The sequence below is a fragment of the Bradyrhizobium sp. th-b2 genome, assembly GCF_000426785.1.
Classification (GTDB): Bacteria; Pseudomonadota; Alphaproteobacteria; order Rhizobiales; family Xanthobacteraceae; genus Bradyrhizobium; species Bradyrhizobium septentrionale.
Window position 1 is genome coordinate 1 of record NZ_AUGA01000057.1, and the last position, 44,695, is coordinate 44,695.

Consider the following 44,695-nt stretch of genomic DNA (forward strand, 5'->3'; position numbering starts at 1 on the left):
ACCCCCGACACCGGCCTTTCGATAGCCGGCTCGTCACGGAGCGGTCCTCAGCATCAGAAGCGGAAGCCAGAAGTGCCATGTGCCGACGTCCGAGCATCAGTACCTTTCAGCCAACAGACGGAGAACGCAAATTAGATTTCCCCGCCTCGTCAGTTACTTTTAATCCGCCATTCCAGGCCTGGCCTCAGCGTACCACTAGGGCCCCAAGGAGTTGTCCAGCAGTGATGGTGGTGGCCTCCTTCCAGGCGGCGTCCTTGTCGGGAAGGTCTTCGCCGATTTCGTCGGGGAGATCCCGCTCCCCGTGCTGGATGTGAAAAAAATACCGAGGCATTTCGAGGCACGTGATCGGGGTACTGCGCTGGATTCGGGATAATTTTTGACTACTGCGCTCGTTCCAAGCGTATGGTGGGCGGGAACCGGCTTCCTGTCTCGAACCGTTGACAAGGAACCTCAGATGCCGATCGAGATGATGATCCACAAGTTTCGCAGCATTCCGAGTTGCCCAATGAAGATATCGGAGCCCTCCGGTCCATCGTAACGTCGGTGAAGAATTTGCCGGAAGATTCAACGATCATTCGCGACGGGCAGCTTAGCACCCAATGCTGCGTGATCCTGAGCGGCTTCGCCTATCGATCGAAAGTATCGAAGGGCGGCAAGCGACAAATCCTGTCGTTCCACATCGCGAGTGATATGCCCGACCTTCACGGCCTACCGCTGAAGCGGATGGACCACGACCTGGCCACGCTGTCGAAAGCGCAGCTCGGTCACGATGCGCTCGAACGGACCCTTAGTACGCGACCGGCTTTGGCACGAGCGCTCTGGCGGGAGTCGCTTGTTGACGCCGCGTTGTTCCGGCGATGGATCGTCAATCTGGGCACGCGATCGGCATCGGGTCGCATGGCCTATTTGATTGCCGAATTACGCCAGCGGGGAAGGACGACAAACGGCGCATCGATTGGAAAGCCGCGAACCATTGCTGCCGGATTCAAATCGGGGTTGTCGGCGAAGAACAGATAATCGCCAGGGCGACGATACAGCGCCCAGGATGTCAGCCGGCCATCCGGTTGAAGCCACGGCGCTGCAGTTCCTGACTGATTTCGATTTCACGGGCAGCGTCGACATTCGGGCCGGGCACCTGCGAAGAAATCGCCCAGATCAGGGAGAACTTTCGGCACTCAGTTTCAAAGCACGTATTCGAACACAGAGCAGGGCTCGCGCTCATTGGTGCAGAACGCCATCGGCCCGCTGGCCGGACGTATCGAGGCCGCGATGCACCGCTGTTTGCTGACCGAGAACGGCCGGCGCACCTTGTATATCGAGCACGATTTGGATGGGCTGCTGCGGGGCGATGTGAAATCACGGTTTGAAGCCTATCGACTTGCCCGTGAATGCGGCGTGTACTCACCGAACGATGTTCGCAGGCGAGAAAACGAACCGCCGACTCCGAACGGCGACAGCTATAACATGCCAGCGAATTGGGTAGCTCTAGGAACGGAGGCAAAGGTATGACCAAAGCCAAGGACCTTAAGCGCAGCGATACCTTTCCGATGATGGTGCCGATGAAGGTGCTGTCGGTGACGCCGCTCGCTGGCGGACTCGTCAAGATCACTGCCGAGACCGAGAATTCCCCAAGCCTGGAATTCGGCGATGGCGGCTGCGTGCTGGAAATTATTTGCAAGTCCTACCGCGAGTTCGCCGGCTTCCCATATCGGCCTGACGGAAAGGGTGGCGTTCGCGTTATCGATCCGGAGCCGGTGGGATGAAGCTGGAAGATTTCGAGCCATGGGAAGTGAAGACGCGCAAGCGGCGCCGTTGCAACTGCCGCAAGCCGACGTTGGCGAGCGTCGCCAAGCAAGCTGCAAACGCCGGCATCGAAGTGGCGCGGTACGAAGTCGATGGCGATGGCAAGATCATCATCGTCACCGGCTTCTAGAATTGCCCCCGGGGCGCACTGAATCAAAAAGGGGCCGTAACGCGCGGCCCCTTGCCGGATAAATGAAAATTTTTTCGGGATGAAATCTAGCCCCGGCGGCGAAGAAATAGAATCAAACCGCGCCAAAGTGGACTCCGTAGAATCACGGGTGCGGCGGCGACGACCCATCAAGAAAGACCCCAGCTAAGCCGGGGCTAGTTGTTCCTAAAGGGCAATAGGAACGCGTGGCGATGTCGGGCGTAGTCTGTTTGCTCCCGGTTGTCAGGTCCCCCAACCCCGCCGGGAGTCAGAATGGCGACCCCGGCCTGGCGCCCCTGCCGGGGTCGTTCTCATTTGTTGCGTTTGACTGTTGCCGCTCTGATTGGGGCGACCACTGCGCCTGAGTCCAGTCAAAAAAGTACGCCGCCGGGCTCGAAATACACGTCCCGGCGGCGCCCTGTTCTTCCAGCCCTGGGCCCTGAAATCCCCAGATGATCGTAGTCTAGCATTATCCGAGACAGATGAATGTGACAGCGTCCTCACAAAGCTAATGGAAGAGGAGCCGGCGCCAGGGCCCGTGCGCCAAGCTCCTCCCCGAAATGCGACCGCGTTGCGTCCCCAACGGTCCCGTCCCAAGGGAAGCCTGCGTCGGTTCGGTTGCTGATTTGCTAACGGCCGCCACGGCGCTCCAACGTAGAATCACGGGTCTGACACTCGCGCAAAAAACAACGCCCTAGTACCCCGGGGACAGCAAGCCGGAACGAAGGGGCTTCCGCTGCCCCCTAATTCAATGAAAGAGGCCGGCGGCCTTTACTTTACGACGACCCAAACTGCGAAGGCGCCGGCCGTCATTGCGCATGAGATCAGTACTGCGGTCGCGATCAGCTTGGCCCATTCCCAATAAGACACGGGTGCAATTTCCTCCTACATCGTGAAGAGGACGATGAGGATCAGCACGGTACGTGCAATTGAGGCGCAACCCGGCTATCGTCTTATCCCGTCCCATTTCATGCCGTGAACGCTGAAGGCGTTGCCGCGCCGCTCGTTGATCCAGGTCAACAAAGAATAGCGTCCATCGAAATTGCCGCCCCCAGGGGCGCCGCCGTCCCAGCATCAAGTGTGCGTGAGATGTAAGGCCGTTCACATTTGAAAATCGCGAGTCAGCCTAACCACCGGCACACCAGCGTGTCGGAGAATCGCGATGCCATCATTCAGCAGCGAAAGTTGGTCCGGAGTAGCGACCGCTTCGGTGGTCGGCATTCTCGTCGTAGCAGCGCTTGCATTTGCGGTCGTTGGTTATGTGGAGTGGTCGTCGGACGCCAATCTAGCCCATTTCATGAGCCGGACGACCGCGGTGGCCGCGGCCACCTCAGCTCCGATTCTGCCTCTCAAGGGGCGAACAGGTTGCCCGCAAGGCAACAAGGTGCTGCCTTCGACGCTTTGACCGATAGACTGACGCTTTAGCCGCCGCTTGCCAACGACTTGCGTCGCAGCCATTGCGCGGCATTTGCCACCGGGATTGCCACCGGATCCCCCAGCACGAGACGATATTAGTGGGTACGCAACTCAGGGGCGGATGCTCGAAACGTCAACAAAATACGCCGCTTCGGTACAGCCTAATATTGGGGGCAGGGCCCAATTAGAACTACAAAACCGTGTATACCGGTTCAATTCCGGTCGTGGCCTCCAGAAAATTCAATAACTTACCGTAAGTTTCCGTAGACCAAGAAATTTCCCTTCAGCGAAAAGTCAGCGTTTTTGCCGCATCGGAACGAGGCCGCGCTCGGAAAGCGCGGCCTGCTGACGGAATCCGGATAGGTCACTTGGCGGCCAGTGCGGGTGCGGGCTGCCGGTGGGTACCCCAGAACTCTTGAGCGATTCCGCGAAGCAGTCGGGCAGTTCCCGGCTGAGCTTGAGCCGGCCGGCATCATGGCGGGCAGCCCAGGCGATTTGGATGAGCTGTTCGAAGGCGGTCTCGCCCACGAAGTGCAGGCGCACCTTGTGCCCCTCGACGGTCTCGGGCTAGGCAACCGCGCGTCCGAACTGCAAGGCGGACGCCTCGCTGTACATGGCGTCGCTGTTCTTGTGCAGGTCCAGGTCGTTGTTCCGGAAAGCCCACTCATCGAGCTCGGCCGCGCGCTTGAGTTGGGCGTAGACGCGCTCGATGAGGCGGATCAGTTGGGCAGTTCATTCGCATTTGACTTCCTCATACCCGGCGGTGAGGGACCCACGCCTACACACGCCCGTCCGGCTGCGGGCGAATGCGGTGGTCTCCTTGCGGTGGGTGAAGGCTGCGAACCCGGCAGCACAGTGCCTCATGGCGGCGAGCTTGTCATGCACCGCTCTGGTGCATTCTACTGGGAACCGCATGAACGGCCCATTCGTTGGTTGTCAGCCTGACCACAGCAAAAGAGCGAATGCTATGACGACTGGCCTCTACGCTAACCGGTTCACAATTGAGCTGAGCGATATCGGGCGCATTGTGTTCGTCGATGAACGAGTGCCGCCGGCGGAGGGGTTACCATCAGCATCCGCGACGGTTGCCGAAATCGTGATGACGCTGCCAAATCTCAAAGTTCTTGGCGAGCAAATAGGTGCGCTTGTGGCTAAGCATGAAAAAAAGCGAACTGAGTAAATCTCGGGCGCCCCAGTTGGGTCCGCACTACCATTACCCATCATGATGTGTAGATCGTCCTGATTTCGTGGAGCGCCGAGAGCGGCACTTTCACGCGGATGGCGCGGGCTTGCTAAGATCCGTTCGCCTGTGCAAGGTCCCTTATTGCTGGTCTTAGTAGTTGAGGACGATCACTTCATCAAAGAATTGGTGAAAGAAGCCTTGTCTGAGGGCGGTTTCGAATCGAAGATCGTCTCGTCTGGCGAAGAAGCCGTCGCCCTTCTCCGGGATGGTCAGGCAGCTTTATCGAGCGCTCCTTACCGACGTGAATTTGCAGGGCGAGCTTACCGGTTGGGACGTCGCCAAGCACGCCAGAGAACTCGGCCCGGATATGCGGTGGTCTACATGACGGGCGCCGCTGCCGATCAATGGCCTTCGCATGGCGTTCCCAATAGCGCCCTACTGCAAAAGCCATTCGCGCCTGCACAGGTCGTGACGGCCATCTCACAGCTTCTAAATCAAGCTCCGCCTACATGAAATAGTCCGCCGCAGTTGGCGGCACCAGGCGAGGGCCATTGCCCCTTAGAAAATCCCAGCGCTTCGGGGAAAGGCGCTGGGACTTTTAGGAGAATGAACGAGCTTGGCAGGATCTGCGCATTCACCGATTGCCTAATTTCCCTGACCCGATTTAGCTCCCGCGTCGTTGGTCGGCTTTTTGTGCTTGATTTCGTGAACCTCGTCGGGCCCGCTTGGGCACGGCCGTGCCGCGAATTGGAAGGCAAGGTTCGAAAAGCCGAGCTGGCATGACTAGCCTGATGGGCGGCCGCCGCGTTGGCTATCGAAAGTCTGGTGTCGGGGGTGAAGCGGACGTTACCGACGCGTTCCGACTTCCGAGTTTGACCCTAAACGGACCTCGCGTTTAGGTGCGGAAATCAAGAGCTTGCGCCACGCGATGTTCCTAGAAACATGGCGTTCGCATAAGTTTGCGCTGTGCGTCTCCCTCCATAAGCCCATTAGTGCGGGGACATCAGGAGGGTTTTCTTCATAATTCGGGATATTCGGAAGCAAAGCCCATGGCAGCGCGAGGCTGGTCCAGATTTGGGCTATGGGAGCGACAACGGCAGGTGTATCGAGCGTGCCCGGCCGTACATTGATGACCTCGGGATGCGCCAGCAATTCGGTATGGGTTCGGGTCAAGCAACTCGGACACACGTGCTGCCGATGCATTGCCCCGCTTCCACCGGGTACGCCGCAGGCAATCGTTTCGCCCGAGCGTTTTTCGAAATCCTTCCGAAGCGTCAGCATTGAAAGCGAGAACGCGGCTCCGCTCGTGCAGTTGAATCGCAAGCACAGGGGCGAGACCGTCGCCGACAATCGGTTGCGGCACACGCCACCGGACTGGGTTAAAGACGAGCACCGGGTTGCGAGCTGGCGGAGCGCCTACGAGATTCGCTGCGCGTTGGATGCAGCCATCGCATAAACTTTCTCGACCAGTTCGTCACCGTGCTGTTCGCCATCTCGACGGCGGGGGTTCGAGCTTACGATGAGGCCGCCACATGCAAAAGCCCGGCGGAACGCGTCGGGCCGATTGCTAATATGCGTCGTCGTGACCGGCAATCGGCGACTAAATGGCTCCGGTTCCTCGAAGGTTCCAAGCGCCACTGTTCTCCGCCAACAAACTTATTCTGGCGCTGATCAATTTGATGCAGACGGCCCGATCTATACTGCGCTTTAGGATGGTTGGGTGCCTTCCGCGCTGGGGCGTGCCCGAGCGGTCCTGGTTTTTAGCCCCCAAGCCTCAGCTGGGACCGCTCACTTTAAGCACGGCGAAGCAAAAAAGTTCGTTTGATCGAACTTACGGTGCGGATCAGTTTTCGGTCATGGTCCGCTCGATCTTCATCATCCAGGAGCCTGATCACCGAAATAGCGATCAAGCGCATTCGGCTGGCGGATTTTGCGCTGTTGCGGGCGCACGTCCGCGTTTTCACCTTTGGCTTCCCAACGCTCCAACGGACTAAATTTGGTATGTTGTTGGTTGCGGAATACAAGTGAGCCGAGCCCGAAGAATACCATAACGCCGATCCAGAGCAGTACTATTGCGGCGGCAAAGGACGATATGCCAATAACGCCAATCCCATTGCCAATATTGGCAAGCATCAACATGAAAATCGCGATGTTGATGAGCAGACCGAGACTTCCCCAAATTGCGAAGAGAACTTTCATCACAGACCTTCTTTCAGTCGCCGCCGCGAACGAGCTAGGACGCGGACTCATTAAGGCGCAGCCATAGCCTGATTGACGCGAGTTGAACGAATGCGAGGTAGTTGGCGGCGAGCCTATCGTAGCGCGTCGCCACCCGACGACATTGTTTGATCCTGTTGAAGAACCGCTCGACCTGGTTGTGAGCACGATAGAGATAGGGGCTGAAGCAGATCGGATCGCTGCGATTGCTTTTCGGCGGGATGTTGGCCCATGCGCCCTTCTTCATGGCAAGCTCCCTGATCCAGTCCGCATCATAGCCACGGTCGGCAAGCAGCATTGACCCGGATTGCAGACGAGACAGCAGTTTTCCGGCGAGTCGAACGTCATGGGCCTCACCCGGGCTCAGCGCCAGCCGTACCGGCAGACCATTGCCATCGACCACCGCATGGATTTTGCTCGTCAAGCCGCCGCGGGACCTTCCCATCGATTGGCGCTGGTTCCTTGTGATGCAGGCTCCATGCTGATGCACGCGGACAATGGAGGTGTCGATCATCTGGACAGCGGCATCATGGGCAGTGGCAAGCGCTTCTATGATACGACCCCAAACACCGGCGCGCCGCCACCTAACGAAGCGGTTGTAGCAAGTTGTGTATGGGCCAAACGCCGTCGGCAGATCACGCCAGGGTGCTCCTGATCGGAGGACCCAGAAGATGCCATTCAGGACCCGTCTGTCGTTCACCCGAGGAACGCCACGCGGCTTGTTCGGCAGCATCGGCTTAATGGCGGTCCATTCATGGTCGGCGAGTTCGTAGCGCATGATTCGAGCCCCCAGTTCGGGAGTCTGAATCACGGCAGCCCGGCCAAACGCAACGCTCCTGGCCCGCTCTTGGTACGGCGCTTACGGACAGGAGCGGACATCAACCATCCTCAATCTCTGCCAAATGCGTCGAAAATGACCCTGAGCGGAAGTCGAGACCGCCACCATCTCGGGCCGCCGGACACCTGATGTTCGAGCAACGCAAGCTCCCGCCAATTTCATCAGCTGTCAGTGTGCCTTATTGTGCGAGTACGCCGCGTTGCGCCCATGGTCCCGGATTGAGAACCGCGCCGTTGACTTTGCCGGCTGCGTCTCTGACGAAGGCGATCCGCGTGTGATCGCCACTCTCGACCTGGAATTCATCTTTTGAGCGAACCGCCACCGATGTCGGCTGGCCCTTGTCGAAATCGAGGGTTGACCATTGGCCTGTTGCCTCGACGACGAGCTTGCCGTCTACGACACTGACCTGAAGCGCGACGCTCTGCGCAGGAACCGCCTCCCGGGCAAAGGCAACAACGAGCGGACCGCTCTGCGTCGCGCGGATGATCTCGAACTTGATCGCGGCGTTGACCGGACCTGAAATCCGACGAAAGGCCGCCTCCAAGGTCAGGCCCTTGATCGACTTGTCGTCGATCGCTGTGATGAGATCTCCCGCCATGACGCCTGCTTTCGCGGCAGGGACGGTGTCGGCCAATTTGATCACCCTGAGGCCATCGGTGCCCGCGATAACGGACTCAAGACCGGTCCAACCATTGCCGTCGGCGACCGAGGTCTGCCTGTCCAGCGCACTTGCAGACCCGCCGAAAACGTAGCGTCCGACATATTCGGCGAGCGCGCCGGCATTTCCTTGCCCGGAGGCAACCGTCGCCGGCGCTTCAGGCACATTCAGCGCCGCATAGGGTAGGCGACGGATGGCGTCGAAATAGAAGCCGTTCTCACTGTGCTCGCTCCGCTGCATCATCATGATCAGGATCAGCTTCTGTGCCGGATCGATCGAGAAGAACGTGCCCCAGCTTCCCTGCCAGTTGAAGCTTCCGACTGCGCCCGGAATGTAGCTGAAATCGGGGCTGGTGCGGACTGCGAAACCGAGTCCCCAGCCCGTACCGTGGGCCGGACCGACTTCATGTCCTGCGATGTGCATGCCGGACGGCAGCGAATTCGTCGTCATCAGCCTGACCGTTTCGGGCTTCAAGATACGCACGCCGTCAAGCTCGCCGCCGCTGAGCAGCATCTGGCAGAAGCGCAGAAAATCAGGAACCGTGGAGACGATGCCTCCGCCGCCCGAGAAGAACGTCTGCGGCTTGCCGACGTCGCTATTCGCGAAAGGGGGTTGGGGCTGCGGCCCCGGCACGGCGACGAGACGGGCAAGCTTGTCCTGCGGCACCGAGAAGCCGCTGTCGACCATATGGAGCGGCGCGAACAGGCGCTCTTGCAGAAACCGGTCGAAAGACTGGCCCGACACGACTTCGATGACACGCCCGAGAACATCGAAACCGATGGCATATTCCCAGACTTCGCCCGGCTGGTGCAACAGCGGGAGAGAGCCAAGGTTCGCGACCCAGTCGGCGATGGGCTTGTCGCGCCGGAACGGCGCCCTGGCGCCGTACAGTACGTGAATCGCGGCATTCTCAAATCCGGGATCGGCGTAGTCCGGCGAAGCATAAACGAGGCCGGACGTATTGCGCAGCAAGTCCCGGATCGTCATCGCACGCTTCGCCGGTTCAAAAATATTCAGCGCAACATCCGAGAGGATCGGATCCCCGGTGACCGGATCCTTTTTGACGACCTGCATATCCCTGAGCTCCGGCAGATACTGGGCCACGGGAGCATCAAGGTCGAGCTTGCCTTCATCGACCAGTATCATGGTGGCGACGCTGGTGATCTGCTTGGACATCGATCCGATGCGAAAGATCGAATCCGGCCGCATCGGCATTTTCTTGTCGTGGTCCTCGAAGCCGGTGGCTTGCAAATAGGCGAGCTTGCCGCCTCGAGCGATCCCCACGACAAAACCGAAAGGATCGCTTTTTTCGCTCTGCGCTTCGAACCAGGACGTCATGCGCGCCAGCCGCCGCGCCGAAAAGCCGAGACTGTCCGGGTCGCCGACGGTCTGCAAATCGTCGGCAAGCGCCGCCCCCGCCGGACAGAGTGTAAGCGCCGCCAGCGCGGCAAATAGAACGACAAACCGCTGATTTCGCATTGGGAGCCCCGTTTACGCAACTACTGCGAGGAAGGATCGCCATCAGTCTGTCGAATGTTTTCGATTGCTTCTCGCCGATTCCTGCAAACCGGCTGGCCGATTCCTCAACTCGACTGGCCGATCTTCAATCGATCGTTTACCGGGGCCGCATTTCCCGCCATGGCGAGGCGGCGAAATTCAGTTGGGGTTAAATTTGTCGCGGCCTTGAAGGCGCGGTTGAACGGCCCGATTGACTGAAAACCTGTGTCCATGGCAATTGTCAGCACCGGGACTTCTACTTGTTCGGGGTCGACCAGCGCCGCCTTAGCTTCCCCGATCCGGTAATGATTGAGAAACGCATTGAAATTGCGGTAGCCGAGGCCCTCATTGATGAGCTGCCGCAACCGGTAGTCCGGCACGCCCAACTCGGCTGATAGCAATCCAATCGTCAATCGCTCACGCCGGTAGATACGCTCGACGGTCATCAGCTGTTCCAACCGGCGCAAGAGAGCCGGTTCAATCGTGGCAGGCTTGCTCTGATCGTCAGACGCCTTGGCTGGCGCGCCGAAGCGGACATTTGTCGCGGGCAGCAGGATTGAACCTCCTCGCGTCCCCGCTTCTAGCAGATTCCATGCGCTCAAGCCGACCAACACGAACAGAGCGAGAACGTTGGCGACGCTAGTCATGGAAAAAGTGGGATTCGAGGGCTGCTGCAAGAAGCTCAAGTAAGAGTTGAGAACGATTTGGGCCGACGCCCCTATCAATACGACCAGCCGGAGCCCACGCCGGCCCTGCATCAGGTCCGCCGGCCAGGTGACAAGCGCCTGCGCTACCGCCAACAACGTTAGGCCGAGAGAGGTGAACGACAGCGTGCGTTCGATCGCAAGCTCGAGCGCGGCCGATCGTGTGATGCCGCTGGCGTCCAGCCATTGCGCGACGACGACGGTTGCCCACAAGACGCCATGCCAGAACCGCGGGACGAAATCATCGTCGAAGGCAGCACGCGCCCATAGCCAGAACACAACACAGTTCGCGCTAGACAACGCCAGTAGCAATAGGCCCCACCACGCAAACGGCCGCGGGAATGTCGGCGTCGAGCAGATCATCGAAGCCGCGGCGCCGATCGCGAGCGCGGCTCCCAGCAACGCGGCAGTGCTGTCACGGCGATCGCGCAGCGCCAGGGCTGCGATCAGCAGACACAGTGCGACGACGGCACCCCGTAACCCTAGATCGAACGACATCAAAGCGTTGGTGCCCACGATCGGAAATACTCCGAATGCCATTGTTGAGCCGCGTAGGCTCGCTCATACGCCCTGGGCGGAACTGATGTCGAGTCGTCAGATAATCTCGAAGCGGCTACGAACTGAAAGAGCCCCGATCCGGCTCAGAAGTTGATGTCCGAAAGCCAGCTCGCAATGGCCACTTCGGGTTTTGGCTCATCGCGACATATTGCGCTGCCGCCCGAAGTCGGTCGCTATAGGGGCAAAGCAGACATTGCTTTAGTCGCATCACGCCGCCGGGTTTATGGGTACACGGCCTAGCTTCCCATTGCGCACGCAACGCAAGACTTATTGTTAGGGAATGCGCGACAGCGCCTCTGTCCCATGTGAGCGAGCCAGTCTCGTCAACATAAAACGCCGCCCGACGCTGGCGCGGGCGGCCTTCCTTTAGGTGAAGCCAAACCGGTGAATTTGGCAGGATCGTTCCAGCTTCCGCTCAGGCACATACTCGGTGCTGTCTTGCCCGAGCAGCGCTCCTTTGACTTCCCAGTCGCTGCACTCAGGAGATTTGCGCCACTTGTCCGGATTACTCGGATCGGATCGTTCGGCCCATCGACGAACGTCGAGATGGTCGTCAATCAGAAGGTATTTGGTCTTGCGGTCGTTATATTCGCGCGGCCAGAGTTTTGCGGATACTCCGCCGAGAGAAGCTTCGATGGCTGCGGCGTCCATTGATTTTGCTTTCGCAATCAGCTCAGGCGGGCGTTGCCTCGCGAACGAGAGAAGCACGGGAGTTAGCATATTGAGAAAATGCCTGTTCGCCAGAAACCCGTAATCTGGACTCTGCCAGTATCGCCCGCGTAGGCCGTCGCGAGCGTTGTAGAGCAGATCGGAGACAGTAGGGTCCAACCGTATTGTGAAGATGATTTGACGGCCGTCCTTTTCCTGCTTTGGCGCAGTATCGTAGGGTTCAATCCTTCCGCCGACAATCTCATGCGGGCTACTCAACATTCGCGCCGCAATCTCTTCAAACGAAAGGCCTGCTTCGAGATAGCGCTGCCTTTCGAGGGCGAGCTGGGATGTGTCCCATTGTATGCTGTCAGGTGGCTTCAGCATGTTTTCAGGCGAGTGCTTGCCGCAGGCGCATGGCTTGGCGCGCGAACGGCACGAACAGCTGCAGGAAGACGTAAACTTGCTCGCGCTCCGGTTTTGCTGCCGTGGGGTGACCCGCTTCATTCCTCGAAACTCGAAGCACTGACTGAACCATTGTGAAATTGGTGTCCAAGTCTTCCGTGACTTCCTTTGGCAATGTGTTTGCAAGCGGGGTAAGGGCCGCTTGAAATTTGCCAATCTTCTGCCGAATGAAGAGCGGCTTAGGCACCGCTGCGAACTTGGTAGCATGTTTGCCGTTTGATGCGACATCCACTAGCCGAAGAAATTCCGCTTCCGCTGCGACGCCGAGCATCACGCAACTTGAAAGCAGGCATCCCGCGTAGAAAGTCGCTACGGCCTCTTCCAGATATTCTTGGGCCTCACGCGAGAGGTCCGGTGCCTCACGCATTACCAGTTGCACGAAAGACTTTGTGTCGTGGAAGCGGAAGGGCGACTGGTGTTTAAGGGCCTTTTGGCCGTAATGACTTAGCCGGAAGAATGGCCATGCAGGGTTGGAATGGTTCAGACCAAGTGTGATAAATCCCTGCCGAAACAAATCCCAAAAGATATCGCGCACTAGCTCGGCTTGCTGAGGACACCATGCCTGCCTGTAAGCTTGGGGCCCATTGTGCCCCGCCCGTCGCGCGATAACGGTTGCAACGGCTTGGGTCAGGTTGTCCCATTGGGTTGGTTCGTCCACCTGCTCCTTACCAATCAGAATGTCGACAACGATCTCGCGCAGCTCCTCGTAACCGTACTGTTGATTCAACGTGGACATGAACGGTTTCCAATCTCGCGATTAGGGCTTTGCACGTATTCCTTCGAGAGTCGTGCTGATCTTCTTGGCTTCATCCAGCATTTCGTCGCGATCTTGTTGTGTTTGGAAGTATGCAGTTAAGTTGACGCTGTGCGATTGGTCGTAGGTCTTGCCACCGAATTCGTACTTGGCCAGCACGGAGAACTTTGCGGGAGCAAAATCGTTTAGGTCTGGCCCCTGCACAAGAAACATAAACAGCTCTTCACCGGCGCGAATGACGGTATCGTTTCTTGAAAAATTGGAAAGTTGCGAATGTTCGCTTCTGGATTCGATTTGCCATATTGATGAAAGTCTCGATCAAGCGAAAGCTTCAGGTTGCTCGCGGGCGACTGGCCTCGATTGCTCACCAACAGACAGAACATGGTGCCATGTTTGATTTTGATGGCGGTGGCAATCACCGGAGCCAGAAAGGCCTCGTGTTGCGCCTTCATCTGCTCAACCATCTCACCGTTTCGCTGTGCCATCAGATAATTGAAATAGGCATAGATCGCAGTGATGACGACCAGTGCTAGGGTCAGGACTTCAATCGTTCCTTGGGGCATGCCATGCATTCCGTGAATTTCGTAATGGAATTACGTTTGGTTGATTCGGATCGATCCTCTCAACCTAGCCGGTTTCAGAAACCTTGGGTTGGTCGGCCCGGTGAATACCGGGGATGGGACGAAAAACCCGGCAGCCAACCAAGGCCACCGGGTGAATGCAAGTTCGGATAATCCGGAAAACTACGGGAATTTACGCCGCCATCCGCATCTCAGCATCGGCCCCGACGATCCGCCGGAGCTCAACCGCCCATGCGTCGAGCACTTCGCGCTTCTTAGCCACCCTGCTGCGCGTCGCCAGATTGTACACCCGGTTCGTGACGGCTGGCAGCGGCTTGCCGTGCTCGTCCTTATTCGCCTGATGGTCGAGGCACAGCGAGATGCTGGATTCCGACAGGCCGAGATTGCCGCACATCGTCGCCGCCGTGCGCCGCAGGTCGTGTGGCGTGAACGGTTTCAGGCCGAGCAATTCGCACAGGCCCGCCGTCTTGGCCTTGCCGTTGCCGCGCTTGGTGCCCTTCAGCGCATTCGACATCGCCTGCCGCGCCAGCGGTGCGTTGCCGAACCGGCCGGTGAAGGCGTATTCGTAGTTGCCCATCGCGTCGGTGATGATTTCCCGCGCGAGGTCGGGCAGCGGTGCGTTGATGGCGCGCCGCTTCTTGACGCGGTTGGCCGGGATATCGACGGTGCCCTCGCTGGCGTTGATCTCGTCGCGGTGGATCGGCAGCAACTCGCCGGAGCGCAGCATCGTCACCAGCGCAAACTTGAGCGCCAGCCGCGTGGTGCGACCCCAAGGCAGGTCGCTGCGGTCGAGGCCGTGCCAGAGGATTCGCACCTCGTCGGCCGATAGCACTCGCGTGCGCGGATGCTCCTCGTCGAGCTTCGGCAGGTTGACGCACGGTGAGGTGCTGACGTAGTCGCGACCGGCTTCTGCCGCCCAGTTGAACAGGCCGGAGGCCGCCCGGCGCATGTGGCGGGCGTTGCTGACCGACGCCTTGCCGCCGTGCCTGCCTGCCACGATGTCGCCGGAGAGCGTCGCAATGTCGTGCTTGGTGATGTCGCTGGCGATCTTCTTGCCAAGGCGCGGGACGATGAAGTTGCGGAGGTGGCGGGCGACGCTCTCCCAGCTCTCGACCCGGGGCCGCATCTCGCCGTCCCGCTTGAGCACCTTGGTCTTCATCCAGTCGATTCGCTCCTCGACGATCTCTGCAACGGTCCTGCCGCGTGCGGCCTGCACAGCCTTGGTCTGCAGCAGCTGCTCGACCAGTGCGGCCGGGGGCATCGCTTTCAGCGCGTAGACCCGGCTGCGGGCGTGATCGACGGTGAAGGTCTCCGGGTTGTAGACGCCCAGCACAGTCGAGCGCTGCTTGCCGGTGGTGGCGTCGGTGAACTTGAAATTGAAGGTCGCGGTGCCTGCCGGGATGATGGAGGCGTAGAGGCCCGGACACTTACGGTCGTAGACCTTGCTGCGCTTGGTGACGCGGCGCTCGCAGGCGCGGTCGGTGAGGATGACGCTGCTGCGCTTGGTGGGCTTGCTGGTCGTGGTGGTGGTCGTTGTCATGTGCTTGGACTCCAGTGTTGGCCTAGGGCCGGGCCCTAGATTTGACGAAGCCCGCCGAAACATCTCGCAACAAGCCTACTCGCAACGGCCTGTTTTCAAAGCGTTTTGTTAGTTTCGGCGTGTTTCACCGAATGCCAAATTATAGTCGTGTGGTCCTGACGCCCCAGTGGCCGGTGTCCTCTTGTGAGACGCAATTGCGTCTTGTGAAGGGCGGTGACAAAAAGCCAAATCTCGCCGGGGAGAGCACGAAGTAAGCCGTAAACCATCGCGCAGGGAAAGCCGGCGTTTCCGGTTACACCTGTGGTCCTACCTCCCGTGCTTTCCGTTTGCACGGGGCCCATGGGAGCGATCGGCACCCGGCTTTCCCTGCGCCCTCTGCGAGAGGAGGGAGCAAGTTAACGCAAGACTCGGACGCTTCTGCGCCGCGAGAATGCGCATGTATGACTCACAAGCCGCGCAACACATTCGCTGTCGTCCTGGCGAAAGCCAGGACCCATTACCCCAAATCTCAATTGTCGCGCGTCGCTGGGACCGCGATCCCGTTCATCGCCAAATGCGGTGGTTATGGGTCTTGGCTTTCGCCAGGACGACAGTTGTGGACGTGGCGGCAGCAGCGCCCTCAGAACGCCGTGTACCCGCCGTCGATCACAAAGCAATCCGCCGTATGATAGGACGATGCTTTGCTCATGATGTAGACGGCGATGCCGCCGAAATCGCTCGGCTCGCCGAAGCGGCGCAGCGGGATGCGCGGCATCACGTTGGCGACGAACTTGTCGTTGGCCATGATGCCGGCGGTCATGTCGCTCTTGATCCAGCCGGGCAGGATCGCGTTCGCGGTGACGCCGTGGCGGGCGAGTTCGACGCCGAGCGCACGGCACAGCGCGTTCAGCGCAGCCTTGGTGCCGGCATAGTGCTCGTTGCGCGCGGTGCCGAACAGCGAGGCGAGGCTCGAGGTCGCCACCAGCCGGCCGAATCTGTCGCCGGCCTCGGCGCGCTCGGTCATGTGGCGCGCCGCGGCCTGGAACACATGAAACACGCCGTCGAGATTGGTCGCGAACATTTTTCGCCATTCTTCCTCGGTGCGGTCGATGAAGGAGCGGCGTCCGCCGCCGCCGATGCCGGCATTGGCGAAGCAGCCGTCGACGCGGCCGAACGTGTCGAGCGTCGCCTTCATCGCGGTCTTGACCGAGCCGGGATCGGTGACGTCGCAGAATTGCGTTGCGACCTTGCCGGGCCCGGCCTTCATCGAAGCCGCCGCGTTGGCATTCTTCTCGGCGTTGCGGCCCCAGATCGCGACGTTGCAGCCGGCGGCGTTCAGCGCCTGCGCGATGCCGAGGCCGATGCCGCCATTGCCGCCGGTGATGACAGCGACGCGGCCGGTGAGATCGAAGATGCCACTCATTGGGGTTTCCATTTGGTTTGGTGCGCGCTAATCACGCGTTCACGGATGGGCTTGCTGCCGACCATGGACAAGCCCGGCACAAAAATCAAATATGGGTCGAAACATCGACCTACCGCGGTACCAACCGCCGAAGCAACGTAAAGAGGAAACCATGCAGTTCAAACACGTCACGCTCGACTTCGACGGATCGGTCGCGATCCTCAAGCTCGACCATCAGGAAGTCATGAACGCGGTCTCGCTCGACATGCTGGGCGGGCTTGCCGAGGCGATGGATGCGATCGACGACAAGCGCGACGAGGTGCGCTGCCTGGTGATCACGGGGGCCGGCCGCGCCTTCTGCACCGGCGCCAATCTGCAGGGCCGCAACACGCAAGCGAAGCCGGGCAAGAGCAATGCCGGCGCGGCGCTGGAGACTGCATTCCATCCGTTCCTGCGCCGATTGCGTAAGCTGCACTGTCCGATCGTCACCGCGGTGAACGGTCCGGCCGCCGGCGCCGGGATGAGTTTTGCATTGATGGGCGACCTCGTCCTGTGCGCGCGCTCGTCGTATTTCCTGCAGGCGTTCCGCCGCATCGGCCTGGTGCCGGATTGCGGCTCGACCTGGCTGCTGCCGCGGCTGATCGGCAAGGCGCGCTCGGTCGAATTGTCGCTGCTCGGCGAGCGGCTGCCGGCCGAGAAGGCGCTGGAATGGGGCCTCGTCAACCGCGTCTATGACGACGTTGCGCTGATGGAGGAGACCATGAAGCTCGCGCATGAGCTCGCCAACGGCCCGACGGTCGCGCTGTCGCTGATCCGCAAGCTTTACTGGGACAGCCCGGAGAATTCGTTCGAGGAGCAGCTCAATCTGGAATTCGAGTCGCAGCGCATCGCGGGCAGCGCCGAGGATTTCAAGGAAGGCGTCACCGCATTCCTCGAGAAGCGTCCGGCGAAGTTCAAAGGCAAATGATCGAGACCGAGCTCACCCGCTGCGTCGCCTCCTTTCATCCCGGCGCGACCGGCGTCAGTGGCGCCGCAAAACTCTCCGGCGGCGCCAGCCAGGAGACCTGGACGTTCGACATCGTCCACCCGAGCGGCACGATCGGCGCGATTCTGCGCCGCGCGCCGCCGGGCTACGGTGCGGCGCCGGGCCGCGCCGCCGGCCTCGATGCCGAGGCTACGCTGATGCAGCTCGCGCATGACGCGGGCCTGCCGTCGCCCAAGGTGATGCATGTGCTGACGCCGGAGGACGGCCTCGGCCGCGGCTTCATCATGGCGCGCGTCGAAGGCGAGACCATCGCGCGGAAAATTTTGCGCGACGAGGAATTTGCCAATGCGCGGCCGATCCTGGCGCGCCAGCTCGGCCGCGTCATCGCCGGCATCCACGGCCTGCCGCAGGCAAAACTGCCGCAGCTGCGCAGCCTGACCGCGACCAGGGAGATCGAGGATCTCGGCCGTGAATATCACAGCTTCAATTGGCCGCGGCCGGTGTTCGAGCTGGCGCTGCGCTGGCTGCGCGATCACGATCCCGGTCCGTCGTCTGATGTGACGCTGGTGCATGGCGATTTCCGCCACGGCAATCTGATCATCGGTCCCGACGGGGTGCGCGCGGTGCTCGACTGGGAGCTCGCGCATACTGGCGATCCCATGGAGGATCTCGGTTGGATCTGCGTCAACTCATGGCGCTTCGGCGAGATCGACAAGCCGGTCGGCGGTTTTGGCACACGCGAAGACCTGTTCGCAGGCTATGAAGAAGCCGGCCGCAAGGCCGACCCCGATCGCGTGATGTTCTGGGAAGTGATGGGCACGCTGCGCTGGGGCGTGATGTGCTGCGGCATGATGCAGCGCTTCCGCTCCGGCCCCGATCATTCGATGGAGCGCGCGATGATTGGCCGGCGCGCGTCCGAGACCGAGATCGATCTGCTTAGGCTGCTGGCACCGAGAGGTCGTTGAGATGCAGGACGAACCGACCCCCACCGAACTGATCAAGGCCGTCGCCGATTTCCTGCGCACCGAGATCGCGCCCGCGATCAAGGGGCACAACAGCTTCAAGCTCCGCGTCGGCATCAACGCGCTCGACCTGGTGACGCGGCAGCTCGCGCTTGCCGAGGCGGGCGATACGACCGAGGCCGCGCGGCTGAAGCAGCTCCTCGGCGCGCACGGGACGCTGATTGAGCTGAACCGGGCGCTGTCGGCGAAGATCGCAAGCGGCGAGCTCGATCTGAAGACGCCGGGCCTGCCGGAGCATCTCTGGCAGACCACGATGGACAAGCTCGCCGTCGATCAGCCGAACTACGCGTCGTACAAGAGGGAGTTGGGGAATAAGTAACTTTCGGTACGTTCCCCGGATGCTGCGCAGCGCGAAGCGGTGCGCTGCTGATCCGGGGTCCATCAGCCGCAGGTCCCGGCTCTGCGGCGCAGCGTTGCACGCTGCACCGCGTCCGGGACACGAGAGTCTTTTACCGCCCCAGCCATTTCGGCGGCCGCTTCTCCGAAAACGCCTTCGGTCCCTCGATGTAATCCTGCGAGGCGGCCATCGCCTTCACCGCCGGATACTCGCGCTGCTCGGCGATCGCTTGTTCCAGCGATACTTCGAGACCGCGCTGGATTGCCTGCTTGGAGGCGCGGATCGACATCGGCGAGTTTTTGGCGATGGTCTCGGCCCAGCGCTCGGCGGCAGAAAGCGCCTCGCCCTGCGGCACCACCTCGTTGATGAAGCCGAGCTCGAGGCCTTCCTTGGCGCTGACATGGCGCGCGGTCAGGATCATGCCCATGGCGCGCTTCAGTCCGATCTGGCGCGGCAGCCGGTGCACGCCGCCGGCGAGCGCGGCAAGGCCGACACGCGGCTCGGGCAGGGCGAAGGTCGCATTCTCCGAGGCGATGATCAGGTCGCAGGCCAGCGCGATCTCGAACCCGCCGCCCATCGCGACGCCGTTGACGGCGGCGATGATCGGCTTGTCGCAGTCAAAGCGGCTGGTCAGGCCGGCGAAGCCGCCCTTGTCCCAGCCGCGCTTGCCGCCGGCGGCCTGCCATTTCAAATCGTTGCCGGCGCAGAACGCCTTGTCGCCGGCGCCGGTGACGATCGCGACCCACTGCTCGGGATCGGCGGCGAAGTCGTCGAACACCTTGTTGAGCTCGAAATGCGCGTCGATATGCAGCGCGTTGTAAACCTCGGGCCGCGACAGCGTCACGATTGTGATGGGACCCTTGCGCGTCACCTTGGAGAATTTCAGATCCATGTTGGCTCCCGTCGATTTTCTGTGGCGAAGAATATGGCCGATATCCTAGCGCCTGCGCGCCGTCCCGTGCCATCCAATTACGCAACGCGACCGCGCGCGCAGGCGTCACCGGCCTGCTTGACTTGGCCCGTCGCTTCTCAGCTTAATCGAACCGAACGCGTGTTTGCGCTAGCGCCTAGACGCAAAACGAAAATCAACGAATTTTCCGGGAGAGACGACCTTGGATTTCAATCTGCCGGCTGACCTGACAGCCTATCTCGCCGAGCTCGACCGTTTCATCGAACGCGAGATCAAGCCGCTGGAAGCGGCTGACGACAACATCCGCTTCTTCGATCATCGCCGCGAATGGGCGCGCACCGATTTCGACAAGGGCGGCCTGCCGCGCCATGAATGGGAGCTGTTGCTGCGCAAGGTCAAGAACCTGGCCGACGCCGCGGGCCATCTGCGTTTCGCGATCCCCAAGCGCTATGGCGGCAAGGACGGCTCCAATCTCTGGATGGCCGTGATCCGCGAACATTTTGCCTCAAAAGGTCTCGGCCTGCACAACGACCTACAGAACGAGCACTCGATCGTCGGCAATCTGCCGATCGTGACCATGCTCGACCGCTATGGAACCGATGAGCAGAAGGCGATGATCGACGGCTCGATCACCGGCAAGTACCGCATCACGTTCGGCCTGACCGAGCCCGAGCACGGCTCCGATGCCACGCATATGGAAACCAGGGCGGTGCAGGCGACGCGTGACAACGTCAAGGGCTGGATCATCAACGGCGAGAAGATGTGGACCACCGGCATGCATGTCGCGACGCATTGCGCGCTGTTTGCCCGTACCTCGGGCAATGACGGCGATGCGCGCGGCATCACCTGCTTCCTGGTGCCAGCGAAATCGGCCGGCGTGAAGGTCGAGGAGTATATGTGGACCTTCAACATGCCGACCGATCATCCCCGCGTCAGCTTCACCGACGTGTTCGTGCCTGAGGATGCGCAGTTCGGCGAGGTCGGCCGGGGCCTGTCGCTGGCGCAATGCTTCGTGCACGAGAATCGCATCCGCCAGGCGGCCAGTTCGCTCGGCGCCGCCGTGTATTGCATCAACGAAAGCGTGAAATATGCCCGCGAGCGAAAACCGTTCGGCAAGGCGCTGGCCGAGAACCAGGCGATCCAGTGGCCGCTGGTGGAACTGGCGACCCAGGCCGAGATGCTGCGGCTGCTGATCCGCAAGACCGCCTGGGAGATGGATCAGCTGACTCAGGCGCAGGTCGAGCACACGCTGTCGGACCGGGTCTCGATGTGCAATTTCTGGGCAAACCGGCTGTGCTGCGAGGCCGCCGACCGCGCGATGCAGGTGCATGGCGGCATGGGTTATTCGCGCCACAAGCCGTTCGAGCACATCTATCGCCACCACCGCCGTTATCGCATCACCGAAGGCAGCGAGGAGATCCAGAAGCGCAAGGTGGCGGGCTTCCTGTTCGGCTACATGGGAGCCGGCAAGCACTAAGGCATGAACGAGAGAGCGGGTCGACATGGAAGGTGGATGCACCTGCAGAAACGTCCGCTACCGCCTGACCGGCAGGCCGCTGATCGTGCACGCCTGCCACTGCACCTGGTGCCAGCGCGAGACCTGTACCGTGCATGCGCTCAACGCGATGTACGAGGCCGAGCGGGTCGAGCACATCGCGGCCGAGCCGGAGATCGTGGACACGCCGTCGGCGAGCGGAAAGGGGCAGAAGATCGCGCGCTGCCCGCGCTGCAAGGTCGCGGTCTGGAGCAATTATCCGGGCTCGGGACCCGTGGTACGCTTCGTCCGCGTCGGCACGCTTGATGATCCCAATCAGTGCCCGCCCGACGCCCACATCTTCACATCGTCCAAGCAGCCCTGGGTGACGTTCCCGCCAGGCGCAAAGGTGTTCGCCGAGTATTACGATCGGAAAGCGGTCTGGCCGGAGGAGGCGCAAGTGCGCTGGCGCGTCTTGCGGGAGAAGATGAAGAAGGCGTGATGTCAGCCACTCTCTCCATCGTCGTCCCGGCCTAGTGCGCGATTGCGCACGGGGGCCGGGACCCATAGCCACGAGGCCGTTGATGGAGCGAGATGTGGCCCCAGCGTGTTACCACCACGAACAATGGTGGTTATGGGTCCCGGCCTTCGCCGGGACGACAGGGGAAGGCTAGTTCACCTGCCGATCCTTGCCTGCCCAATACGGATCACGCAAATTCCGCCGCAGGATCTTGCCCGACGGGTTGCGCGGCAGCGCGGCGATGAAGTCGACAGATTTAGGCGTCTTGTAGCCCGCGATCCGCTCGCGGGTGAAGTTGATGATGTCGGTTGCATCAGCACTCTTGCCCGGCTTCATCACCACCACCGCCTTCACCGCCTCGCCCCATTTGTCGTCGGGGATGCCGATGACGGCGGCTTCGGCCACGTCAGGGTGGTCGCACAGCGCGCTCTCGACTTCGGCCGGATAGATGTTTTCGCCGCCGGAGATGATCATGTCCTTGATGCGGTCGTGGATGTAGAGATAGCCGTCACCGTCCATGTACCCGGCATCGCCGGTGCGCAGCCAGCCGTCGCCGTCGATGGTGCGCGCGGTGGCCTCGGGCAGATTCCAGTAGCCGATCATGTTGGAGCCGGAACGGGTGGCGATCTCGCCGACTTCGCCCGGCGGCAGCGGCTTGCCGTCAGGGTCGAGGATCGCAAGCTCGATACCGGGCAGCGCCTTGCCGGCCGAGCGCATCCGCTCGAGCCCCTCGATGTGGTCCTCCGGCGGCAGTGCCACGATGGTGCCGGTGGTCTCGGTCATGCCGTACATCTGCACGAAGCCGCATTTGAAGACCTCGATGCACTCCTTGAGCAGCGCCGCCGGAATCGGCGAGGCGCCATACAGCATGTACTTCAAACGGGAAAAGTCGACCTGCCGCGCGCGCGGCTGCCGCACCACGAACTGCATCGCGGCCGGCACCATGAACAATTTGGTGATGCCGGACTGCTCGAAGAAATCGAGCACCTTGGTCGGGTCGAACTCGCGCGCGATCACCCCGCGTGCGCCGTGATAGAGCCCCATGACGCCCCAGCCGGAGCCGCCGATGTGGAAGATCGGCATTGCCACCAGCGAGACGTCGTCGGTGGTCCAGCGGTTCCATTCCGGCTTTTCGGCCTCGTTGCCGCTCTGCACGAGGTTGAGGAAGTTGGCGTGCGACAGCATCGCGCCCTTCGGCTTGCCTGTGGTGCCCGAGGTGTAGAGCTGGATCGCGATGTCCTTTGGCTCGATCGGGACGCGCGGATCATTGCCGCTCTGCGCGTCGCGCCAGGCGAGATAGTCGGGCCATTCCGGCGCGCCGCCCTCGGTCGTGATGACGGTGCGAACGCTGGGCAGCTTGTCCCTGATGTTGCGCGCTTGCGTGATGAATTCGGGGCCGACAAACAGGATCGGTGCCTTGCAGTCGTCGACGATGAAGGCGACCTCGGGGCCCGCCAGCCGCCAGTTCACCGGCGCCATCACCACGCCGGCCTTCATCGCGCCCATCAACAGCTCGAAATAGAAGTCGCTGTTCTTGCCGAGATAGGCGATGCGCTCGCCTTTTTTGACGCCCATCGCGATCAGCGCGTTGGCGACACGGTTGGTCTTGATGTCGAATTCGGTGAAGCTGGTTTGCCGTCCCTCGAACTCATAGGCCAGCGCATCGCCGAGACTGCTCGCGCGGTCGCGCACCATGTCGGCAAGGTTGGTCAGTTTCGGCGCAGCGGACATGTTTCCCCCGTGACGTCTTGTTCTGGTTGCGCGGAGTGTGGCGGCATCGCGCGGGAAAAACAATACGGGGAACGTGCGCACGCCAGTTCAGCATCGTCGTCCCGGCGCAGGCCGGGACCCATAACCACGAATCTGGATGTGGCGCGACGCTGGGGCCACAGCGAGTTCAACGACGCGCAGCGGTGGTTATGGGTCCTGGCTTTCGCCAGGACGACAGTGCTGGTTGAGGCGCGAGCTGTCGCGTCAGCCGCGCGCTGCGCGGTCCTTCTCGTTCTGCGCCTTGATCGACTCGCGCGCCTTGGTCCAGTCGTCGTCGCTCCAGTCGCGCAGTTGGTAGAAATTGCCGCCCATCGCGAGCGCCTGGGCTCCGTCCATGGCGATGGTCTCGCCGTTGATCCAGTCGCAGCCGCCGGAGATCAGGAACACGGCGAGGTTCTGCAATTCCTCCATGGTGCCGACGCGGCCCATCGGGTTCACCGCCTTGGTGCGCGCGCCGGCCTCGTCGCCGGGCTTGATGCGCTTGCTCATGCCTTCGGTCGGGATCTCGCCGGGCGCGATGGTGTTGAGGCGGATGCCGTGGCGGCCCCATTCGATCGCGAGCGACATCGTCATGGCGTGGATCGCCGACTTGCTCATCGCCGACGGCACCACATAGGGCGAGCCGTTGCGCACCCAGGTCACCGTGATCGACACCACGTTGCCGCGATGGCCGCCGGCGATCCAGCGTCGGCCCACCGCGTGCGTGACGTAGAAGGTGCCGTGCATCACGATGTTGGCCACTGCATCAAATCCTCGCGCGGAGAGCTCTTCCGAGCGCGAGATGAAATTGCCGGCGGCGTTGTTGATCAGATCGGTGAGCGGACCGCTGGTGGTCCAGATCGCCTCGATCATTTCGTCGACCGCCATCGCGTTGCGGATGTCGACGCCATGGCTCACCACGCGTCCGCCATGCTCGGCCATCAATTCGGTGGCGGTTTCGTCGCAGACGCTCTTGCGGCGGCCGCAGATGTGCACCTCGGCCCCGAGCTGCAGGAACCGCGAGGCCATGGCCTTGCCGAGGCCGGTGCCGCCGCCGGTGACCAGGATGCGCCGCCCGGTAAGAAGCTGATCAGAGAACATCGTTTCCTCCACGGGGGTTGTCAGTTAATTGGTCGATTGACTAAAAGCGGACAACGGCCTTTGTGTAAAGCGCCATCAAGGAACAGCGGAGGAGATTTCAATGGAAGATCGCGTTTCGATATCGATTTCGGACGGTATCGCCGATGTCCGGCTGGTGCGGGCGGACAAGATGAACGCGCTCGATGCCGCGATGTTCGAGGCATTGGTCGCCGCAACCGACCGGCTTTCCAAGGAAAAAGCCGTTCGGGTGGTGGTGTTATCAGGCGAGGGCCGGGCGTTTTGCGCCGGGCTCGACATGGGGCGGTTCGCTGCCATGAAGGACGGCGGTAACGGGGTGCCCGGTGGCGAGAGCCGTGACCTGACGATCCGCACCCACGGCAAGGCCAATTTCGCGCAGCAGGCGGTCTGGGGCTGGCGCCAGCTTCCGGTGCCCGTGATCGCCGCGGTCCATGGCGTCGCATTCGGCGGCGGCTTCCAGCTCGCGCTCGGCGCCGACATGCGCTTCCTCTCGACTGATGCGCGCATGTCGATCATGGAGATCAAATGGGGCCTGGTACCCGACATGGCGGGCACGCCGATCCTCGCGAGCCTGGTGCGCGACGACATCCTGCGTGAGCTCACCTACACTGGTCGCATCTTCTCGGCGCAGGAAGCGCAGAGCTACGGCCTCGCCACTCGCGTCTGCGACGACCCGCGCGCCGCGGCGCTGGAAGTCGCGCGCGAGATCGCCGGCAAGAGCCCGGATGCCATCCGCGCCGCCAAGCGCATGTTGAACAATCTGTCGGTCGATCCGGCCGCTGCACTGCTGGCGGAATCCGTCGAGCAGCAGAAGCTGCTCGGCAGCCCGAACCAGACTGAATCCGTGCGCGCCAATCTGGAGAAGCGCGCGCCAAGGTTTGCGGATGCGTGAATCTCTCCGCCGTCATGGCCGGGCAAAAGCGCGAAGCGCGTCTTCGCGCAGATGTCCCGGCCATCCACGTCTTCGTTGCGGCGGTGAATACGTGGATCACCGGGACAAGCCCGGTGATGACGACAACTTCCGGCGTCGCTAACCAACAACGAAGAACAAGAACAAAATGAGCGAAACGTCCCAACCCTTCCTCGGCATTATCAGCGGCGAGCGCCGGCGCGATCACGCAGGGGTGGCCGAGCGCACTGAGCGTATCGCCAGCGGCCTGAACAAGCTCGGCGTCAAGCCGGGCGACAGCGTCTGCATGCTGATGCGCAACGACATTGTCTTCATCGAGGCTGCCTATGCGGCGATGCGGCTTGGCGCCTATGGCGTGCCGATCAACTGGCACTTCAAGCCGGAGGAGATCAACTACGTGCTGACGGATTCCGGCACGCGCGTCCTGATCGGCCATGCCGACATGTTGCATCCGCTGCGCGGCGCGATCCCGCCCGACGTCACCGTGCTCGGCGTGCCGACGCCGCCGGAGATCCTCGCCAACTACAAGATCAATCCCGATCATCTGGCGACGCCGGATTTCGCGATCGATTTCGAATCCTGGCTCGCCCAGTTCCCGCGCTATGACGGCCCGGTGGTGCCGCAGCCGCAGAACATGATCTACACCTCGGGGACGACAGGCCACCCGAAGGGCGTGCGCCGCTTCGCGCCGACGCCCGAGCAGACCGCCAATGCGGAAGCGATGCGGGGGATGATCTATGGCCTGAAGCCGGGGGCACGCGCGATTCTGCCGGGGCCGTTGTATCATTCCGCGCCGAATTCCTTCGGGCTGCGTTCGGGCAAGCTCGGCGGCGCGCTGGTGCTGATGCCGCGCTTCGACGCGGAGGAATTTTTGGCGCTGATCGAGCGCGAGCGGATCGACACCATCTTCATGGTGCCGACCATGTTCATCCGCCTGATGAAGCTGCCCGAGGAGGTGCGCAGCAAGTACGACATGTCGTCGCTGCGCCATATCATCCACGCCGCGGCGCCGTGTCCTGCCGACGTCAAGCGCGCCATGATCGACTGGTGGGGACCGGTGATCTACGAATTCTACGGTTCGACCGAGTCGGGCGCGGTGACGTTCGCAACCTCGGAGGACGCGCTGAACAAGCCCGGCACGGTCGGAAAGATTTCGCCCGGCGCCGAGCTGCGCTTCGTCGGCGACGATGGCAAGGAGGTGGCGCAGGGGCAGATCGGCGAGATCTATTCGCGGATCAAGGGCAATCCCGATTTCACCTATCACAACAAATCCGAGAAGCGCGCCGAGATCGATCGGCAGGGCTTCATCACTTCCGGCGATGTCGGCTATATCGACGCCGACGGCTATGTCTTTATCTGCGACCGCAAGCGCGACATGGTGATCTCAGGCGGCGTCAACATCTACCCGGCGGAGATCGAGGCGGTGCTGCACGCGGTCCCCGGCGTGCATGACTGCGCGGTGTTCGGCATCCCCGACGCCGAGTTCGGCGAGGCGCTGATGGCGGTGGTCGAGCCGCAGCTGGGCGTCACGCTCGACATCGCCGGGGTCCGCGCCCAGCTGAAGACCGCGCTGGCCGACTACAAGGTGCCGAAACACATCGAGATCCAGACCAACCTGCCGCGGGAGGATTCCGGAAAAATCTTCAAACGCCGGCTGCGCGATCCATATTGGGAGCGGGCGGGGCGGAGGATTTAGGAGCACAAACTCGCTGTCGTCCCGGCGAAGGCCGGGACCTATAACCACGGATGCCTCTGCTTGCGCGAGTCGTGTCCCCATCGGATGCCAACCTCGGGCATCGGTGGTTATGGGTCCCCGCTTTCGCAGGGACGACGGGCAGTGGTGCACCGCCCCCAAGTTCATCTTGCGCTGCGGCAAAAAATGCGCACATTTGGAGCGAGCCCGGGCAGCCTCTGGAGTAGCCAGCCATGTCTCCCCAGATCTTGCCACCCCAGACCATGCCTTCCGAGACCGATATCCAGGCCAGGCGCGCGGCAGAAGTGCAGGCGCAGGAGGAGGATGCACGGCTCCGGAACGACATCCGCCTCCTCGGCCGCGTCCTCGGCGACACCGTGCGCGACCAGGAGGGGGCCGACGTGTTCGACCTGGTCGAACGCATCCGCCAGACCTCGGTCCGGTTCCATCGCGACGAGGACAAGCTGGCGCGGCGGGAGCTGGAGGGCATCCTCGACGGCATGTCGATCGCCGAGACGCTGCAGATCGTCCGCGCCTTCAGCTATTTCTCCCACCTCGCCAACATCGCCGAGGACCAGAACAACATCCGCCAGATGCGCAGCCGCGGCCCGAGCGGGGCGCCGCGCCCGAGCACGCTGGAGCAGACGCTGGTCCACGCCCGGCAGGCCGGCATCAGCCCGGCCGACCTGCGCGATTTCTTCAGGAGCGCGCTGGTCAGTCCGGTGCTGACCGCGCACCCGACCGAGGTCCGCCGCAAGAGCACGATGGACCGCGAGATGGAGATCGCTGACCTGCTCGACCGCCGCGAGCGGCTGCAGATGACCCCGGAGGAAAGCGAGGCCAGCGACGAGCAGCTCCGCCGCGCGGTCGTGACGCTGTGGCAGACCAATCTCTTGCGCCGGACCAAGCTGACCGTGCTTGACGAGGTCGCCAACGGCCTGTCGTTCTACGACTACACCTTCCTGCAGGAGGTCCCGCGCGTGCATTGCGCGCTGGAGGACCGGCTGAACAAGGAGGGCGGCGAAGCCGACGAGCTCGCCTCGTTCCTCAGGATGGGTAGCTGGATCGGCGGCGATCGCGACGGCAATCCGTTCGTCACCGCCGAGGTGATGCGCGGCACGCTGCGGCTGCAGTCGAGCCGGGTGCTCAGCTTCTATCTCGAGGAGCTGCACGCGCTCGGTGCCGAGCTGTCGCTGGCGGCGTTTCTCGCCGACGTGTCGGACGAACTACGGACCCTTGCCGAGCGTTCGCCCGACACCTCACCGCATCGCAGCGGCGAGCCCTATCGGCTGGCCGTCTCGGGCATCTACGCACGGCTCGCGGCGACCGCCAGGAGGCTCGAGGTCGAGACCACGCGGCCGCCGGTCGGCAAGGCCGAGCCCTATGCCAGCGTCAAGGAATTCCAGGCCGATCTCGACGTGCTCAATCGCTCGCTGATCGCGAACAATTCCGGCGTGATCGCGCGCGGCCGGCTGCGGCTGTTGCGGCGCGCGGTGGATTGCTTCGGCTTCCATCTGGCGCGGCTCGACATCCGCCAGAACTCGGCGGTGCATGAGCGCACCATCGCCGAGCTGCTCGATACCGCGAATTCCGGCATGTCTTATCTGGCGCTCGGCGAGGACGCCCGCGTCAGCCTGCTGCTCGGCGAGTTGCGCAGCGCGCGGCCGCTCGTCTCACCCTTCGTCAAATATTCCGAAGAGACCCAAAGCGAGCTCGCCGTGTTCCGTGCCGCGGCGGAGGCCCATGCCAAGTTCGGGCCCGAGGTGATCCCCCAGTGCATCATCTCGATGTGCAAGGGCATGTCCGACATGCTCGAGGTCGCGGTGCTTCTGAAGGAGGTCGGGCTGGTCAATCCATCCGGCCGCAGCGCGATTAACGTCGTGCCGCTGTTCGAGACCATCGAGGATCTGCAGGCCTCCAGCGGCATCATGGACCGCATGCTGGTGCTGCACGACTATCGCAAGCTGGTCGACAGCCTCGGCAGCGTGCAGGAGGTGATGCTCGGCTATTCCGACAGCAACAAGGATGGCGGCTTCGTCACCTCGGGCTGGGAGCTCTACAAGGCCGAGATCGGACTCGTCGAGGTGTTCGAGCGCCACGGCGTGCGGCTGCGCCTGTTCCACGGCCGCGGCGGCTCGGTCGGCCGCGGCGGCGGCCCGAGCTATGACGCGATCATCGCGCAGCCCGGCGGCGCGGTGAACGGCCAGATCCGCATCACCGAACAGGGCGAGATCATCTCCTCGAAATACTCCAATGCCGAGGTCGGCCGCAGCAATCTGGAAATCCTCGCAGCGGCGACGCTGGAAACCAGCCTGCTGCAGCCGCGGCAGAGCGCGCCGCGTCCCGAATATCTCAAGGCGATGGAGCAGCTCTCCGCGCTCGCCTTCAAGGCTTATCGTGGCCTCGTCTATGAAACCGAAGGCTTTGCCGACTATTTCTGGGGCTCGACCGTCATCAACGAGATCGCGACCTTGAACATCGGCAGCCGCCCGGCGTCGCGCAAGAAGACCCGCGAGATCGAGGACCTGCGTGCCATCCCCTGGGTGTTCTCCTGGGCGCAATGCCGGCTGATGCTGCCGGGCTGGTACGGTTTTGGCGCGGCAGTGGAAACCTGGATCGCCGAGCATCCGGAGCAGGGCATGCCGTTCCTGCAGGAGCTCTACCGGGAATGGCCGTTCTTCCGCACGCTGCTGTCCAACATGGACATGGTGCTGGCGAAGAGCTCGATCGCGATCGCCTCGCGCTATGCCGAACTCGTGCCCGACGTCGCGTTGCGCGAGAAGATCTTCGGCCAGATCCGGCGCGAGTGGCATCTGTCGATCGACACGCTGCTCGACATCATGGGCCACGACCGGCTGCTGCAAGGCAACCCGCTGCTGGACCGCGGTATCCGCAACCGCTTCCCTTATCTCGACCCGCTCAATCACGTGCAGGTGGAGCTGCTGAAGGAGCATCGCGCGCAGAACCCGGACGAGCAGGTGCTGCGCGGGATTCAGATCACGATCAACGGAATCTCGGCGGGGTTGCGGAACAGCGGTTAGCCACGTGTCGTCCCGGCGAACGCCGGGACCCATAACCACGACCGGCTGTGTTGCGAGAAGCTGGAGCCCCAGCCTTTCAAACAATCGGCACTGGTGGTTATGGGTCCCTGCTTTCGCAGGAACGACGGCGTCTTAACAGTTATGCGCGCCCCTGGTCTCGACATAGACCGCGTAGAGCGACTGGCTTGCCGTCATGAACAGGCGGTTGCGCTTCTTGCCGCCGAAGGTGAGGTTGGCGCAGGTCTCCGGCAGCAGGATCTGGCCGATGCGCTGACCGTCGGGAGCGAACACCTGCACGCCGTCATAGCCCGGTCCGACCCAGCCGGCGCCGACCCAGATGTTGCCGTCGATGTCGACGCGCATGCCGTCCGGGAAGCCTGACTTGCCGTCCAGCGTCATGTCGATCAGCGTGCGTGGGTTGGAGAGCTTGTCGCCGCTGAGGTCGTACTGCCAGACAATGTTCTTGGCGTTCGGATAATGCGTGATGCCGGTGTCGCAGACATAGACCTTCTTGTAGTCGTGGCTGAAGGCGATGCCGTTCGGCTTGAACGGTTCGTCGGCGACCTTGGTGACCTGGCCGGTCGATGCGTCCAAGCGATAGACCGCTTCCTTCTGGTAGGGCTGCTTCGATCCGGTGTTGGCCAGTTGGCCTTCATAGATCGAGATCGCGCCATAGCCGGGATCGGTGAACCAGATCGACTTGTCGTTGGGATGCACGACCATGTCGTTCGGCCCGTTGAGCTGCTTGCCGTTGGCCTGCTCGGCGAGTGACGTGACGGTTCCATCGTGCTCGTAGCGTACCAGCCGCGTGCGCTCGGCCGTGATCTGCCGGCCCTCGAAATCGAAGGTCGAGCCATTGGCCTCGTTGGACGGCTTGTGGAACTGCTCGGAGATGTGGCCGTCATCGTCGAGATAGCGCAACTGCCGGTTGGCCGGGATGTCGCTCCACACCAGATACTGGCCCTGCGCGTTCCAGGCCGGGCCTTCCGCCCACAGACAGCCGGTGTAGAGCCGCTTGATCGCGGTGTTGCCAACCTTGGCCTTGAAGCGCTTGTCGTCGATCACGACGATATCGGGGTCGGGATAACGCTGCGGCTCCGCGTTGCGGCCGAAGTCGCGCGCTGCAGCATCGGATGCAGCCATCGCGGTTGCAGCAAGCGCGGTTGCGCCGCGCAAGATTGTTCGACGGTCGAACGCCTTCGCGCCGTCGCCCTCGTGTTTCTGTATGTTGCTTGGATTTGTCACGAAAGTCCTCCCAGTCATTGTTGTTATTGGGGAGGGCGATCATGCACCCGCAATTCTGGCACAATGCGGGCACGCGATGATGAAACAACCAAAGAGTGTGTCGCCCCGGCCTCGTGCGCGATTGCGCGCAGAGTTCACCGGGGCGACTTTTTCATAAAACTGTCAGATCGGATCCCAAGATCAGTTCAGTTCAGATCGGATCCCAGGTGAAGACGTCGGCCGAGCGGTCGAGCTTGGCGAACGATCCCTTCAGCGCCGGCATGCCGTGTTCGGCAATGGTCTCGGGCGTCCAGCCTTCGCCGCGATGAACCGAGCGCACCGGACGATGCTGGCCGAACAGGAAGATCTCGTTCATGCGCACGCCAAAAATTTGTCCGGTGACGTCCTTGGCGGCGTCCGACAGCAGGTAGGCGCAGACCGGCGCGATCTTCTCCGGGCCCATCTGCTTGATCTTCTCGACCCGCGCCTTCTCGGCATCGGTCTCGGTCGGGATGGTGCCGATCATGCGGGTCCAGGCGAACGGCGAAACGCAGTTCGAGCGCACGTTGAAGCGGCCCATGTCGAGCGCGATCGACTTCGACAGGCCGACGATGCCGAGCTTGGCGGCGGCGTAGTTGGCCTGGCCGTAATTGCCGATCAGGCCGGAGGTCGAGGTGAAGTGCACGAACGAGCCCGACTCCTGCTCGCGGTAGATCCGCGCCGCGGCGTGGCTGACATAGAACGAGCCCATCAGATGCACCTTGATGACGGCCTCGAAGGCTTCCACGCTCATCTTGTGGAAGATCATGTCGCGCAGGATGCCGGCATTGTTGACGACGCCGTCGAGCCGGCCGAAGTGGTCGGTCGCGGTCTTCACGATCTTGCTGGCGGGGATCGCTTCCGCCACCGACTCGAAATTGGCAACCGCCGTTCCGCCGCGCTTCTTGATCTCCTCGACCACTTCCTCGGCGGGCGCCGCGTTCGAGCCGGCGCCGTCGGCGGCGCCACCGGGATCGTTGACCACGACCTTGGCGCCCTCAGCTGCGCAGAGCAGCGCGATCTCGCGGCCGATGCCGCGGCCCGCGCCGGTGACGATGATGACTTTATCCTGCAGTGATTTTGCCATGTGGGTTCTCCTTGTTGCTGTATGTTCGCAGGCCGATGCGGAGCCCCACTTGTCATGCGCGGGCTTGACCCGCGCATCCATCCTTCTTCAGAAGATGGATCGCCGGGTCAAGCCCGGCAATGACAGATCGGGCGCTGCGCTTGCGCCGGCCATTGCTATCGTTCGTTCGTAAAGATGATCGTGCCACTGGCGGCGAACATGCCGCCGACGCCGTGGCAGACCGAGATCTTCGCGTTCGGCACCTGCGCCGGCGCGATGCCGCGCATCTGCCGCACGCTCTCCTGCAACGCGTACATGCCGTACATGCCGGAGTGCATGTAACTCAGCCCGCCGCCATTCGTGTTAAGTGGCAGCTTGCCGCCGGGGCGGGTGTTGCCGTCGGCGATGAACTTGCCGGTTTCCTCATGGGGCATGAAGCCGAGATCGCCGAGGCCGTAGAGCGGCAGATGCGCGAAGGCGTCGTAGATCATCAGATGATCGACGTCCTTGTGGGCGATGCCGGCCTCCTTGAAGGCGAGCGGACCCGCCACCTTGAAGGCGCGCGATGAGTCAAACGTCTTCATCTGGCTGACCATCGGCGTTTCCACGCTCTCGCCGGTGCCAAGGATGTAGACCGGCTTCTGCGGGAAGTCCTTGGCGCGATCGGCCGAGGTGAGGATCAAGGCGCCGCCGCCGTCGGTGACGAGGCAGCATTGCAGCAGCCGGAACGGATAGGCGATCATCCGCGAGTTCAGCACGTCGGCGACCGTGATTGGCCCCTTCATGGTCGCGCGCGGATTCTTCGCCGCCCATTCGCGCTGCACGACCGCGACCATCGCAAGCTGCTCATGGGTGATGCCGTGGGTCTTCATGAAGCGCAGCACGGGAATCGGGAACATGCTCGGCGGTCCGTACACGCCGAACGGAGACTCAAACTGGCCGTTGAGGCTGTCGGGTGCGGTGAAGCGCGGCTGCTTGCCGATCATCGACTTGCCGCTCTCGGCATGGGTGATCAGCACGGTCTTGCAGAGGCCGGCCTCTATCGCCGCCGCGGCGTGGCGGACATGCAGCATGAAGGAGCAGCCGCCGACCGAGGTGCCGTCGACCCAGGTCGGCGTGATGCCGAGATAGTGGGCCATCTGCTGCGGGGTCTCGACCGCGGTGGCAAAGCCATCGATGTCGGACAGTTTCAGGCCGGCATCCGCGATCGCATTCAGCGCCGCATCCGCGTGCAGCTGGATCTGCGACATGTTCGGGATGACGCCGAGCTCGGTGGTCTCTGCCGCACCGACGACGGCAACCTGGTTTCTGCGCATCGCGTTACCCCTTCGCCGGACGGAACAAGGGAAGGGTGATCTTGTCGTCGAGCGCCTCGAAGGCGACCTCGAGCGGCATGTCGAGCTCGAGCGCTTCCGGCGTCTGGGGACAATCGATGATGTTGCTCATCAGGCGCGGGCCCTCGTCGAGCTCGACGATGGCGATCGCATAAGGCGGCGTGAAGCCGGGCGCGGCGGGACGATGGTTGATGACGTAGCTGTAAAGCTTGCCCTTGCCGCTGGCCTTGAAGACCGAGACCTTGCGCGAGGCGCAGGAGGGGCAGAACGGCCGCGGCGGAAAGTAGACATTGGCGCAGGCGTCGCAGCGCTGCAGGCGCAGCTCGCCGGCCTTGGTGCCGTCCCAGAAATGCTGGGTCTCAGGCGTCGGTTTTGGTTTTGCGCGCGCGGGCTCGGCCATGTCTGATGTTTCCTCCCGAAATCGTTACAGACTTGATGCGCCATTGGACCGAGCCCCGTCAACGGTCCATCCGTGCCCCGCGCAGCGGCCTGTGTTTCGCGCATGCCGCATATTCCGCCCCTCGCACAATTGCTAAGGCCGCGATGCTTGTGTCGCTCCGATCCGGCGCGTAGAAGGGCCGCGGTCCAAGATACGTCAAGGGCACGTTCAAGATACCCGGGAGGAATAATATGATGCTGAGGATCATCGGCGCGGCACTCGCTGCCAGCCTCGCATTCGCCACACAGGCCACTGCGGTGGACGCACCGTCGGAAATCAAGATCGGCACGCTCTACGCGTCGTCGGGGCGCTACGCCTCTATCTCGATGCCGGTCTACAGCTCGCTGAAATTGTGGGTCGAGCAGAAGAACGCCGAGGGCGGCGTCTTCGTGAAGGCGTTCGACAAGAAGATCCCGATCAAGCTCGTCTCCTATGACGACCAGAGCAACACCGCGACTGCGTCTACGCTTTATAACCAGCTCGTCACCCAGGATAAGGTCGACCTTCTGGTCGCCGATTCCGGATCGGTGCTGACGGCGCCCGCGGTTGCGATCGCGCGCGATCACAAGATGTTCCTGTTCGACCAGACCGGCACCGGCGCGAGCTTCTTCTCCAAGGACAATCCCTACATCGCGCTGATGGCCGATCCGGTGTCGACCGTCTGGCCGAAGCCGGTGGCCGACTTCATCAGCCAGGACGGCCCTGGCATCGGCATCAAGAAGGTCGCGATACTCTACGCGACCAACGAGTTCACCGGCACCCAGGCCAATGCTTTCAGAAAGTTCGTCAAGGACTCCGGCGCGCCGATCGAGATCGTCTACGACCAGGGCGTTCCGACCGAGACCACCAACTACAACGTCATCATCAACAACATCAGCAAGACCAATCCCGACGCGGTGATCCATTTCGGCTATGCGCCGAACGACATCGCCTTCCTGCGCAACGTCCAGGACGTCGGCACCAAGTTCAAGATGCTGTTCGCGATCTATGCCGGTCTCGAGACCGAGCTGCTCGAGAAGAACGTCGGCGCCAAGGGCCTCGAGCACGTCTGGACCTATGTGCCGCCGTCCGAGCTCGATTATCCCGTCAATTTCGGGATGAACATGAAGGATTTCCGCGCCGCCTGGCTGAAGAAGTACAACGACGGCAAGATGGAGTTCGGCTTCAACGCGGTTGCCGGCTACACCACCGCGCTGGTGGTCGAGAAGACGCTGTCGGTTGCGTCCAGCCTCGACCAGATGGAGCTGCGTCGCGCCGTGTTCTCGCTCAGCGGCCAGCTCAAGACGCTGGACGGCACCTTCGCGCTGGATGAGACCGGCGGCCAGATCGGCGAACTGACGCCGCTCGGGCAGCTCACGGTCGACGAGCACGATCACATCAAGTTCGTCTCGATCTATCCGCACGAGACCGCCACCGGCAAGCCGATCTATCCGGCGCCGTGATGCGATTTTCGGCTGCAGGCGTCACCTTCGGCGGCGAGCGGTAGCATGACCTATGCGCTCGTTGCCGGCGTGCTGTTCGGGCTGTATTTCAGTCTGGTCGGCATCGGTCTCAATCTCGTGTTCGGCGTCATGCGCATCGTCAACCTTGCGCATGGCGACATCCTGATGCTGGGCGCCTTCATCGCGCTCGGCGTGGTCGGCGTCGCCGGCATCGACCCGCTGTTCGCAATTCCGCTGGCCTTCGTGGTTTTCGTGCTGGCGGGTATGCTGCTGTACTGGGTGCTGGTGCCGCGGCTGCAGGGCTCGGCCAATCCGGAAATGCTGTCGATCATCCTGTTCTTCGGCCTCTCGCAGGTGATCGAGGCCGTGACCACGATCTTCGCCGGCACCAGCGAGCGGTCGATCCAGAGCCGGCTGCTCGGCACCGTGTTCACGACCATCAAGGTGAAATGGTTCGGCGGCAAGGCCGGCGGGGCAGGGCCGATCCAGATTTTCGGCCAGGGATTTCCCGCGCCCTGGGTGATCGCGGCGTGCACCAGCCTGATCGCGATCGCGCTGGTCTACCTTTATCTCTATCACACGAGGCTCGGCACCTTGACCCGCGCGGTGATGTCGCGCCGCGACGAGGCCTTCGCGACCGGCATCGATGTCGATCGCGTCTCGGCGGCGGCGTTCGGCATCGGGCTTGGCATCGCGGCCGTCGCCGGCGTGTTCGCGCCGTTCATGTTCGGCTCGGTGACGCCGGCCTTCGGCGCCGATGCGACGGTGACGTCGTTTGCGATCGTCGTGCTCGGCTCGCTCGGCAATCCGCTGGGCACCGCACTCGGCGGCGTCGTCTATGGCCTCTGCTACATGCTGGTGCAGACCTATCTCAGTTCCTGGGCCGACCTCTTGCCCTATGTGTTGCTGATCGTGATCCTGTTGTTGCGCCCGAGCGGTCTGCTCGGAAGGCGGGTGCGCGTTGCATAATGCATCGAAGCATCTGCTGTTCATCCTCGCGCCGCTGGTGGTGGTGTTCGCACTGCTGCCGGGCGTTTATCAAAACCATCTGCTGCTGTTCAACTTCGTGATCTTCCTGATCCTCGCGCAGGGCGTGAACATCATCTATGGCTTCACCGGCTATCTGCCGTTCGGCTATGTCGGCTTCTTCGGCGCCGGCGCCTACGGCTTTGCCATCATGGTGATGCACCTGCAGACGCCGGCGCCGTTGGCGGTGCTGGTCGGCGGCCTCGTTGCGGTGGCGCTCGGCCTGCTGCTGACGCCGCTGCTGCGGTTGTCGGGCGCGTATTTCGCGATCGCCAATCTCGCGGCCTCGCTCGCGGTGCTGCACTTCGTCGCCAACCCGGCGCTGGAGGGGATCACCAAGGGTCCGTATGGCGTGTCGCTGACCGGCACGTTCAACCCGACCCACGCCTACTATGCCGCCGTCGTCGTGATGGCGCTGACCGTCGGTGCCGTCATCTATCTGAAGAACTCGCCGTTCGGGCTTGCGCTGCAGGCCGTGCGCGAGGATGCGGTGTCGGCCTCGATGGCCGGCGTCAACATCATCAAGATGCGGGTGATCGCCTGGCTTGCCTCGGCGCTGGTCGCCGGCCTCGCCGGCGGCATCTACGCCTGGTACGTCTCGGTGTTCTATCCCGACAACGTATTCTCCGGCGAGTTCAGCATCTTCGCGATCGTGTTCGCGCTGTTCGGCGGCGTCGCCACCATCACCGGACCGATCGTCGGCGTGCTGATCCTGTACGGCATCTACAATCTGATCGGCTTCACCACGCCGCAATATTTCCAGTTGATCTATGGCCTTTTGATCATGGGGCTGGTGCTGTTCCTGCCCGCAGGGCTGGTGTCGCTGGCAACGCGCAGGGGGTGGCATGTCCCCTGAGAAAACCGCCATCCTCAAGGTCTCCAAGCTCGTCAAGCGCTTCGGCGGCTTCCACGCGCTCGACGGCTTGAGCTTTCATGTCGTGCCGGGCGAGATCCTCGGGCTGGTCGGCCCGAACGGCTCCGGCAAGACTACGGCGATCAACGTCATCTCCGGCCTCTATGCGCCCGACGGCGGCGAGGTCGTGTTCGACGGCACGTCCTCTGGCGGCGTCGCCTCGCACAAGCTCGTTCACCGCGGCATCAACCGCACCTTCCAGGTGCCAAAACCGTTCCTGTCGCTCACTGTGCGCGAGAACATCCAGGTGGCGCTGGCCTATGGCGGTGCGACCGGCGCGCCGTCGATCCCCGAACTGCTCGAGGATTTCAGGCTCAAGGAGGTCGCCGACCGCCCCGCCGCCGATCTCAACAGCGCGCAGCAGAAGATGCTGGATCTGACCCGCGCGCTCGCCACGCGGCCCCGGCTATTGCTGCTCGACGAACTCGCGGCCGGTCTCAACCCGGCCGAGCTCGACTGGATCGCCGGCCGCATCAAGGCGCTGGCCGCAACCGGCATGGCGATCATCGTGGTCGAGCACCTGATGGGCTTCATCGAGCAGATCACCGACCGCGTCATCGTGCTCAATGCGGGCAAGGAGATCTTCGAAGGCACGCTTGCGACCGCGGTGCGCGAGCCGCAGGTGATCGAGGTATTTTTGGGAGGCGAGCATGCCCACTGATGCAGCGCCGCTTCTGGACGCCAAAGGCGTCGATGCCGGCTACGGCACCATGCAGGTCTTGTGGGGCGTCGATCTCGACGTCCGCCCCGGCGAGACCGTGCTGCTGCTCGGCGCCAATGGCGCGGGCAAGACCACCTTCCTGAAATCGCTGGTCGGCCTGATCGAGGCCCGCAGCGGCCACATCAGGCTCGGCACATCACCAAAATGCGATCTTCGGACCGCATGAAGCGCGGCATGACCTACATGTCGGAGCTTGCGGTGTTTCCCGATCTGTCGATCGAGGAGAACATCCGGGTCGGCGCGCAGGCGCTCGGCCATGCCAATCCGGGCGCGCGGGTCGACGAATTGTACGGCCTGTTCCCGGTGCTGCGCGACAAGCGCCGCGACCCGGCCTCCAGCCTGTCCGGGGGCCAGCGCAAGATGCTCGGCATCGCCAAGGCGCTGTCGGCCGAGCCGAAGCTGCTCGTGATGGACGAGCCCTCGGCCGGGCTGTCGCCTCTGTTCGTCAAGGAGGTGCTCCGCGCTTTGTCGAGCCTGCAGGGTCGCGGATTGGCGCTCTTGATCGCCGAGCAAAATATCGGTTTCCTTGAGATTGCCACCCGCGTATTCGTGCTGGAAGGCGGGCGCATCCGTTTCTCCGGCACGGTTGCCGAGATGAGCGGCAATGAAGAGCTGCACCGCGCCTATTTCGGGTTGAAGTGATCCGGATCGGCGCGGACTATTCGGGCGACAACAAGGTCCAACTGTGAAGTGAAAACCATGCCCAAAAATCCGACACTCGCCTCCCTTGCCGCCGATCTCGAAAGCGGCGCGACCTCCGCCCGCAAGCTGGTCGAGCAATGCATCGCCAGGATCGCCGATCCGGCCGGCGAGGGCCAGCGAACCTTCATCCATGTCGACCGCGACGCGGCGCTGGAGGCCGCCGACGCCATGGACCGGCTGCGCAAGGCCAACGCCGCGCCGTCGCCGTTCGCCGGCATTCCGGTCTCGATCAAGGACCTGTTCGACATCAAGGGGCAGGTGACGCGCGCCGGCTCCCGGGCGCTGGAGGATTCGGCGCCGGCGGATGCCGATGCGCCCGTCGTGGCGCGGCTCAAGCGCGCCGGCTTCATCGTGATCGGCCGCACCAACATGACCGAGTTCGCCTATTCCGGCATCGGCATCAATCCGCATTACGGCACGCCGAAAAGCGCCTGGAACCGCAGCGTCGGCCACGTGCCCGGCGGCTCATCCTCGGGGGCGGCGGTCTCGATTGCCGACGGCATGGCATTCGGCGCGCTCGGCACCGATACCGGCGGCTCCTGCCGAATCCCGGCGGCCTTCAACGGCATCGTCGGCTACAAGCCGACGCAGCGCCGAATTCCGCTCGATGGCGGCGTGCCGCTGTCGTTCACGCTCGACAGCTACGGCCCGCTGGCCAATTCAGTCGCCTGCTGTGCGGCGCTTGACGCGGTGTTGGCCGATCAGCCGTTGGCGCCGCTGACGCCGCGCCCGGTGAAGGGCATGCGGCTCGCGGTGCCGACCACGGTTGCACTCGACGATCTCGATGATGCCGTTGCGAAAACCTTCGAGCGTGCGCTCGCCGCGCTGTCGCGCGCCGGCGCGCTGATCGAGCGGATCGAGGTCCCTGAACTGCTCGACGTCGGCGTCATGAACGCCAAGGGCGGCTTTGCTGCTGCCGAGAGCTATGCCTGGCACCGCTTCCTGCTCGCCAGCAAGGGCGACATCTACGATCCCCGCGTCGCCGTGCGCATCCAGCGCGGCGAGGGCTTTCCGGCTGCCGACTATATCGATCTGCTCAATGCGCGGCGCTCTTTCATCGCCCGCACCGAACAGCGCATCGCGCCCTATGACGCGATGGTGCTGCCGACCACGGCGAACCTGCCGCCGACGATTGCAAGCCTCGCCGATGACAAGGCATTCGGCACCGAGAACCTGCGCGCGCTGCGCAACTGCACGCTGATCAATGTGCTCGACGGCTGCGCTATCTCGCTGCCGGCGCATCGCGAGGGCGAGGCGCCGGTCGGCCTGATGCTCGCGGCCGCGGGCGGTTTGGATCGCCGCATCTTCGAGCTTGCGGCCGGAATGGAGACCGTCATCCGTGTTTGATCTCACCTTCAATGTCGACGACAAGGGCGTTGCCACGCCGCTGACGCTGGAAATCAAACAGGCCGTGATCGCCGGCTGGACCGGCCGCGATCCGGTGGCGCGCGACAAGCACATCGCGGAGCTCGAGGCGATCGGCATCGCGCGGCCCGCGACCACGCCGATCTATTACCGCTGCTCGGCGCGCCGGCTCACCTTCGCGGACGCCATTGAGGTCTGCGGCGAGGACTCCAGCGGCGAGGTCGAGTTCGTGCTGATCGGCTGGCAGGGCCGCATCTTCGTCGGCTGCGGCTCCGACCATACCGATCGCAAGGTCGAGAGCTACAGCGTCACCGTGTCGAAGCAGATGTGCGACAAGCCAATGGCCTCCGAACTCTGGGAGCTCGAGGACGTCATTGGCCATTGGGACCAATTGGTTCTGCGCGCCTGGGCCACAATCGGCGGCCAGCGCGTGCTCTACCAGGAGGGCACGCTCGATCACATGCTGCCGGTGAAGGACCTGATCGCGGGCGGCTTCGACAAGGGCGCGCTGCCCGACGGCTGCGCCATGTTTGGCGGCACCTTCGCGGCCAAGGGCGGCATCCGCCCGGCCAGCCGCTTCGAGTTCGAGCTGGAAGACCCGGTGCTGAAGCGGAAGATCAGCCACGGCTACGACGTCGTGACGCTGCCGGTGCGGGGCTGATCTCGCCGTAAGTCGTGCCAGAAAAACTCGGCTGACACTCTCTCCACGCGTCGTCCCGGCGAAAGCCGGGACCCATAACCACAGGGCATCGTGGTTGGCACGCTGTGGCCCCGGCGATCTCAACCACTGACGACGGTGGTTATGGGTCCCGGCTTTCGCCGGGACGACACCGAGAATGGGTGGCGTCCTGCGGCACATTTCGATCGGAAATCGGGTGGCGCCGGCCGCGCTTATGAGCCAGATTCCGCCGCATGACAGCGACAGCCAAAGCCATCACCCGCCCAGCCACGGACATTCCCGCCCGCATCGACGCACTCGACTGGAACTGGATCACGGCCGATCTCGACGGGCAGGGATGCGCCGTCCTCAACGGCCTGCTGACGCCTCGGGAATGCGATGCCATCGCCGCGCTCTATCCCGACGACGGCCGGTTCCGCAGCCGGGTCGTGATGGGCCGCCACGGCTTTGGCCGCGGCGAATACAAATACTTTTCCTATCCGCTGCCGGACCTGATCGCGGAGCTGCGGCCGGCGCTGTATGCGCGGCTGACCGCCACGGCCAACCGCTGGAACGAGACAATGGGGATCGACATCAGCTATCCCCCATCGCACGCGGCGTTCCTGAAGCGCTGCCACGATGCCGGGCAGACCCGGCCGACGCCGCTGCTGCTGCAATATGGCGAGGGCGACTACAATTGCCTGCACCAGGATCTCTATGGCGAGCACGTGTTCCCGATCCAGGTCGCGATCCTGCTGTCCGAGCCGGGGCGCGATTTCACCGGCGGCGAATTCGTGCTGACCGAGCAGCGGCCGCCGATGCAGTCGCGGCCCGAGGTGGTGCCGCTGACCAAGGGCGATGCGGTGGCGTTTGCCGTGCATCATCGTCCGGTGCAGGGGACGCGGGGGCCGTATCGTGTCAATCTGCGCCATGGCGTCAGCCGTATCAGGTCCGGCCATCGCCATACCGTTGGCGTGATCTTCCACGACGCAAAGTGAGTGCGCAGAAGCTTGGCTGCTGATCTGTTCGAGACCACTGGTGATGCACGACCGCCGCGCGAGGCGATCGCGGACGGCGCGGTGCTGTTGCGCGGTTTTGCCAAGCCGTTCGAGGCCGAACTGATCCCGGCATTGCGCGTGATCGTGAAGCAGGCGCCGTTCCGCCATCTGATCACGCCGGGCGGCCACCGGATGTCGGTCGCGATGACCAATTGCGGCAACCTCGGCTGGGTCTCCGATCCGAGCGGCTATCGCTATGATCCGATCGATCCCAATACGGGGCAGCCGTGGCCGGCGATGCCGGAGGTGTTGCGCAAGCTCGCTGCCGACGCTGCTGATGAGGCCGGCTTCACCGGCTTTGCGCCGGATGCATGTCTGATCAATCGCTACGTCCCCGGCGCAAAGCTGTCGCTGCACCAGGACAAGGACGAGCTCGACTACGCGGCACCGATCGTCTCGATCTCGCTCGGGCTGCCGGCGATCTTCCTGTTCGCCGGCCTGAAGCGCAATGACACGCCGCGCCGCTACCGGCTCGAGCACGGCGATGTTGCGGTGTGGGGCGGGCCGTCACGGTTATTTTATCACGGCGTCGCGGCGCTCGCCGATGGCGAGCACGGTTTGCTCGGCCGCCAGCGCATCAATTTGACCTTCCGCAAGGTGCGCTGACGCCCCTCCCGCAGAACGCGGAGGTGGTCTAAACTTGGCGCATGACCACCAAGGCCGACCGCGCCGTCAACCGCACCGGCGTCTATCTCGCCGTGTTGCAGCTCGTCTTCACGCTGGGCTGGACCACATACCTGATCTATCTGCCAAAGCTGTGCGCCGAAGTCGGCATCGCGCCTTCGACCGTCATCCTGATCCTGATGATGGACCAGGGCATCTTCACCATCACCGACACGGCGATGGGCATGGCTGCCGACAGGATTTCCAGGCTGGTCGGCCGCCTCGGCGTGTTCGTCGGCATCCTCGCCGCGATCTCCTGCGCCGCCTTCATCGCGCTGCCTTACCTGGCGGGCACCGGGCCGGGCGCCAAGATCTGGCTGATCGCGCTGATCGTGATCTGGGCGGTGACGTCATCGGCGTTGCGCGCCCCGCCGCTGACGCTGCTCGGCAAGTATCGGGCCGAGCCGTCGGTGCCGTTCCTCGCCGCGCTGGCGATGCTGGGCTACGGCATCGCCGGTGCGCTCTCGCCCTATCTCGCCGTTGTGCTGCGCAACCAGGATGCGCGGCTGCCGTTCGTGCTGTCCGGCGCGGTGCTGCTGCTGACCGCGCTCGCGTTTTCAGGGATCGAGCGCCGCATCGCCGAGGAGGCGCAGCCGGCGCGGCTGGCGCCACCGGCCAAGCGGCTCGGGGCGGTGCCGATGTTCCTGATCGCGTCGATGGTGCTGCTTTCGCTCGGCTATCAGCTGCACTTCAATATCAACAGCGCCCCGTTCTATCTGCGCTTCGCCACGGCGGATAATCTGCAATGGCTGATGCCGGTGTTCTGGATCGGCTTCAACATCGCGATGTTTCCGGCGAGCATCGTCGTCAGGCATCGCGGCGGCCTGATCGTGATGGGCGCGGCGGGGCTGCTCGGCGCATTCGCCATCATTGCCGCGGAGATTGCCGGAAGCCTAAACGCCCTGATCGTGGCGCAGTTCCTGGCGGGGGCTGCCTGGGGCTGCATGCTGATGAGCGCGGTGTCCGCAGCCCTTGCGATCGGGGAGACCGGCGCGGAAGGCAAGGTCACCGGCCTCGTGTTCTCGGCGCTGGCGCTTGCGACCTTTGCGCGGATGGCGGCAGTCGCCGGCGGCCTGCAGAAGATACCGGACTATGCGCCGCTGGTGCACTGGGCGCCGGTCGCCTGCTGGTCGGTCGCCGGCGCCGGCCTGCTCGTGATCGCCGCGTCGCGGCTGCAACGGGGTGTGAAGAGCGCCTAGTTATTTCTCGCTGGGTGGATAAACGCCCAGGGGCTGACTTCCGAATCCGTCGGCACCTCCACCGAGATCACGTAAGGCCCGCCGTCGGCGAGCGCCGTCTCCAGCACCGGGCGGAAGTGATCGGGCGAGGTGACGCGCGCGGCGCCGACGCCGAATGACTCCGCGAGCTTGACGAAATCAGGATTGACCAGATCGGAGGCGACGACGCGGCCGTCGAAGCGCTCGCGCTGGTCGCGGCGGACATTGCCATAGGCGTTGTTGTTGAAGACCAGCGTCACCACGCCGATCCTGAACTGGACGGCGGTGGCGAGCTCCTGCACGCCGAACATGAAGCCGCCGTCGCCGGTGATCGGTATCCGTCCGAGGGCGGCCGTCTTGCGAGTTTTTCCGATCTGTAGCTGACTGTCCTTATGGACGGACATAAGGACAGTGCGGTGCTGAGCCGCATGGATTTGGTGGAGACCGGTCGGCGGCGACGCTGGACGCGTGCGGAGAAGCTCAGAATCGTAGAGGAGAGCTTCTCGGGGCCACGACTGGTGTCGGCGACGGCTCGCCGGTATGGGATATCACGTCAGCTTCTGCTGAGCTGGCGCAAGGCTTGGACCTGTCATGATCCGGCCGAAGAGGATTCGATCGGCCCGACATTCGTCCCTGCGATAGTTGCGGCAAGTACGCCGCCAACGACGGAAGCTGTC

45 protein-coding genes and 2 pseudogenes are annotated in these 44,695 nt (G+C 62.9%); 26 read left to right on the forward strand and 21 right to left on the reverse strand.

The window, feature by feature from the left end:
- Nucleotides 1–184: 184 nt before the first annotated feature.
- A complete protein-coding gene (locus K359_RS66340) occupies nt 185–331 on the reverse strand; it encodes a hypothetical protein (RefSeq protein ID WP_156928882.1) in 147 nt (48 codons plus the stop codon).
- A 212-nt stretch (nt 332–543) separates the two neighbouring features.
- Here K359_RS66340 and K359_RS54375 point away from each other — a divergent pair, with 212 nt between their 5' ends.
- The 5 genes and pseudogenes from K359_RS54375 (at nt 544) to K359_RS62000 (ending at nt 3,356) form a co-directional block, all read left to right on the forward strand.
- Nucleotides 544–1,017, forward strand: a complete 474-nt coding sequence (locus K359_RS54375) for a Crp/Fnr family transcriptional regulator (RefSeq protein WP_156928883.1) — start codon at nt 544–546, stop codon at nt 1,015–1,017.
- Between the two features lie 177 nt (nt 1,018–1,194).
- A pseudogene (locus tag K359_RS59470) lies at nt 1,195–1,509 on the forward strand (phage portal protein); the annotation flags it as partial.
- Nucleotides 1,506–1,763, forward strand: a complete 258-nt coding sequence (locus K359_RS0138245; protein ID WP_029083954.1) for a hypothetical protein — start codon at nt 1,506–1,508, stop codon at nt 1,761–1,763. The pseudogene K359_RS59470 and the gene K359_RS0138245, both read left to right, overlap by 4 nt.
- Complete coding sequence (locus tag K359_RS61995; protein ID WP_156928884.1) at nt 1,760–1,933, forward strand: hypothetical protein; 174 nt, start codon at nt 1,760–1,762, stop codon at nt 1,931–1,933. Before K359_RS0138245 ends, K359_RS61995 begins: the two co-directional genes overlap by 4 nt.
- A 1,180-nt stretch (nt 1,934–3,113) precedes the next feature.
- Nucleotides 3,114–3,356 (forward strand): hypothetical protein, encoded by a 243-nt coding sequence (locus K359_RS62000; RefSeq protein WP_156928885.1) that lies wholly within the window; start codon nt 3,114–3,116, stop codon nt 3,354–3,356.
- Nucleotides 3,357–3,661: 305 nt separating this feature from the next.
- On the opposite strand, the gene K359_RS62005 is transcribed toward K359_RS62000, so the two are convergent.
- Complete coding sequence (locus K359_RS62005) at nt 3,662–3,910, reverse strand: hypothetical protein (RefSeq protein WP_156928886.1); 249 nt, start codon at nt 3,908–3,910, stop codon at nt 3,662–3,664.
- Nucleotides 3,911–4,334: 424 nt separating this feature from the next.
- Here K359_RS62005 and K359_RS0138265 point away from each other — a divergent pair, with 424 nt between their 5' ends.
- The gene (locus K359_RS0138265) at nt 4,335–4,547 is read left to right on the forward strand and encodes a hypothetical protein (RefSeq protein WP_029083956.1); all 213 of its coding nucleotides are present in this window, start codon (nt 4,335–4,337) and stop codon (nt 4,545–4,547) included.
- Nucleotides 4,548–5,396: 849 nt separating this feature from the next.
- On the opposite strand, the gene K359_RS66345 is transcribed toward K359_RS0138265, so the two are convergent.
- The 11 genes from K359_RS66345 to K359_RS0138315 all read right to left on the reverse strand — a co-directional run bounded on the left by K359_RS66345 (nt 5,397) and on the right by K359_RS0138315 (nt 16,412).
- Entirely contained in the window at nt 5,397–5,915 is a 519-nt protein-coding gene (locus tag K359_RS66345; RefSeq protein ID WP_371261239.1) for a GFA family protein, read from the reverse strand.
- 510 nt (nt 5,916–6,425) lie between these two features.
- The gene (locus tag K359_RS0138275) at nt 6,426–6,749 is read right to left on the reverse strand and encodes a hypothetical protein (RefSeq protein WP_029083957.1); all 324 of its coding nucleotides are present in this window, start codon (nt 6,747–6,749) and stop codon (nt 6,426–6,428) included.
- A gap of 34 nt (nt 6,750–6,783) precedes the next feature.
- Nucleotides 6,784–7,545 (reverse strand): IS5 family transposase, encoded by a 762-nt coding sequence (locus K359_RS58375; protein ID WP_035977849.1) that lies wholly within the window; start codon nt 7,543–7,545, stop codon nt 6,784–6,786.
- Nucleotides 7,546–7,783: 238 nt separating this feature from the next.
- Entirely contained in the window at nt 7,784–9,742 is a 1,959-nt protein-coding gene (locus K359_RS0138285) for a serine hydrolase domain-containing protein (RefSeq protein ID WP_035977851.1), read from the reverse strand.
- 104 nt (nt 9,743–9,846) lie between these two features.
- Complete coding sequence (locus K359_RS0138290) at nt 9,847–10,980, reverse strand: helix-turn-helix domain-containing protein (protein WP_198031239.1); 1,134 nt, start codon at nt 10,978–10,980, stop codon at nt 9,847–9,849.
- 408 nt (nt 10,981–11,388) lie between these two features.
- Nucleotides 11,389–12,057: a hypothetical protein gene (locus K359_RS0138295; RefSeq protein ID WP_029083961.1), complete on the reverse strand. Its 669-nt coding sequence runs from the start codon at nt 12,055–12,057 to the stop codon at nt 11,389–11,391.
- Nucleotides 12,058–12,061: 4 nt separating this feature from the next.
- Entirely contained in the window at nt 12,062–12,871 is an 810-nt protein-coding gene (locus K359_RS0138300) for a hypothetical protein (RefSeq protein WP_029083962.1), read from the reverse strand.
- A gap of 21 nt (nt 12,872–12,892) precedes the next feature.
- Nucleotides 12,893–13,102 carry a hypothetical protein gene (locus K359_RS62010; protein ID WP_156928887.1) on the reverse strand — a complete coding sequence of 70 codons (210 nt, stop codon included), beginning with the start codon at nt 13,100–13,102 and terminating at the stop codon, nt 12,893–12,895.
- Complete coding sequence (locus K359_RS54380) at nt 13,075–13,452, reverse strand: hypothetical protein (RefSeq protein WP_156928888.1); 378 nt, start codon at nt 13,450–13,452, stop codon at nt 13,075–13,077. Before K359_RS54380 ends, K359_RS62010 begins: the two co-directional genes overlap by 28 nt.
- A gap of 190 nt (nt 13,453–13,642) precedes the next feature.
- Nucleotides 13,643–15,010 carry an integrase family protein gene (locus K359_RS0138310; protein WP_029083963.1) on the reverse strand — a complete coding sequence of 456 codons (1,368 nt, stop codon included), beginning with the start codon at nt 15,008–15,010 and terminating at the stop codon, nt 13,643–13,645.
- A 619-nt stretch (nt 15,011–15,629) separates the two neighbouring features.
- Complete coding sequence (locus tag K359_RS0138315) at nt 15,630–16,412, reverse strand: SDR family NAD(P)-dependent oxidoreductase (RefSeq protein ID WP_029083964.1); 783 nt, start codon at nt 16,410–16,412, stop codon at nt 15,630–15,632.
- A gap of 151 nt (nt 16,413–16,563) precedes the next feature.
- On the opposite strand from K359_RS0138315, the gene K359_RS0138320 reads away from it, so the two are divergent.
- From K359_RS0138320 to K359_RS0138330, 3 genes are read left to right on the forward strand one after another with little or no spacing between them, the layout of a single operon-like run.
- Nucleotides 16,564–17,358, forward strand: a complete 795-nt coding sequence (locus K359_RS0138320; RefSeq protein WP_029083965.1) for an enoyl-CoA hydratase/isomerase — start codon at nt 16,564–16,566, stop codon at nt 17,356–17,358.
- Nucleotides 17,355–18,341 (forward strand): phosphotransferase family protein, encoded by a 987-nt coding sequence (locus K359_RS0138325; RefSeq protein ID WP_029083966.1) that lies wholly within the window; start codon nt 17,355–17,357, stop codon nt 18,339–18,341. Before K359_RS0138320 ends, K359_RS0138325 begins: the two co-directional genes overlap by 4 nt.
- Nucleotide 18,342: 1 nt before the next feature.
- Nucleotides 18,343–18,717, forward strand: a complete 375-nt coding sequence (locus K359_RS0138330) for a DUF6285 domain-containing protein (protein WP_029083967.1) — start codon at nt 18,343–18,345, stop codon at nt 18,715–18,717.
- Nucleotides 18,718–18,847: 130 nt separating this feature from the next.
- Here K359_RS0138330 and K359_RS0138335 read toward each other — a convergent pair whose 3' ends face one another.
- Nucleotides 18,848–19,627, reverse strand: coding sequence for an enoyl-CoA hydratase-related protein (locus tag K359_RS0138335; protein WP_029083968.1), 780 nt, complete (start codon nt 19,625–19,627; stop codon nt 18,848–18,850).
- 220 nt (nt 19,628–19,847) lie between these two features.
- Here K359_RS0138335 and K359_RS0138340 point away from each other — a divergent pair, with 220 nt between their 5' ends.
- Both K359_RS0138340 and K359_RS0138345 read left to right on the forward strand, forming a co-directional pair.
- Nucleotides 19,848–21,122 carry an acyl-CoA dehydrogenase family protein gene (locus K359_RS0138340; RefSeq protein WP_029083969.1) on the forward strand — a complete coding sequence of 425 codons (1,275 nt, stop codon included), beginning with the start codon at nt 19,848–19,850 and terminating at the stop codon, nt 21,120–21,122.
- A 25-nt stretch (nt 21,123–21,147) separates the two neighbouring features.
- Nucleotides 21,148–21,621, forward strand: coding sequence for a GFA family protein (locus K359_RS0138345; protein ID WP_029083970.1), 474 nt, complete (start codon nt 21,148–21,150; stop codon nt 21,619–21,621).
- Nucleotides 21,622–21,789: 168 nt separating this feature from the next.
- On the opposite strand, the gene K359_RS0138350 is transcribed toward K359_RS0138345, so the two are convergent.
- Nucleotides 21,790–23,370 carry a fatty acid--CoA ligase gene (locus K359_RS0138350; RefSeq protein ID WP_029083971.1) on the reverse strand — a complete coding sequence of 527 codons (1,581 nt, stop codon included), beginning with the start codon at nt 23,368–23,370 and terminating at the stop codon, nt 21,790–21,792.
- Nucleotides 23,371–23,613: 243 nt separating this feature from the next.
- Complete coding sequence (locus K359_RS0138355; RefSeq protein WP_029083972.1) at nt 23,614–24,489, reverse strand: SDR family oxidoreductase; 876 nt, start codon at nt 24,487–24,489, stop codon at nt 23,614–23,616.
- Nucleotides 24,490–24,589: 100 nt separating this feature from the next.
- Here K359_RS0138355 and K359_RS0138360 point away from each other — a divergent pair, with 100 nt between their 5' ends.
- The 3 genes from K359_RS0138360 (at nt 24,590) to ppc (ending at nt 30,151) form a co-directional block, all read left to right on the forward strand.
- A complete protein-coding gene (locus tag K359_RS0138360) occupies nt 24,590–25,399 on the forward strand; it encodes a crotonase/enoyl-CoA hydratase family protein (protein ID WP_029083973.1) in 810 nt (269 codons plus the stop codon).
- Nucleotides 25,400–25,565: 166 nt separating this feature from the next.
- Nucleotides 25,566–27,113, forward strand: coding sequence for an acyl-CoA synthetase (locus K359_RS0138365; RefSeq protein ID WP_029083974.1), 1,548 nt, complete (start codon nt 25,566–25,568; stop codon nt 27,111–27,113).
- 245 nt (nt 27,114–27,358) lie between these two features.
- Entirely contained in the window at nt 27,359–30,151 is a 2,793-nt protein-coding gene (gene ppc / locus K359_RS0138370; protein ID WP_156928890.1) for a phosphoenolpyruvate carboxylase, read from the forward strand.
- Between the two features lie 132 nt (nt 30,152–30,283).
- On the opposite strand, the gene K359_RS0138375 is transcribed toward ppc, so the two are convergent.
- From K359_RS0138375 to K359_RS0138390, 4 genes are all read right to left on the reverse strand, one after another.
- The gene (locus K359_RS0138375) at nt 30,284–31,396 is read right to left on the reverse strand and encodes an SMP-30/gluconolactonase/LRE family protein (protein WP_156928889.1); all 1,113 of its coding nucleotides are present in this window, start codon (nt 31,394–31,396) and stop codon (nt 30,284–30,286) included.
- A gap of 190 nt (nt 31,397–31,586) precedes the next feature.
- Nucleotides 31,587–32,501 (reverse strand): SDR family oxidoreductase, encoded by a 915-nt coding sequence (locus tag K359_RS0138380; protein WP_029083977.1) that lies wholly within the window; start codon nt 32,499–32,501, stop codon nt 31,587–31,589.
- A gap of 155 nt (nt 32,502–32,656) precedes the next feature.
- Nucleotides 32,657–33,796, reverse strand: a complete 1,140-nt coding sequence (locus K359_RS0138385) for a thiolase (RefSeq protein WP_029083978.1) — start codon at nt 33,794–33,796, stop codon at nt 32,657–32,659.
- 4 nt (nt 33,797–33,800) lie between these two features.
- Nucleotides 33,801–34,214, reverse strand: a complete 414-nt coding sequence (locus K359_RS0138390) for a Zn-ribbon domain-containing OB-fold protein (protein WP_029083979.1) — start codon at nt 34,212–34,214, stop codon at nt 33,801–33,803.
- 230 nt (nt 34,215–34,444) lie between these two features.
- Here K359_RS0138390 and K359_RS0138395 point away from each other — a divergent pair, with 230 nt between their 5' ends.
- From K359_RS0138395 to K359_RS0138440, 11 genes are all read left to right on the forward strand, one after another.
- Nucleotides 34,445–35,695, forward strand: a complete 1,251-nt coding sequence (locus tag K359_RS0138395; protein WP_245284846.1) for an amino acid ABC transporter substrate-binding protein — start codon at nt 34,445–34,447, stop codon at nt 35,693–35,695.
- Between the two features lie 45 nt (nt 35,696–35,740).
- On the forward strand, nt 35,741–36,664 hold the full coding sequence (locus tag K359_RS0138400; protein WP_029083981.1) for a branched-chain amino acid ABC transporter permease: 924 nt from the start codon (nt 35,741–35,743) through the stop codon (nt 36,662–36,664).
- Entirely contained in the window at nt 36,657–37,577 is a 921-nt protein-coding gene (locus K359_RS0138405) for a branched-chain amino acid ABC transporter permease (protein WP_029083982.1), read from the forward strand. Before K359_RS0138400 ends, K359_RS0138405 begins: the two co-directional genes overlap by 8 nt.
- A complete protein-coding gene (locus K359_RS0138410) occupies nt 37,567–38,295 on the forward strand; it encodes an ABC transporter ATP-binding protein (RefSeq protein ID WP_029083983.1) in 729 nt (242 codons plus the stop codon). The genes K359_RS0138405 and K359_RS0138410 overlap by 11 nt, the downstream gene beginning before the upstream one ends.
- The gene (locus K359_RS65930) at nt 38,285–38,521 is read left to right on the forward strand and encodes an ATP-binding cassette domain-containing protein (protein ID WP_256375195.1); all 237 of its coding nucleotides are present in this window, start codon (nt 38,285–38,287) and stop codon (nt 38,519–38,521) included. Before K359_RS0138410 ends, K359_RS65930 begins: the two co-directional genes overlap by 11 nt.
- An 8-nt stretch (nt 38,522–38,529) precedes the next feature.
- Nucleotides 38,530–38,997: an ATP-binding cassette domain-containing protein gene (locus K359_RS65935; protein WP_256375196.1), complete on the forward strand. Its 468-nt coding sequence runs from the start codon at nt 38,530–38,532 to the stop codon at nt 38,995–38,997.
- A 57-nt stretch (nt 38,998–39,054) separates the two neighbouring features.
- Entirely contained in the window at nt 39,055–40,404 is a 1,350-nt protein-coding gene (locus tag K359_RS0138420; protein WP_029083984.1) for an amidase, read from the forward strand.
- On the forward strand, nt 40,397–41,083 hold the full coding sequence (locus K359_RS0138425) for a DUF2848 domain-containing protein (RefSeq protein WP_029083985.1): 687 nt from the start codon (nt 40,397–40,399) through the stop codon (nt 41,081–41,083). The genes K359_RS0138420 and K359_RS0138425 overlap by 8 nt, the downstream gene beginning before the upstream one ends.
- A 251-nt stretch (nt 41,084–41,334) precedes the next feature.
- Nucleotides 41,335–42,078 carry a 2OG-Fe(II) oxygenase gene (locus K359_RS0138430; RefSeq protein WP_029083986.1) on the forward strand — a complete coding sequence of 248 codons (744 nt, stop codon included), beginning with the start codon at nt 41,335–41,337 and terminating at the stop codon, nt 42,076–42,078.
- 12 nt (nt 42,079–42,090) lie between these two features.
- Nucleotides 42,091–42,744: a DNA oxidative demethylase AlkB gene (alkB, locus tag K359_RS0138435; RefSeq protein ID WP_029083987.1), complete on the forward strand. Its 654-nt coding sequence runs from the start codon at nt 42,091–42,093 to the stop codon at nt 42,742–42,744.
- Nucleotides 42,745–42,785: 41 nt separating this feature from the next.
- Complete coding sequence (locus K359_RS0138440; RefSeq protein WP_029083988.1) at nt 42,786–44,000, forward strand: MFS transporter; 1,215 nt, start codon at nt 42,786–42,788, stop codon at nt 43,998–44,000.
- On the opposite strand, the pseudogene K359_RS0138445 reads toward K359_RS0138440, so the two are convergent.
- Nucleotides 43,997–44,356 (reverse strand): annotated as a pseudogene (locus tag K359_RS0138445) (thiamine pyrophosphate-dependent enzyme); the annotation flags it as partial. The gene K359_RS0138440 and the pseudogene K359_RS0138445 overlap by 4 nt on opposite strands.
- Before the next feature lie 78 nt (nt 44,357–44,434).
- Here K359_RS0138445 and K359_RS59485 point away from each other — a divergent pair.
- Nucleotides 44,435–44,695, forward strand: a 261-nt coding sequence (locus K359_RS59485) for a transposase (RefSeq protein WP_245284847.1), incomplete at its 3' end; no start/stop codon positions are given.

Excerpts from the sequence above, each read along its gene's own strand:
- K359_RS62000 (WP_156928885.1), top strand. The coding sequence starts at position 3,114 with ATGCCATCATTCAGCAGCGAAAGTTGGTCCGGAGTAGCGACCGCTTCG.
- K359_RS0138330 (WP_029083967.1), top strand. The coding sequence starts at position 18,343 with ATGCAGGACGAACCGACCCCCACCGAACTGATCAAGGCCGTCGCCGAT.
- K359_RS65935 (WP_256375196.1), top strand. The coding sequence starts at position 38,530 with ATGACCTACATGTCGGAGCTTGCGGTGTTTCCCGATCTGTCGATCGAG.
- K359_RS0138315 (WP_029083964.1), bottom strand. The coding sequence starts at position 16,412 with ATGAGTGGCATCTTCGATCTCACCGGCCGCGTCGCTGTCATCACCGGC.
- K359_RS0138285 (WP_035977851.1), bottom strand. The coding sequence starts at position 9,742 with ATGCGAAATCAGCGGTTTGTCGTTCTATTTGCCGCGCTGGCGGCGCTT.
- K359_RS0138350 (WP_029083971.1), bottom strand. The coding sequence starts at position 23,370 with ATGTCCGCTGCGCCGAAACTGACCAACCTTGCCGACATGGTGCGCGAC.
- K359_RS0138275 (WP_029083957.1), bottom strand. The coding sequence starts at position 6,749 with ATGAAAGTTCTCTTCGCAATTTGGGGAAGTCTCGGTCTGCTCATCAAC.
- K359_RS0138365 (WP_029083974.1), top strand. The coding sequence starts at position 25,566 with ATGAGCGAAACGTCCCAACCCTTCCTCGGCATTATCAGCGGCGAGCGC.
- K359_RS0138440 (WP_029083988.1), top strand. The coding sequence starts at position 42,786 with ATGACCACCAAGGCCGACCGCGCCGTCAACCGCACCGGCGTCTATCTC.
- K359_RS66340 (WP_156928882.1), bottom strand. The coding sequence starts at position 331 with ATGCCTCGGTATTTTTTTCACATCCAGCACGGGGAGCGGGATCTCCCC.
- K359_RS65930 (WP_256375195.1), top strand. The coding sequence starts at position 38,285 with ATGCCCACTGATGCAGCGCCGCTTCTGGACGCCAAAGGCGTCGATGCC.
- K359_RS0138265 (WP_029083956.1), top strand. The coding sequence starts at position 4,335 with ATGACGACTGGCCTCTACGCTAACCGGTTCACAATTGAGCTGAGCGAT.
- K359_RS0138310 (WP_029083963.1), bottom strand. The coding sequence starts at position 15,010 with ATGACAACGACCACCACCACGACCAGCAAGCCCACCAAGCGCAGCAGC.
- K359_RS61995 (WP_156928884.1), top strand. The coding sequence starts at position 1,760 with ATGAAGCTGGAAGATTTCGAGCCATGGGAAGTGAAGACGCGCAAGCGG.
- K359_RS0138395 (WP_245284846.1), top strand. The coding sequence starts at position 34,445 with ATGATGCTGAGGATCATCGGCGCGGCACTCGCTGCCAGCCTCGCATTC.
- K359_RS0138355 (WP_029083972.1), bottom strand. The coding sequence starts at position 24,489 with ATGTTCTCTGATCAGCTTCTTACCGGGCGGCGCATCCTGGTCACCGGC.
- K359_RS0138325 (WP_029083966.1), top strand. The coding sequence starts at position 17,355 with ATGATCGAGACCGAGCTCACCCGCTGCGTCGCCTCCTTTCATCCCGGC.
- K359_RS62010 (WP_156928887.1), bottom strand. The coding sequence starts at position 13,102 with ATGTTTCTTGTGCAGGGGCCAGACCTAAACGATTTTGCTCCCGCAAAG.
- K359_RS0138420 (WP_029083984.1), top strand. The coding sequence starts at position 39,055 with ATGCCCAAAAATCCGACACTCGCCTCCCTTGCCGCCGATCTCGAAAGC.
- K359_RS54380 (WP_156928888.1), bottom strand. The coding sequence starts at position 13,452 with ATGCCCCAAGGAACGATTGAAGTCCTGACCCTAGCACTGGTCGTCATC.
- K359_RS0138360 (WP_029083973.1), top strand. The coding sequence starts at position 24,590 with ATGGAAGATCGCGTTTCGATATCGATTTCGGACGGTATCGCCGATGTC.
- K359_RS0138390 (WP_029083979.1), bottom strand. The coding sequence starts at position 34,214 with ATGGCCGAGCCCGCGCGCGCAAAACCAAAACCGACGCCTGAGACCCAG.
- K359_RS0138380 (WP_029083977.1), bottom strand. The coding sequence starts at position 32,501 with ATGGCAAAATCACTGCAGGATAAAGTCATCATCGTCACCGGCGCGGGC.
- K359_RS58375 (WP_035977849.1), bottom strand. The coding sequence starts at position 7,545 with ATGCGCTACGAACTCGCCGACCATGAATGGACCGCCATTAAGCCGATG.
- K359_RS0138300 (WP_029083962.1), bottom strand. The coding sequence starts at position 12,871 with ATGTCCACGTTGAATCAACAGTACGGTTACGAGGAGCTGCGCGAGATC.
- K359_RS0138400 (WP_029083981.1), top strand. The coding sequence starts at position 35,741 with ATGACCTATGCGCTCGTTGCCGGCGTGCTGTTCGGGCTGTATTTCAGT.
- K359_RS0138385 (WP_029083978.1), bottom strand. The coding sequence starts at position 33,796 with ATGCGCAGAAACCAGGTTGCCGTCGTCGGTGCGGCAGAGACCACCGAG.
- K359_RS0138320 (WP_029083965.1), top strand. The coding sequence starts at position 16,564 with ATGCAGTTCAAACACGTCACGCTCGACTTCGACGGATCGGTCGCGATC.
- K359_RS0138345 (WP_029083970.1), top strand. The coding sequence starts at position 21,148 with ATGGAAGGTGGATGCACCTGCAGAAACGTCCGCTACCGCCTGACCGGC.
- K359_RS0138410 (WP_029083983.1), top strand. The coding sequence starts at position 37,567 with ATGTCCCCTGAGAAAACCGCCATCCTCAAGGTCTCCAAGCTCGTCAAG.
- K359_RS0138335 (WP_029083968.1), bottom strand. The coding sequence starts at position 19,627 with ATGGATCTGAAATTCTCCAAGGTGACGCGCAAGGGTCCCATCACAATC.
- K359_RS0138245 (WP_029083954.1), top strand. The coding sequence starts at position 1,506 with ATGACCAAAGCCAAGGACCTTAAGCGCAGCGATACCTTTCCGATGATG.
- K359_RS0138430 (WP_029083986.1), top strand. The coding sequence starts at position 41,335 with ATGACAGCGACAGCCAAAGCCATCACCCGCCCAGCCACGGACATTCCC.
- K359_RS0138295 (WP_029083961.1), bottom strand. The coding sequence starts at position 12,057 with ATGCTGAAGCCACCTGACAGCATACAATGGGACACATCCCAGCTCGCC.